Origin of the sequence: Herbiconiux sp. VKM Ac-1786, from assembly GCF_015350805.1 — a bacterium.
Taxonomy (GTDB): domain Bacteria; phylum Actinomycetota; class Actinomycetes; order Actinomycetales; family Microbacteriaceae; genus Herbiconiux.
In genome coordinates this window covers 1,185,200-1,240,206 of sequence record NZ_JADKSG010000002.1, presented here as the reverse complement: position 1 = coordinate 1,240,206, position 55,007 = coordinate 1,185,200, and the positions used below count along the sequence as shown (strand labels likewise).

57 protein-coding genes and 1 tRNA gene (2 of these 58 running past the window's edge) are annotated in these 55,007 nt (G+C 71.2%); 35 read left to right on the top strand and 23 right to left on the bottom strand.

The window, feature by feature from the left end:
• Window positions 1–706: the 3' portion of an SDR family oxidoreductase gene (locus ITJ64_RS16835; protein WP_194681829.1), read on the top strand. Its footprint begins 74 nt before the window's first position; only the last 706 of its 780 coding nucleotides appear in the window; its start codon lies off the left edge, out of view; its stop codon occupies window positions 704–706.
• A gap of 16 nt (window positions 707–722) precedes the next feature.
• Here the strand turns inward: ITJ64_RS16835 and ITJ64_RS16830 are convergent, their stop codons facing one another.
• From ITJ64_RS16830 to ITJ64_RS16820, 3 genes are all read right to left on the bottom strand, one after another.
• Window positions 723–1,499: an anti-sigma factor gene (locus tag ITJ64_RS16830; RefSeq protein ID WP_194681828.1), complete on the bottom strand. Its 777-nt coding sequence runs from the start codon at window positions 1,497–1,499 to the stop codon at window positions 723–725.
• Entirely contained in the window at window positions 1,496–2,002 is a 507-nt protein-coding gene (locus tag ITJ64_RS16825) for a sigma-70 family RNA polymerase sigma factor (protein ID WP_194681827.1), read from the bottom strand. The genes ITJ64_RS16830 and ITJ64_RS16825 overlap by 4 nt, the downstream gene beginning before the upstream one ends.
• Before the next feature lie 62 nt (window positions 2,003–2,064).
• A complete protein-coding gene (locus tag ITJ64_RS16820; protein WP_194681826.1) occupies window positions 2,065–2,715 on the bottom strand; it encodes an MBL fold metallo-hydrolase in 651 nt (216 codons plus the stop codon).
• 58 nt (window positions 2,716–2,773) lie between these two features.
• On the opposite strand from ITJ64_RS16820, the gene ITJ64_RS16815 reads away from it, so the two are divergent.
• The 3 genes from ITJ64_RS16815 to ITJ64_RS16805 all read left to right on the top strand — a co-directional run bounded on the left by ITJ64_RS16815 (window position 2,774) and on the right by ITJ64_RS16805 (window position 4,196).
• The gene (locus ITJ64_RS16815; RefSeq protein ID WP_194681825.1) at window positions 2,774–3,718 is read left to right on the top strand and encodes a diacylglycerol kinase family protein; all 945 of its coding nucleotides are present in this window, start codon (window positions 2,774–2,776) and stop codon (window positions 3,716–3,718) included.
• A 65-nt stretch (window positions 3,719–3,783) separates the two neighbouring features.
• Window positions 3,784–3,856 (top strand) — tRNA-Glu (locus tag ITJ64_RS16810).
• Between the two features lie 112 nt (window positions 3,857–3,968).
• Window positions 3,969–4,196 (top strand): hypothetical protein, encoded by a 228-nt coding sequence (locus ITJ64_RS16805; protein ID WP_194681824.1) that lies wholly within the window; start codon window positions 3,969–3,971, stop codon window positions 4,194–4,196.
• Between the two features lie 25 nt (window positions 4,197–4,221).
• On the opposite strand, the gene ITJ64_RS16800 is transcribed toward ITJ64_RS16805, so the two are convergent.
• From ITJ64_RS16800 to ITJ64_RS16785, 4 genes are all read right to left on the bottom strand, one after another.
• Window positions 4,222–4,716: an FBP domain-containing protein gene (locus ITJ64_RS16800; protein ID WP_194681823.1), complete on the bottom strand. Its 495-nt coding sequence runs from the start codon at window positions 4,714–4,716 to the stop codon at window positions 4,222–4,224.
• A gap of 42 nt (window positions 4,717–4,758) precedes the next feature.
• Window positions 4,759–4,992 (bottom strand): hypothetical protein, encoded by a 234-nt coding sequence (locus ITJ64_RS16795; RefSeq protein ID WP_194681822.1) that lies wholly within the window; start codon window positions 4,990–4,992, stop codon window positions 4,759–4,761.
• Window positions 4,992–6,155, bottom strand: a complete 1,164-nt coding sequence (locus ITJ64_RS16790; RefSeq protein WP_194681821.1) for an inorganic phosphate transporter — start codon at window positions 6,153–6,155, stop codon at window positions 4,992–4,994. Before ITJ64_RS16790 ends, ITJ64_RS16795 begins: the two co-directional genes overlap by 1 nt.
• 84 nt (window positions 6,156–6,239) lie before the next feature.
• Window positions 6,240–8,021: a glycoside hydrolase family 15 protein gene (locus ITJ64_RS16785; protein ID WP_194681820.1), complete on the bottom strand. Its 1,782-nt coding sequence runs from the start codon at window positions 8,019–8,021 to the stop codon at window positions 6,240–6,242.
• 65 nt (window positions 8,022–8,086) lie between these two features.
• Between ITJ64_RS16785 and ITJ64_RS19415 the strand changes: the two genes are divergently transcribed.
• The 11 genes from ITJ64_RS19415 to ITJ64_RS16730 all read left to right on the top strand — a co-directional run bounded on the left by ITJ64_RS19415 (window position 8,087) and on the right by ITJ64_RS16730 (window position 19,097).
• Window positions 8,087–8,815, top strand: a complete 729-nt coding sequence (locus ITJ64_RS19415; protein WP_194681819.1) for a M23 family metallopeptidase — start codon at window positions 8,087–8,089, stop codon at window positions 8,813–8,815.
• A gap of 98 nt (window positions 8,816–8,913) precedes the next feature.
• A complete protein-coding gene (locus ITJ64_RS16775; RefSeq protein WP_194681818.1) occupies window positions 8,914–9,786 on the top strand; it encodes a DUF4097 family beta strand repeat-containing protein in 873 nt (290 codons plus the stop codon).
• Entirely contained in the window at window positions 9,783–10,373 is a 591-nt protein-coding gene (locus ITJ64_RS16770; RefSeq protein ID WP_194681817.1) for a PadR family transcriptional regulator, read from the top strand. The genes ITJ64_RS16775 and ITJ64_RS16770 overlap by 4 nt, the downstream gene beginning before the upstream one ends.
• Before the next feature lie 160 nt (window positions 10,374–10,533).
• A complete protein-coding gene (locus ITJ64_RS16765) occupies window positions 10,534–11,559 on the top strand; it encodes a TerC family protein (protein WP_194681816.1) in 1,026 nt (341 codons plus the stop codon).
• Window positions 11,560–11,695: 136 nt separating this feature from the next.
• Complete coding sequence (gene leuC, locus ITJ64_RS16760) at window positions 11,696–13,150, top strand: 3-isopropylmalate dehydratase large subunit (RefSeq protein WP_194681815.1); 1,455 nt, start codon at window positions 11,696–11,698, stop codon at window positions 13,148–13,150.
• A gap of 2 nt (window positions 13,151–13,152) precedes the next feature.
• Entirely contained in the window at window positions 13,153–13,749 is a 597-nt protein-coding gene (gene leuD, locus ITJ64_RS16755) for a 3-isopropylmalate dehydratase small subunit (RefSeq protein ID WP_194681814.1), read from the top strand.
• A gap of 23 nt (window positions 13,750–13,772) precedes the next feature.
• Complete coding sequence (gene murA / locus ITJ64_RS16750; protein ID WP_179548835.1) at window positions 13,773–15,143, top strand: UDP-N-acetylglucosamine 1-carboxyvinyltransferase; 1,371 nt, start codon at window positions 13,773–13,775, stop codon at window positions 15,141–15,143.
• Between the two features lie 11 nt (window positions 15,144–15,154).
• Window positions 15,155–15,943: a 1-acyl-sn-glycerol-3-phosphate acyltransferase gene (locus ITJ64_RS16745; protein WP_194681813.1), complete on the top strand. Its 789-nt coding sequence runs from the start codon at window positions 15,155–15,157 to the stop codon at window positions 15,941–15,943.
• Window positions 15,940–17,073 carry an NAD(P)H-dependent glycerol-3-phosphate dehydrogenase gene (locus tag ITJ64_RS16740; protein WP_370545239.1) on the top strand — a complete coding sequence of 378 codons (1,134 nt, stop codon included), beginning with the start codon at window positions 15,940–15,942 and terminating at the stop codon, window positions 17,071–17,073. Before ITJ64_RS16745 ends, ITJ64_RS16740 begins: the two co-directional genes overlap by 4 nt.
• On the top strand, window positions 16,985–18,088 hold the full coding sequence (locus tag ITJ64_RS16735; protein WP_194681812.1) for a D-alanine--D-alanine ligase family protein: 1,104 nt from the start codon (window positions 16,985–16,987) through the stop codon (window positions 18,086–18,088). The genes ITJ64_RS16740 and ITJ64_RS16735 overlap by 89 nt, the downstream gene beginning before the upstream one ends.
• A 61-nt stretch (window positions 18,089–18,149) precedes the next feature.
• On the top strand, window positions 18,150–19,097 hold the full coding sequence (locus tag ITJ64_RS16730; RefSeq protein WP_194681811.1) for a hypothetical protein: 948 nt from the start codon (window positions 18,150–18,152) through the stop codon (window positions 19,095–19,097).
• A gap of 24 nt (window positions 19,098–19,121) precedes the next feature.
• Here ITJ64_RS16730 and ITJ64_RS16725 read toward each other — a convergent pair whose 3' ends face one another.
• Complete coding sequence (locus ITJ64_RS16725) at window positions 19,122–19,691, bottom strand: DUF3515 family protein (RefSeq protein WP_194681810.1); 570 nt, start codon at window positions 19,689–19,691, stop codon at window positions 19,122–19,124.
• Between the two features lie 24 nt (window positions 19,692–19,715).
• Here ITJ64_RS16725 and ITJ64_RS16720 point away from each other — a divergent pair, with 24 nt between their 5' ends.
• Window positions 19,716–20,870: a thiamine-phosphate kinase gene (locus ITJ64_RS16720; RefSeq protein ID WP_194681809.1), complete on the top strand. Its 1,155-nt coding sequence runs from the start codon at window positions 19,716–19,718 to the stop codon at window positions 20,868–20,870.
• A 94-nt stretch (window positions 20,871–20,964) separates the two neighbouring features.
• On the opposite strand, the gene rsmD is transcribed toward ITJ64_RS16720, so the two are convergent.
• Window positions 20,965–21,543, bottom strand: coding sequence for a 16S rRNA (guanine(966)-N(2))-methyltransferase RsmD (gene rsmD, locus ITJ64_RS16715; protein WP_194681808.1), 579 nt, complete (start codon window positions 21,541–21,543; stop codon window positions 20,965–20,967).
• Between the two features lie 50 nt (window positions 21,544–21,593).
• On the opposite strand from rsmD, the gene ITJ64_RS19025 reads away from it, so the two are divergent.
• The 5 genes from ITJ64_RS19025 to ITJ64_RS16685 all read left to right on the top strand — a co-directional run bounded on the left by ITJ64_RS19025 (window position 21,594) and on the right by ITJ64_RS16685 (window position 27,838).
• The gene (locus ITJ64_RS19025; RefSeq protein ID WP_228508715.1) at window positions 21,594–24,281 is read left to right on the top strand and encodes an ATP-dependent DNA helicase RecG; all 2,688 of its coding nucleotides are present in this window, start codon (window positions 21,594–21,596) and stop codon (window positions 24,279–24,281) included.
• Window positions 24,282–24,414: 133 nt separating this feature from the next.
• Window positions 24,415–25,158: a hypothetical protein gene (locus ITJ64_RS16700; RefSeq protein ID WP_194681807.1), complete on the top strand. Its 744-nt coding sequence runs from the start codon at window positions 24,415–24,417 to the stop codon at window positions 25,156–25,158.
• A gap of 141 nt (window positions 25,159–25,299) precedes the next feature.
• Window positions 25,300–25,791 carry a pantetheine-phosphate adenylyltransferase gene (coaD, locus tag ITJ64_RS16695; RefSeq protein WP_194681806.1) on the top strand — a complete coding sequence of 164 codons (492 nt, stop codon included), beginning with the start codon at window positions 25,300–25,302 and terminating at the stop codon, window positions 25,789–25,791.
• Entirely contained in the window at window positions 25,791–26,834 is a 1,044-nt protein-coding gene (locus ITJ64_RS16690) for a TIGR03557 family F420-dependent LLM class oxidoreductase (protein WP_194681805.1), read from the top strand. Before coaD ends, ITJ64_RS16690 begins: the two co-directional genes overlap by 1 nt.
• Window positions 26,831–27,838: a coenzyme F420-0:L-glutamate ligase gene (locus ITJ64_RS16685; protein ID WP_370545238.1), complete on the top strand. Its 1,008-nt coding sequence runs from the start codon at window positions 26,831–26,833 to the stop codon at window positions 27,836–27,838. Before ITJ64_RS16690 ends, ITJ64_RS16685 begins: the two co-directional genes overlap by 4 nt.
• A gap of 27 nt (window positions 27,839–27,865) precedes the next feature.
• Here the strand turns inward: ITJ64_RS16685 and ITJ64_RS19020 are convergent, their stop codons facing one another.
• From ITJ64_RS19020 to ITJ64_RS16665, 6 genes are all read right to left on the bottom strand, one after another.
• The gene (locus tag ITJ64_RS19020) at window positions 27,866–28,246 is read right to left on the bottom strand and encodes a hypothetical protein (RefSeq protein ID WP_228508714.1); all 381 of its coding nucleotides are present in this window, start codon (window positions 28,244–28,246) and stop codon (window positions 27,866–27,868) included.
• A complete protein-coding gene (locus ITJ64_RS19015; protein WP_370545237.1) occupies window positions 28,186–28,779 on the bottom strand; it encodes an alpha/beta fold hydrolase in 594 nt (197 codons plus the stop codon). Before ITJ64_RS19015 ends, ITJ64_RS19020 begins: the two co-directional genes overlap by 61 nt.
• 27 nt (window positions 28,780–28,806) lie before the next feature.
• Window positions 28,807–28,998, bottom strand: a complete 192-nt coding sequence (locus ITJ64_RS19010) for an epoxide hydrolase N-terminal domain-containing protein (RefSeq protein WP_370545236.1) — start codon at window positions 28,996–28,998, stop codon at window positions 28,807–28,809.
• A gap of 40 nt (window positions 28,999–29,038) precedes the next feature.
• A complete protein-coding gene (locus ITJ64_RS16675; RefSeq protein WP_194681804.1) occupies window positions 29,039–29,941 on the bottom strand; it encodes a membrane protein insertase YidC in 903 nt (300 codons plus the stop codon).
• Window positions 29,942–30,059: 118 nt separating this feature from the next.
• A complete protein-coding gene (locus ITJ64_RS16670) occupies window positions 30,060–30,410 on the bottom strand; it encodes a DUF6412 domain-containing protein (protein ID WP_194681803.1) in 351 nt (116 codons plus the stop codon).
• Between the two features lie 42 nt (window positions 30,411–30,452).
• On the bottom strand, window positions 30,453–30,917 hold the full coding sequence (locus tag ITJ64_RS16665) for a hypothetical protein (RefSeq protein ID WP_194681802.1): 465 nt from the start codon (window positions 30,915–30,917) through the stop codon (window positions 30,453–30,455).
• Between the two features lie 87 nt (window positions 30,918–31,004).
• Here ITJ64_RS16665 and cofC point away from each other — a divergent pair, with 87 nt between their 5' ends.
• Complete coding sequence (cofC, locus tag ITJ64_RS16660; protein ID WP_194681801.1) at window positions 31,005–31,679, top strand: 2-phospho-L-lactate guanylyltransferase; 675 nt, start codon at window positions 31,005–31,007, stop codon at window positions 31,677–31,679.
• On the opposite strand, the gene ITJ64_RS16655 is transcribed toward cofC, so the two are convergent.
• The gene (locus ITJ64_RS16655; protein ID WP_194681800.1) at window positions 31,639–32,601 is read right to left on the bottom strand and encodes a sugar-binding transcriptional regulator; all 963 of its coding nucleotides are present in this window, start codon (window positions 32,599–32,601) and stop codon (window positions 31,639–31,641) included. The two genes, cofC and ITJ64_RS16655, sit on opposite strands and share 41 nt — an antisense overlap.
• Window positions 32,602–32,705: 104 nt before the next feature.
• Between ITJ64_RS16655 and ITJ64_RS16650 the strand changes: the two genes are divergently transcribed.
• Genes ITJ64_RS16650 through glpK form a run of 3 tightly spaced genes read left to right on the top strand, consistent with a single transcriptional unit; the run spans window position 32,706 to window position 36,834 of the window.
• Entirely contained in the window at window positions 32,706–34,448 is a 1,743-nt protein-coding gene (locus ITJ64_RS16650) for a glycerol-3-phosphate dehydrogenase/oxidase (protein ID WP_194681799.1), read from the top strand.
• Window positions 34,449–34,489: 41 nt separating this feature from the next.
• Window positions 34,490–35,260, top strand: a complete 771-nt coding sequence (locus ITJ64_RS16645; protein WP_179548817.1) for an MIP/aquaporin family protein — start codon at window positions 34,490–34,492, stop codon at window positions 35,258–35,260.
• A 50-nt stretch (window positions 35,261–35,310) separates the two neighbouring features.
• Window positions 35,311–36,834 carry a glycerol kinase GlpK gene (gene glpK / locus ITJ64_RS16640; protein ID WP_194681798.1) on the top strand — a complete coding sequence of 508 codons (1,524 nt, stop codon included), beginning with the start codon at window positions 35,311–35,313 and terminating at the stop codon, window positions 36,832–36,834.
• Between the two features lie 61 nt (window positions 36,835–36,895).
• Here the strand turns inward: glpK and ITJ64_RS16635 are convergent, their stop codons facing one another.
• The gene (locus ITJ64_RS16635) at window positions 36,896–37,543 is read right to left on the bottom strand and encodes a hypothetical protein (RefSeq protein WP_194681797.1); all 648 of its coding nucleotides are present in this window, start codon (window positions 37,541–37,543) and stop codon (window positions 36,896–36,898) included.
• Between the two features lie 38 nt (window positions 37,544–37,581).
• On the bottom strand, window positions 37,582–40,266 hold the full coding sequence (locus ITJ64_RS16630) for a bifunctional FO biosynthesis protein CofGH (protein WP_194681796.1): 2,685 nt from the start codon (window positions 40,264–40,266) through the stop codon (window positions 37,582–37,584).
• Window positions 40,267–40,448: 182 nt separating this feature from the next.
• Between ITJ64_RS16630 and guaD the strand changes: the two genes are divergently transcribed.
• Together guaD and ITJ64_RS16620 are read left to right on the top strand one after the other, a co-directional pair.
• On the top strand, window positions 40,449–41,843 hold the full coding sequence (gene guaD, locus ITJ64_RS16625; protein ID WP_194681795.1) for a guanine deaminase: 1,395 nt from the start codon (window positions 40,449–40,451) through the stop codon (window positions 41,841–41,843).
• Between the two features lie 2 nt (window positions 41,844–41,845).
• Window positions 41,846–42,838, top strand: coding sequence for an antibiotic biosynthesis monooxygenase (locus ITJ64_RS16620; protein ID WP_194681794.1), 993 nt, complete (start codon window positions 41,846–41,848; stop codon window positions 42,836–42,838).
• 24 nt (window positions 42,839–42,862) lie between these two features.
• Here the strand turns inward: ITJ64_RS16620 and cofD are convergent, their stop codons facing one another.
• The 5 genes from cofD to ITJ64_RS16595 all read right to left on the bottom strand — a co-directional run bounded on the left by cofD (window position 42,863) and on the right by ITJ64_RS16595 (window position 47,117).
• Complete coding sequence (cofD, locus tag ITJ64_RS16615; protein ID WP_370545235.1) at window positions 42,863–43,855, bottom strand: 2-phospho-L-lactate transferase; 993 nt, start codon at window positions 43,853–43,855, stop codon at window positions 42,863–42,865.
• 25 nt (window positions 43,856–43,880) lie between these two features.
• A complete protein-coding gene (locus tag ITJ64_RS16610; RefSeq protein WP_194681792.1) occupies window positions 43,881–44,987 on the bottom strand; it encodes a hypothetical protein in 1,107 nt (368 codons plus the stop codon).
• Window positions 44,988–45,031: 44 nt separating this feature from the next.
• Window positions 45,032–45,451, bottom strand: a complete 420-nt coding sequence (locus tag ITJ64_RS16605) for a type II toxin-antitoxin system VapC family toxin (protein WP_194681791.1) — start codon at window positions 45,449–45,451, stop codon at window positions 45,032–45,034.
• Window positions 45,448–45,624, bottom strand: coding sequence for a hypothetical protein (locus ITJ64_RS16600; protein WP_228508712.1), 177 nt, complete (start codon window positions 45,622–45,624; stop codon window positions 45,448–45,450). Before ITJ64_RS16600 ends, ITJ64_RS16605 begins: the two co-directional genes overlap by 4 nt.
• A 143-nt stretch (window positions 45,625–45,767) precedes the next feature.
• On the bottom strand, window positions 45,768–47,117 hold the full coding sequence (locus tag ITJ64_RS16595) for an aminotransferase class I/II-fold pyridoxal phosphate-dependent enzyme (protein ID WP_194681790.1): 1,350 nt from the start codon (window positions 47,115–47,117) through the stop codon (window positions 45,768–45,770).
• Window positions 47,118–47,268: 151 nt separating this feature from the next.
• Between ITJ64_RS16595 and ITJ64_RS16590 the strand changes: the two genes are divergently transcribed.
• The 8 genes from ITJ64_RS16590 to ITJ64_RS16555 form a co-directional block, all read left to right on the top strand.
• A complete protein-coding gene (locus ITJ64_RS16590) occupies window positions 47,269–48,117 on the top strand; it encodes a nitrilase-related carbon-nitrogen hydrolase (protein ID WP_194681789.1) in 849 nt (282 codons plus the stop codon).
• 19 nt (window positions 48,118–48,136) lie between these two features.
• Window positions 48,137–49,570 (top strand): dihydropyrimidinase, encoded by a 1,434-nt coding sequence (gene hydA, locus ITJ64_RS16585; protein WP_194681788.1) that lies wholly within the window; start codon window positions 48,137–48,139, stop codon window positions 49,568–49,570.
• Between the two features lie 10 nt (window positions 49,571–49,580).
• Window positions 49,581–50,597 carry a TIGR03842 family LLM class F420-dependent oxidoreductase gene (locus ITJ64_RS16580; protein WP_173181550.1) on the top strand — a complete coding sequence of 339 codons (1,017 nt, stop codon included), beginning with the start codon at window positions 49,581–49,583 and terminating at the stop codon, window positions 50,595–50,597.
• The gene (locus ITJ64_RS16575) at window positions 50,594–51,520 is read left to right on the top strand and encodes an ABC transporter permease (RefSeq protein WP_194681787.1); all 927 of its coding nucleotides are present in this window, start codon (window positions 50,594–50,596) and stop codon (window positions 51,518–51,520) included. The genes ITJ64_RS16580 and ITJ64_RS16575 overlap by 4 nt, the downstream gene beginning before the upstream one ends.
• Window positions 51,517–52,356 (top strand): ABC transporter ATP-binding protein, encoded by an 840-nt coding sequence (locus tag ITJ64_RS16570; RefSeq protein ID WP_194681786.1) that lies wholly within the window; start codon window positions 51,517–51,519, stop codon window positions 52,354–52,356. The genes ITJ64_RS16575 and ITJ64_RS16570 overlap by 4 nt, the downstream gene beginning before the upstream one ends.
• Window positions 52,353–53,126 (top strand): ABC transporter permease, encoded by a 774-nt coding sequence (locus tag ITJ64_RS16565; protein WP_194681785.1) that lies wholly within the window; start codon window positions 52,353–52,355, stop codon window positions 53,124–53,126. Before ITJ64_RS16570 ends, ITJ64_RS16565 begins: the two co-directional genes overlap by 4 nt.
• A 103-nt stretch (window positions 53,127–53,229) precedes the next feature.
• Complete coding sequence (locus ITJ64_RS16560) at window positions 53,230–54,393, top strand: ABC transporter substrate-binding protein (RefSeq protein ID WP_194681784.1); 1,164 nt, start codon at window positions 53,230–53,232, stop codon at window positions 54,391–54,393.
• Between the two features lie 79 nt (window positions 54,394–54,472).
• A protein-coding gene (locus ITJ64_RS16555; RefSeq protein ID WP_194681783.1) for an aspartate aminotransferase family protein crosses the window boundary here: on the top strand, window positions 54,473–55,007 show its 5' portion. It continues 803 nt past the right edge of the window; only the first 535 of its 1,338 coding nucleotides appear in the window; the start codon lies at window positions 54,473–54,475; its stop codon lies off the right edge, out of view.

The window sequence follows — 55,007 nt, the reverse complement described above, 5'->3', positions numbered from 1 at the left end:
CGGCGACACCGTGATCGGCGTCGATCTGCGTGACGCCGACGTGACCGCCGACCTCAGCACCGCCGAGGGGCGGGCGAGCCTCGTCGAGCAGGTGCGGGAGGCGAGCGGCGGACGAATCGACGGAATCCTGGCGATCGCCGGCCTCGCGGCGCCCATCCCCGCGACCGTCGCCGTGAACTACTTCGGCATGGTGGCGACGCTCGAGGGGCTGCGGCCGCTGCTGGCCGGGTCGGGGTCGCCGCGGGCCGTCGGCATCGCCTCGATGGCGAGCCTGCACCCGCACGACGACGAGCTCGTGGCGCTGCTGACCGCCGGCGACGAGCCGGGCTCCCTCGCCCGGGCCGAGGTGCTCGCGGGCGACCCGTCGACGGGGCACCTGATCTACGCCTCGACGAAGAAGGCGTTCGCGCAGTGGGTGCGCCGGAACGCCCCGAGCGAGGACTGGGCGGGCGCGGACATCCCGCTGAACGCCATCGCGCCCGGGGTCATCGTGACGCCGATGACCGCACCGCTCCTGGAGACCGAGGAGGGGCGCGAGCAGATCCGGGCCGGGGTGCCGATGCCGCTGAACGGCTTCGCCGAGGCGATCGTGCCGGCCCACCTGCTCGCGTGGCTCGTCAGCGAGGAGAACACGCACCTCTGCGGGCAGGTGATCTTCGTCGACGGCGGGTCGGACGCGGTGATCCGCGGCGACTCGACCTGGTGAGGCTGGAGCCGCCCCGCTAGAGCTCGGTGCGCACGATCGGCTGGTCGCTGCCCATGATGCGGATGTCGACCGACGCGATCTGGGCGGCCGGGATGCTCGTCGACGCCGAGAGGTTGCCGGCGGCGGCGCCCTCCTCGGCGGTCCAGCTCGCCACCGTCGTCTCGACGCCCGAGCGGTCGGTGACCACGAGGTCGTAGGGCACCGGCCCGTCGAGCGTCTCCTGGAGCTTCTCGCTGTAGCTGCAGTCCCAGTCGAAGCGGGTGCCCCACTCCTTGGGTGACACGCGCAGCTCGGCGTCGATGTAGCCCGGCTCGACCTGGCCCATGGCGAGGCGGATGCCCGCCGGCGTCGCGTCGATCCCCGGCGAACCGGCCTCGGCCGTCGCGGCGGGAGCCGTGCCGGGAACGGGAGCGAACTGCCCGAGCGCGAAGCCGGTGAGCACCCCGGCGCCCGCCAGGAGCACCCCGGTGCCCACGACGGCCGCGGCCATCCGTCGCCGCATCGTGCGCCGGCGGCGCCCCACGGCCCGGGCCAGGTGCTGCACGGTGCCCGATGGCGGGGCGGCGGGCGGGGAAGCCGGTGCGGCGCTCGAGGCCTCGGGCGCCAGCAGCGCCGACGCCTCGCTCGCGCTGAGGCTGCCGAGCACCCCCGGCAGACCGGCCAGCTCGGCCACGGCGTGCGAGCACTCGTGGCAGTCGGCGAGGTGGCGCTCGTACTCCCGGCGCTCCTCGGGGCAGAGCATGCCCATCACGTAGGCGGCGTCCCAGTCGCGGTACTCGTCGGCGGCGGTCACTCCGTCACCCCCCGTTCCTGCAGTGCGAGCCTCAGGGCCCGCAGCGCGTAGTGCATGCGCGAGCGCACGGTGCCGACGGGCACGCCCTCGGCGGCGGAGATCTCGACGGCGGTCTCGCCGAGGTAGTACGAGCGGACGATCGCGGTGCGGTGCTCCAGCGAGAGCGAGAGCAGGGCATCCGACACCAGCCAGCTGTCGAGCACGGCGTCGGTGCGGTCGGCCTGCGCCCGCTCGGGCAGCTCGTCGGTGGCGAACTCGCGGTTGTGCCGGGCGCTGCGGCGGTCGTCGATCACGAGGTTGCGCGCGACGGTGAACATCCACGCCCGCGCCTCCTCGTCGCCCTGCTCGAGGATCGCGGGCTTCCGCCCGGCGCGCAGCAGGGTCTCCTGCACCACGTCCTCGGCCATCCCGGGGTCGCGGGTGAGGCGCACCACGTAGCGGAACAGCGCGGCGCCGTGCGCGTCGTGCGCCGCCCGCAGCAGTTCCGCGTGCTCGTCGTTCATGAGGCCTCCATCCTGGTGCAACGCAGGCGCAGGCCAGAACGTTCAGATCGGGCGGCTACCGCTCACAGATCCAGCGTGTCGCCCGGCTGCAGCGGGAAGAACTCGCCGCCGCCCTGCTCGGTGGCCCAGCGGATGCGGTCGCCGGCCATGCCCTTGCCCGCCGTCGACAGCACCATCTCGTGCGTCGGGAAGCTGCGCCTGGGCTTCACCTCGAGCACGTAGTCGATCGCCTCGGCGATCTTCAGCCACGGTGCGCCCGCCGGCACGGCCAGCACGTCGACATCGACGCCCTCGGGAACGGCCCAGGAGTCGCCCGGGTAGTAGAGCACGTCGTTCACGAGCACGCCCACGTTGTCGACCACGGGGATCGAGGAGTGGATGACCGCGTGCCGCCCGCCCGAGAAGCGCAGCGAGAAGGGACCGGCCGAGACGGCGTCGCCCGGGTCGACACGGGTGACGGCGGTCGAGGCGTCGGCCTCGCGCACGGCGTTCACGACCCCCTCCGGCCCGTACACCACGGCGGTGGGGGAGGCCTCCAGGATGCGCCGCAGCTGCTCCGGCGTCCAGTGGTCGGGATGCTCGTGGGTGATCACCACGGCGGCGGTGTTCGCCGCATCCGTGATCGCCGTCGTGAACATCCCGGGGTCGATGAACAGCTTCTTGCCCGACTGCTCGAGGAGGAGGGCGGCGTGCTCGAATTTCGTCAGTCTCATGATCCCCGACTCAACACCCGCGCCCGCCGAAGTGCAACGTCGTGGATAATCGGTCGTCATGGCCTCCCCCGCGCAGCGCGTCGTCGTCGCGATCAACCCGAACGCATCGTTCGGGGGCACCCGACACGTCGGCCCGGCCGTCGTCGCCGCCCTGCGCGCCGCCGGCCACGACGTGGTGCCGCTGAGCGCCCCCGACTACGCCGGGCTGGTACGCATCACCCGTCAGGCCCTCGACGCACCCGCGGGCGCCCTCGTCGTGGTCGGCGGCGACGGAATGGTGAACCTCGGCGTCAACCTCGTCGCCGGCACCGAGGTGCCGCTCGGCATCGTGCCCGCCGGAACCGGCAACGACTTCGCCTCGGGCCTCGGTCTGCCCACCAAGGACCCCGACGAGGCCGTCCGCGTGCTCGTCGACGCCCTGACCCGCCCGCCCCGCGTGATCGACGCGGCCCGGGTCACCGGCGTGCAGCCCGACCCCGCCCTCGATGCCGGCCGGCCCGAGGGCGACGAGCCGCACCGCTGGTTCGCGGGCGTGCTCTCGGCGGGCTTCGACGCCGCCGTCAACGAACGGGCCAATCGGATGCGCCGCCCCCGCGGAGCGTCCCGCTACGTGCTGGCGCTGGCCGCCGAGCTCGCGACCCTGCGCACCCGCTCCTACGAGCTCGAGCTCGACGGCGAGGTGCTGCAGGTCGACTCGCCGCTGCTCTCGGTGGCGAACAACACGACGATCGGCGGCGGCATGCGCATCGCTCCGGATGCGCGGCTGGACGACGGGCTGCTCGACGTGTTCATCGTCAAGCCCGTGTCGCGCCTGCGTTTCGTCCGGCTCTTCCCGAAGGTGTTCTCGGGCACGCACTCGACGTTGCCGATCGTGGAGTTCCGCCGGGCGCGGGTGGTGCGGGTGGCCGCCGAGGGCATCGCCGGCTACGCCGACGGGGAGCGCTTCGGGGCCCTGCCGCTCACCGTCGAGCTCGTGCCGGGCGCGTTGAGGGTGCTCGTCTGACGCGCCGACGGGGCTCGATTTGAGCGTGCCGCTTTCGTATGGCATACTCGTGGAGTTGCAAAAACGGCCCCATCGTTTAGCGGCCTAGGACGTCGCCCTCTCACGGCGGTAACGCGGGTTCAAATCCCGCTGGGGTCACAGCATCAGGAAGCCCCCGAAATGCGCGGAAGCGCAGGCCGGGGGCTTTCGCCTTCCCCAGCTCTTCCGGTCGGCTCTTCCGCGGCCCCTGGCGGCGGTGTTGACTGGGGGCATGACCGACAAGAACGAACCCGTCGACCCCGCGTCCGTCGACCTCAGCGACATCGAGTACCCCGACTACTCCGGGTACCCCGACGGCGAGGGCGTGGTGGGCAACGGCCCCACGACCGAGGCCGTCCCCTCCGGCGTCGACCCGACCGTGGCCGACGAGCCCGAGCCGGGAGACGACCCCGAGGCCGCCTCGACCGACGAGGAGACCATCGTCGAGAACGACGGCTAGCGCATCCTGAAGCCCGCCGCGGGCCTCAGCCGACGCGCAGCACGCTCTGCGTGAACGAGTCGAGGCGCGTGGTGAGGCCCTCGGCCCGCGACGCGATCACCGCGTCGGGGTCGGGCTGCATCGCCGACTTCGGCGGCACGATGCGGATCAGGTTCGAGCAGCCGAGGTCGCTGCAGATGTAGGTGCCGACGGTCGAGCCGTCGATGCCCGCCTGGCCGGCGCGCGGTGCCGTGAAGAGCGTGACCTGCACCCCGGGGCGCGGCGTGCGGCAGAGCGTGCACATCGCCGAGATGCCCGGGCGGGTGTGCGAGCCGGCGGCCTTGATCAGCAGGCCGATCGGCTGACCTCCGCGCCAGTAGACGATGTAGCCGCGGTGGATGGCGTGCGCGTCGCGCCAGCCGAGGAACTCGCGGTCCTCCCAGACGATCTCGTGCAGGCCCGGCAGGGTCATGCGCTCGAGCTCCTGCTCGGTGATGTTGGTGAACGACTCGCGGATCTGAGCCTCGGTGAGTGCCTGCATCGCATCGAGCCTAATCGCACTCGCGGCCCCGGCGGCCGCCCCTCAGTGGAACTGGGGGATGATCAGCCAGAGGCCGTACAGCACGGCCGCCACCCCGACGGCGAAGCACACGACGGCGCCGGCCGTGGCGGGCAGCGACCGCTCCTTCACCGAGGCCCCGGTCGCGAGCAGCCGCAGCCCCACGGCGTACGAGCCGACGACGAGGATGCTCGCCGCGAACGCCACGAGGAACACCACCACGAAGGCGCCCCAGTCGACTCCCAGAAAACCGTCCATCAGCGCGTCCCCTCCTCGTTGGCGCCGGTGCGGGCGCCCGTGGCGACCGGCTCCGGCTCGTCGTTCACGGTGTCGTGCGTCACCGGGTGACGCCGCGACAGCAGGTACAGCGTCACCCCGGCGGCCAGCGCCAGCACGATGACGATCCCGAGCCCCAGCACGCTCGACGAGGCGGCCCAGGCGGCCAGCCCGCCCACCAGGGCGGCGGCCGGCAGCGTCACCGTCCAGGCGATCGCGATCCGGCCGACCACGCCCCAGTGCACCGAGGCCAGCTTCTTGCCGAGCCCCGCGCCCACCACGGCGCCCGAGGTGACCTGCGTGGTCGACAGGGCGAAACCGAGGTGCGACGACACGAGGATGGTCGCCGCCGAACTGGTCTCGGCCGCGAAGCCCTGCGGTGCCTGGATGTCGGTGATCCGCTTGCCCACCGTGCGCATGATGCGCCAGCCGCCGAGGTAGGTGCCGAGCGCGATGGCGAGCCCGCAGCCGGCGATCACCCAGAACTGCGGCCCCGACCCCGACTCCTGGTAGCCGGCGGCGATCAGGGTGAGGGTGATCACACCCATCGTCTTCTGGGCGTCGTTCGTGCCGTGCGCGAGCGAGACGAGCGAGGCCGAGACCGTCTGCCCGTGGCGGAAACCGGTGTCCGAGCCCCGCGCCGTCGCCTGCTTCGTGATGCGGTACGCCGCGAACGTCGCCACGAGGGCGACCACGCCGGCCACGAGCGGCGAGAGCAGGGCGGGCACGACCACGTTGGTCAGCACCACGCCGAAGTTCACGGCGCCGAAGCCCGCCCCGATCACCGCGGCGCCGATCAGCCCGCCGAACAGCGCGTGCGTCGAGCTCGACGGCAGGCCCAGGTACCAGGTCGTGAGGTTCCAGAGCACGGCGCCGACGAGCCCCGCGAAGATCATGATCGGGGTGATCTCGAGGCCGTTGTCGCCCTCGTTGATGATGCCGCCCGAGATGGTCTTCGCGACCTCGGTCGACAGGAAGGCGCCCACGAGGTTGAGCACGGCCGAGATCGTCACGGCGACCTTCGGCTTCAGCGCTCCGGTGGCGACCGAGGTCGCCATGGCGTTGGCGGTGTCGTGGAAGCCGTTGGTGAAGTCGAACACCAGGGCCACCACGATGACGAGCAGTACGGGCACGAGTGCATCCATGCCCCCTGGTCTACGCCCGTGGCCCCGGGGCCCGCGGTGGCGCCGCGGTGAACAGTGCCCTAACGCACGGCGGTGTCGCGGGGCCTAGCGCACGGCGGTGGCGCGGGCGATCGCGTCGGCCGAGCGCACCAGGGCGAGGTGCGAGAAGGCCTGCGGGGTGTTGCCGACCTGCCGGTGCCCCTCCACGTCGTACTCCTCCGAGAGTAGTCCGACGTCGTTGCAGAGGCCGACGAGGCGGTCCATCAGCGCGATGGCGTCGTCGAGCCGATCCGAGTGCGCGTACTGCTGCACGAGCCAGAACGAGCACGCGAGGAACGGATGCTCGCCGCCCGGCAGTCCGTCCACCCCCGATTCGGTGCGGTACCTGAGCAGCAGACCGTCACGCAGGAGGTCCTCCTCGATCGCGGCGACGGTGCCGAGCATCCGCGGGTCGTCGGCCGAGACGAAGCCGATCTGCGACAGCAGCAGCAGGGAGGCGTCGACCTCGCTCGTGCCGTAGTGCTGGCGGAAGGTGTTGCGCACCGGGTCGTAGCCCTCGGTCTCGATCTCGTGCCGGATGGTGTCGCGGAGCTCCCTCCACCGCTCCACCGGCCCGTCGAGGCCGTAGGTCTCGACCGCCTCGACGCCGCAGGCGAAGGCGGCCCAGATCATCGCGCGCGAGTGCGTGAAGGCCACCTGCGGCCCCCGGATCTCCCAGATGCCGTTGTCGGGACGCTGCCAGGTCTCCTCGAGGAACCCCAGCAGCGAGCGCTGCAGCGGCCAGGAGTACTGGTCCTCGTCGACGCCGATGCGCCTGGCCTCACGGAGCGCGATCATCAGCTCGCCGAAGATGTCGCCCTGGTACTGGTCGGAGGCGCCGTTGCCGACCCGCACGGGGGCCGAGCCGTTGTACCCGGGCAGGCTCGTGAGCTCGCTCTCGGGCAGCCGGCGCTCGCCGGAGAGGCCGTACATGATCTGGATGTCGGCAGGGTCGCCGGCGATCGCGCGCAGCAGCCAGTGCCGCCAGTGCCCGGCCTCGTCCTCGTAGCCGTAGAGCATCAGCGCCGAGAGGGTGAGCGAGGCGTCGCGGATCCAGGTATAGCGGTAGTCCCAGTTGCGCGAGCCGCCGAACTCCTCGGGCAGGCTCGTGGTGGCCGCCGCGACGATGCCGCCCGTGTCCTCGTGCGTCAGGGCGCGCAGCACGAGCAGCGAGCGCTCGACCTCGGCGCCGTAGAGCGCGGGCGGCTCGCTGCGCGAGGCCCACTCCCGCCACCAGGCCGTGGTGTCCTCGATCTGCTCGTCGACGTCGAGCGGGCCGGGGGCCGGGCGGTGCGAGGGGTACCAGGTGAGCACGATGTCGACGGTCTCGCCGGCCGCGACCGTGAAGATCGACTCGTGGTAGTGGTTCGTGGCGTGCAGGGCGGGGCCGCGCACGATCACCGCGTCCGGCCCGGCGATGCCGATCACCGCGTTGCCGCCGTACTCGGGGGCCTGGCGCATCCACGGCATCGCGTCGGCGTAGTCGAAGCGGATGGCGAGCTCCTGCCGGAGCTCGACCCGGCCCGAGACGCCCCGGATGCGCCGGATCACGTCGGCGCGGCGGTCGCCGTGCGGCATCAGGTCGGTGACCTCGACGATGCCGTCGGGGGTGTTCCAGCGGGTGACGAGGAGGAAGGTGCCGTCGAGGTAGCGGCGCGTGGACGTCGACCGCGCATCCGTCGGACCCAGCAGCCACCGCCCGTGCTCCTCGGTGCCGAGCAGCGCGCCGAAGGTGGAGGGCGAGTCGAAACGGGGGAGACAGAGCCAGTCGATGCTGCCGGTGCGGCCGACCAGGGCCGCCGTGTGGCAGTCGCCGATCATCGCGTAGTCCTCGATGGGTAGAGCCATGTGCCGATTCTGCCCTGTCGCGCCCCCGGTTGTGCTCGCCGCGGCCGCCAAGGACAATAGGCCCGGTGAAGTACCAGGGTCAGCTGCTCGGAGTGCTCGCCATGACCTTCGTGGTCGGCGTGGCGGTCGCCACGAGCGTCCCCGCCGCCTCCCTCACCTCGGCGGGCAGTTTCGACCCCCAGCAGTTCTCGATCGAGGCGGGGGCCGCCCAGAGCTTCTCCTCCGAGAACGAGGGGGCCGGGGCATCCGTCGCCCGGGACGGGTACGTCGTGCACACCTTCACCCCGACGCCCACCCCGACCCCGAAACCCGCCGCGGTCTCGTCGAACCAGGGCGGCTACGGGGGAGCGCAGTGCCAGGCCGGTGCCGACTCGACGGCGGAGTCGGCGGCGTTCTCGTCGGTCTACCCCGACGGCTACCGCATGTCCGACCTGTTCGGCCCGCGCGCCGAGGGCTTCCACAAGGGCGTCGACATGCTGAACGACCCCGGGGTGCCGGTGCACGCGATCGCCGACGGGGTCGTGATCGCCGCCTCGGGCAACGGCGGCACCGGCGGGGTCTACCTGTCGATCGCGCACAAGGTGGCCGGGGTCGCCGTGTGCAGCATGTACATGCACTTCCAGGACTCCTCGCTCACCGTCGGGGTGGGGGACACGGTCGCGGCCGGCCAGGTGATCGGGCTCACCGGTCGCACCGGCAACGCCACCACCGAGCACTGCCACTTCGAGCTGTACGGGGCCGATGGGGTGCGCTACGACCCGATGCCGTTCCTCACCGAGCACGGCGCCGCCTGAGCGCAGGCTGACGAAGTCGCGATATATCTTGACCGGCGCCTGATCGAGATATAGCTTGATCTCCGAACACGCGATACAGCGCGAGGCAGGAGAACATCGTGGTCTTGGAGAAGTGGATCGTCACCGGTCCGAAAGTCATCGACATCGAGCTGGTGCGCTCGCTCAAGGTGGGCCTGATCGGCGGCCAGGTCGACATCATCGGCCACGACGAGCCGGGGGCCCGCATCGAGGTGCACTCCGTCTCGGGCAAAGACCTCAAGGTCTCCATCGACGGCGACCGCCTCGAGATCGACCACCCGCAGCTGCGCTGGGACAACTTCGTCGAGGTCTTCAAGTCGTGGCGCGGCAACGCCAAGGCCGACATCAGCATCATGGTGCCGCGCGACGCGGCGCTGAAGTTCGGGGTCATCTCGGCCTCGGCGCTCATCTCGGGTCTGGTGACGGATGCGCGGGTCAGCACGGTCACGGGCGACGTCGTCATCGACGCGGTGCGCGGCGACCTCGACGTCAACACGGTCTCGGGCGAGATCTCGATCCGCGACCACGTCGGTCTCGTCAGTGCCCACACCGTCTCGGGAGACATCGCGGCGGCGGGGGAGATCCGCCGCTTCTCGGCCGAGGGCGTCTCGGGCGAGGTGTTCGTCGACTCCACCGGCGTGCCCTCGGCGATCGAGAACAACACCGTCTCGGGCGACCTCACCGTGCGCCTGGACGCGTCGACCGCCGCGCGCTACAACGTGAACTCCGTCGCCGGCACGCTCCAGCTGGGGCCGAACACGATCAAGGGGCTGCGCGGTGGCGGCTACAACGGCCAGACCGGTGAGCTCGACGGCAGCTGGACGGAGTTCCGGGCGAACTCGGTCTCGGGCGACATCACGGTGCTGTACCGCGGGGCGGCGGACTCCGCCGAGGGCTCGGCTCGCGCATCCGCCCCTTCTGACAGCGCCTCGGACGCCGGGGCCTCGCTGTGACCCCCGTCTTCGGCCACGGCCACCTGCGGCTCTACCTGCTGAACCTGCTCGAGGAGTCGCCGAAGCACGGCTACGAGCTCATCCAGGCGCTCGCCGACCGCTTCGGCGGCACCTACAGCCCGAGCGCCGGCACGATCTACCCGCGGCTGGCGAAGCTCGAGGACGAGGGGCTCGTCACCAAGACCGCCGACGGCCGCAAGACCGTCTACTCCATCACCGACGCCGGCCGGGCCGAGCTCGAGAGCCGGCGCGGCGAGCTCGCCGACATCGAGTCCGACCTCTCGGACTCGGTGCGCCGGCTCGCCGACGAGGTGCGCACGGGTGTCGATCAGGCGATGAAGAGCCTGAAGGCCGAGCTCGCCTCGGCCAAGCGGGAGGCGCGCACGCCGCCCGCGGGCTCCCGGGCCGAGTCGGCCGAGGCGCTCCGCGACGCCGACGTGGCGCTGACGGAGTTCCGTCAGCAGCTGCGCACCGACCTCCGGAAGGCCTCGGCCAAGGGCATCGACCCGGCGCTGATCGGACGGCTGCGCGAGCGGCTCGCCGAGGTGCGGCTCGAGGTGCGCGAGGAGCTCGGCCGCCGGCAGTAGCATTGCAGGGAAGGGGAGTATCCCACCTCGCTGTCATCGTCATCACGGCCCACTCCGACGTGTGCCCGGGGGAGCGGTGCGGTTGCCACGGCAGCCTGCACGGGAGAGACTTTCGGTCATCGTGCTGCCCTGAAGAGGGCGCCGCTGTCGAAAGGCCCCCGTGCTAGAACTCCCCATCGCCTTCGAGATCACCTCGCTCGTGGTGCTCGTGCTGATCCTCGCCGCCGATCTGCTGATCGCGTTCAAGCGTCCGCACGTGCCCTCGTTCAAGGAGGCGACCCTCTGGGTCGTGTTCTACGTGGCGCTCGCGCTGGTCTTCGCGGCGCTGATGCTGGTGTTCGCGGGCGGGGAGCCGGCGGGCCAGTTCCTGGCCGGCTGGCTGACGGAGTACAGCCTGTCGATCGACAACCTGTTCGTCTTCGTGATCATCATGGCGCGCTTCAACGTGCCCCGGAAGTACCAGCAGGAAGCGCTGATGGTGGGCATCATCATCGCGCTGGTGCTCCGCGGCATCTTCATCCTGATCGGCGCGCAGCTGATCGAGTCGCTGAGCTGGATCTTCTACATCTTCGGCGCCTTCCTGCTGGTCACCGCCTTCCGCCAGGCCTTCGGCAAGGAGGACGAGGGCGACGGCGAGAACGGCCTCGTCACCTTCCTCCGCAAGCGCATGAGCATCGCCCCCGACTTCGACGGCGCCAAGGTGCGCACGGTGATCGACGGCAAGAAGGTCTTCACCCCGATGCTGATCGTGTTCATCGCGCTCGGCTCCACCGACCTGCTGTTCGCGCTCGACTCGATCCCGGCCATCTTCGGCATCACGCAGAGCCCGTTCATCGTCTTCACCGCCAACGTGTTCGCGCTGATGGGCCTGCGCCAGCTGTACTTCCTGCTCGGCGGGCTGCTCGACCGGCTCATCTACCTCAAGTACGGCATCGCGTTCATCCTCGCCTTCATCGGTGTGAAGCTCGTCTTCCATGCGCTGCACGCCAACGAGGTGTTCTTCATCAACGGCGGCGAGCCGATCGAGTGGATCCCCGAGATCGACACCTGGACCTCTCTCGCGGTCATCATCGCCTCGATGGCGGTCGCCACGATCGCCTCCCTGATCGTGATGCGCCGCCGCGGCGTGCCGGTCAAGGAGGAGCTGAAGGCCGCCGCCGACCCCGAGTCCGACCCCACCCGCTGACGGCGGGGGCGGGTGGTACGATCGTCGCGTGCTGTTCGGTCTGCTCCTTCTTAGCTGCCGCGACGAGTCCTAGTTCCAGGCCTCCCTCGTCGCGGAGTCTGTCGATGGCTGACCCCCTACTTCAGAAGGACACGCAATGAGCCCCGAACCCACCGTCCGCCCGCGCACCTTGGCTGAGAAGGTCTGGGACGACCACCTCGTCGCCAAGGGCGAGAACGGCAGCCCCGACCTGCTCTACATCGACCTGCACCTGGTGCACGAGGTGACGAGCCCGCAGGCCTTCGACGGCCTGCGCGCCGAGGGCCGCCCGGTGCGCCGCCCCGATCTGACGATCGCCACCGAAGATCACAACACCCCGACGCTGGCGATCGACAAGCCGATCGCCGACCTGACGAGCCGCACCCAGATCGACACGCTGCGCCGGAACGCGCAGGAGTTCGGCGTGCGCCTGCACTCGCTCGGCGACGTCGAGCAGGGCATCGTGCACGTCGTCGGCCCGCAGCTCGGCCTGACCATGCCCGGCATCACGGTGGTCTGCGGCGACAGCCACACCAGCACCCACGGAGCCTTCGGCGCCATGGCGTTCGGCATCGGCACCAGCGAGGTCGAGCACGTGCTCGCCACCCAGACGCTGCCGCTGAAGCCGTTCAAGACGATGGCCATCACGGTGGAGGGGACGCTCCGTCCAGGGGTGACCGCGAAGGACATCATCCTCGCCGTCATCGCGAAGATCGGAACGGGCGGTGGGCAGGGGTACGTCCTGGAATACCGCGGCTCGGCCATCCGGAGCCTGTCGATGGACGGGCGGATGACGATCTGCAACATGTCGATCGAGGCGGGCGCCCGCGCCGGCATGGTCGCGCCCGACGAGACGACGTTCGCCTATTTGAAGGGCCGCCCGCACGCCCCCGAGGGCGAGGACTGGGACGCCGCGGTCGAGTACTGGCGCACCCTGCAGACCGACGACGACGCCGTGTTCGACGCCGAGGTGTTCCTCGACGCCGACCAGCTCGAGCCGTTCGTCACCTGGGGCACGAACCCCGGCCAGGGCGTCTCGCTGAACGAGCGCGTGCCCGACCCGTCGACGATCATCGACCCGAACGAGCGCGCCAGCGCCGAGCGGGCCCTGGAGTACATGGACCTCGAGGCGGGCACCCCGCTGAAGGAGGTGCGCGTCGACGCCGTGTTCATGGGCTCGTGCACCAACAGCCGCATCGAAGACCTGCGGGCCTTCGCCTCGGTGATCCAGGGTCAGAAGAAGGCCGATGGCGTGCGCGTCATGGTGGTGCCGGGCAGTGCGCGCGTGCGCATCGAGGCCGAGGCCGAGGGCATCGACAAGATCGTCGAGGAGTTCGGCGCCGAGTGGCGCTTCGCGGGCTGCTCCATGTGCCTCGGCATGAACCCCGACCAGCTGGCTCCGGGGGAGCGCTGCGCCAGCACCTCCAACCGCAACTTCGAGGGCCGGCAGGGCAAGGGCGGGCGCACGCACCTGGTGTCGCCGCTGGTGGCCGCGGCCACCGCCATCCGGGGCACGCTCTCGAGCGTCTCCGACCTCTCAGAACCCGCCGCTCGCGAGACCGTGGAGGTCTGACCATGGAGAAGATCGACATCCTGACCGGTGTGGCCGTGCCGCTGAAGCGCGGCAACGTCGACACCGACCAGATCATCCCGGCCGTCTACCTCAAGCGCGTCACCAAGACAGGCTTCGAGGACGCGCTGTTCGCCGGCTGGCGGAACGACCCCGAGTTCGTGCTGAACCAGCCCGCCTACCAGAACCCGCGCGTGCTGGTGGCCGGGCCCGACTTCGGCACCGGCTCCAGCCGTGAGCACGCCGTCTGGGCGCTCCGCGACTACGGTTTCACCGCCGTGCTCTCCTCGCGCTTCGGCGACATCTTCCGCGGCAACTCGGGCAAGCAGGGCCTGCTCACCGGGCAGGTCGACGAGGCCGACATCGAGCGGCTCTGGGCCGCCATCGAGGCGCAGCCCGGGGTCGAGATCACGGTCGACCTGATCGCGCGAACCGCCGCCATCGGCGACCTCACAGTCAGCTTCTCGATCGACGATTACACTCGGTGGAGGCTTCTCGAGGGTCTTGACGACATCGGGCTGACGCTTCGCGACGAAGAGGCGATCACGGAATTCGAGAGCCGTCGGGAGAGTTGGAGACCTCGAACACTCCCGGTCAAGTAGCTTCAAGCAGTCAGGTGATTCACGTGAACTCTCTCGTACAGGATGGTCGCAAGGCGGCCGAGCGGGTCGGACTGCTGTCCGACACGATCGTCATCAACGGCGGTCGGCCGCTCCGCGGCACCATCGACGTCCGAGGGGCGAAGAACCTCGTCACCAAGGCGATGGTGGCGTCGCTGCTGGGTGACACCACCTCCACGCTCCGCGACGTCCCCGACATCAGCGACGTGCACGTGGTGTCGAGCCTGCTCGAGATCCACGGCGTGAAGATCACCGGCTCGGCCGCGACCGGCGTGCTGCAGCTCGACCCGACGAACGTGGCCACCGCCACGAGCGCCGAGATCGACGCCCTCTCGGGCTCGAGCCGCATCCCGATCCTGTTCTGCGGCCCGCTGCTGCACCGCCTGGGTCACGCGTTCATCCCCGACCTCGGCGGCTGCCGCATCGGCGACCGGCCGATCGACTTCCACCTCGACGCCCTGCGCGCGTTCGGCGCCGTCGTCGACAAGCTGCCCTCGGGCATCAACATCACGGCCCCCAACGGCCTGCGCGGCGCGAACATCGAGCTGCCCTACCCGAGCGTCGGCGCCACCGAGCAGGTGCTGCTCACCGGCGTGCGCGCCAAGGGCACCACCGAGTTGAAGAACGCGGCCATCGAGCCCGAGATCATGGATCTCATCGCCGTGCTGCAGAAGATGGGCGCGATCATCTCGGTCGAGCCCAATCGCACCATCTTCATCGAGGGCGTCGACTCGCTCTCGGGCTTCAACCACCGCGCCCTGTTCGACCGCAACGAGGCCGCCTCCTGGGCCTCCGCCGCGCTCGCGACCGGCGGCTCCATCTTCACGACGGGCGCCAAGCAGTCCGAGATGATGACCTTCCTCAACGTCTTCCGCAAGATCGGCGGCGCGTTCGACATCGAGGAGGAGGGCATCCGCTTCTACCACCCCGGTGGCGAGCTGAAGCCCGTCGTGATCGAGACCGACGTGCACCCCGGCTTCATGACCGACTGGCAGCAGCCGCTGATCGTGGCGCTCACCCAGGCCCAGGGCACCTCGATCGTGCACGAGACCGTGTACGAGAACCGCTTCGGCTTCGTGGATGCGCTGGTCAAGATGGGCGCGAACATCGAGGTGCACAAAGACGGCCTGGCCGACCCGAACCGCCGCGTGCCGCGCCGCGCCCTCGAGCAGGCCGCCGTCATCACCGGGCCGACCCAGCTGCACGGTGCCGAGCTCGAGGTGCCCGACCTGCGCGGAGGCTTCAGCCACCTGATCGCGGCGCTCGTCGCCCAGGGCCAGTCGTCGGTCAGCAACGTGGGCCTGATCGCCCGCGGCTACGGCGACTTCGTGGGCAAGCTCGAGAAGCTCGGGGCCGACTTCTACTTCGCCGAGTAGAACTCGACCGCATGGCCGACGCCCCCGCTCGCACCGACGCCCGCGAACGCTCCGAGAAGACCCCGGCCTTCCGGGTGGTCGAGGCGCTGGTGGCACCCACCCTCGCGGCGACCGTCAAGCTCGACCAGCGCGGCACCGAGAACCTCCCGGCCGAGGGGCCGTTCGTGCTGAGCCCGAACCACTACTCGAACTTCGACCCGGTGGTCGTGGCCTGGGCGGTCTGGAAGCTCAAGCGGGCCCCGCGGTTCCTCGCGAAGGCCTCGCTGTTCTCGGTGCCCGTCGTCGGCGGGCTCCTGCGTGCGATCGGTCAGATCCCCGTCGAGCGCTCCGGCCCAGGCCGGGGCAACGCGTCCATCTCGGCGGCCACCGAGCTGCTCGAACACCGGAAGGGCGTCATCGTGTACCCCGAGGGAACCCTCACCCGTGATCCCGGGCTCTGGCCCATGCGGGGCAAGACCGGGGCCGTGCGCCTCGCGCTGGAGCACGGCATCCCGCTGATCCCCGCCGCCCACTGGGGCGTGCAGGCGATCATGCCGCGGTACTCGAAGAAGCTGCGGCTGTTCGGGCGCAAGCCGGTGAAGGTGGCCTACGGGCCGCCCGTCGACCTCGACGACCTGCGCGGGCACGCGCTCGACCAGAAGACGCTCACCGAGGCGACCGACCGGCTGATGACGGCGATCACCGGGCTGCTCGAGGAGCTGCGCGGCGAGACCGCGCCGGCCGAGCGGTGGAACCCGAAGGCGCACAACCAGAGCGAGTTCGGGCGCCTGCGCGACGGCCGCCCGGAGGGTTCCGAGTGAGCCGCGCCTCCCGCGCCGTGGTGCCTCCGCGGCCGCGCGTCACCGTGCTCGGCGCCGGCAGCTGGGGCACGACGTTCTCGAAGGTGCTCGCCGACGGCGGCGCCGACGTCACCGTCTGGGCCCGCCGCCCCGAGCTCGCGAAGGAGATCCGCGAGGCCAAGCGCAACAGCGACTATCTCCCGGGCGTCAACCTCCCGCCGACCATCACGGCCACCTCCGACGTCGGTCGTGCCCTGGCCGACGCGCAGTTCGTCTTCGTGTCGATCCCCAGCCAGTCGCTGCGGGGCAACCTCGTCGAGCTGAAGTCGCTCATCCCCGAGGGCGTCCCGATCACGAGTCTGATGAAGGGCGTCGAGAAGGGCACGGGCCTCCGGATGAGCGAGGTGCTCGAATCCGTGCTGGAGATCGATCCCGACCGAATCGCCGTGGCGTCCGGGCCGAACCTCGCCCTCGAGATCGCGAAGGAGCAGCCGACGGCCGCCGTCGTCTCCTCGGCGAGCCTCGAGACCGCCGAGCGGGTCGCCATGGTCGCGACGAACCGCTACTTCCGCTCCTTCGTCAACACCGACGTGATCGGCACCGAGTTCGGTGGCGTGCTGAAGAACCTCATCGCGGTGGCGATCGGCATCGTCGACGGCGTCGGCTACGGCGAGAACACCAAGGCCTCGATCATCACGCGGGGGCTGGTCGAGATGACCGACTTCGCCGTGGCGTACGGCGGGCATCCGGAGACCCTGTCGGGGCTCGCGGGCCTCGGCGATCTGATCGCCACGAGCGGCTCGTCGCTCTCGCGCAATAACACGGCCGGGCGCCTGCTCGGTCAGGGCTACAGCTTCGCCGACGTGGTGAAGTCGATGCAGCAGACGGCGGAGGGGCTCGCCTCGGTGGCGCCCGTGCTCACCCTGGCCGAGGCCAAGGGTGTGGACATGCCGATCTGCCGCCAGGTGAGCCAGGTGCTCGCCGGTACGCTCGATCCTCGGGACATCGCGCCGCATCTGACGACCGATGACGACAGCGGCCCCCAGGGCGAAAGGACACTCGATGCCAAGCAAGACCACGGTGGCGGTGCTGTTCGGCGGGCGCTCCAGCGAGCACTCGATCAGCTGCGCCACGGCCGGCGGGGTGCTTGAGGCGATCGACCGCTCGCGCTTCGACGTGATCCCGGTGGGCATCACGGCCGAGGGCGCGTTCGTGCTCGAGGACGACGAGCCCGCGAAGTTCCGGCTCGACCCCTCGGCGCTGCCCGTCGTCTCCGACAACGGCACGCGCATCCTGTGGCCCGCGTCGACCGCCTCGCGCGCGCTCTCGGTGCAGCGGGCCGACGGCACGGTCGACCTGCTGGGCGACGTCGACGTGGTGTTCCCCATCCTGCACGGGCCGTTCGGCGAGGACGGCACGGTGCAGGGGCTGCTCGAGCTCGTCGGGCTGCCGTACGTGGGGTCGGGCGTGCTCGCGTCGGCGCTCGGCATGGACAAGCACTTCACCAAGACCGTGCTGCAGGCCGCGGGGATCGCGGTGGCGCCGTGGCAGACGGTGACGGCGCACCAGTGGGCCTCGTCCTCGTCGTCTGTGCTGTCGGCGGCCTCGTCGCTGGGGTTGCCGCTGTTCGTCAAGCCCGCGCGGGCCGGGTCGTCGGTGGGGGTGTCGAAGGTCAGCTCGTCGTCGCCTTCGGAGCTGTCGGCCGCCATCGAGACCGCCCTGCGGGAGGACTCGCGGGTGCTGATCGAGTCGGCCGTCGTCGGCCGCGAGGTCGAGTGCGGCGTGCTCGGCGGGCGGGCCGGCGGTGCGCCGCGGGTGTCGCTCGCGGGCGAGATCGTGATGACCGGGCGGGAGTTCTACGACTTCGACGCGAAGTACCTCGACGCGCCCGGGGTCGACCTCGTCTGCCCGGCCGTGCTGAGCGCTGCCGAGCTGTCCGAGATGCAGGAACTCGCCGCGCGTGCCTTCACGGCCATCGACGGGGCGGGGCTCGCCCGGGTCGACTTCTTCCTGACGCCCGACGGCTTCGTGGTGAACGAGGTCAACACGATGCCGGGCTTCACGCCGATCTCGATGTTCCCCAAGTGCTGGATCGCGTCGGGGCTGAGCTACCCCGAGCTGATCGACGAGCTGATCGCGCTGGCGCTGGAGTATTCCTTTTTTTGAGAAATCCTCGTATAGTCGATGTCGCCCTGACCAGGGCGGCTTTCGACCATCAAGGAGATCCATGAAGATTTCATCACGCAGGCGCGCCTTCGCCTCCCTCATCGCTACGGCTGCAGTCCTCGCCGGACTGTTCGTCGCTCCAGCGGGATCTGCATCCGCGCTCGGGTGCGTGCTCGGCCCCAGCCTCGCATCCGCCGCGAAAGCCGCCGGCGTCAGCTGCCCGGACGTGGAGGGGTCTGGTGGCGCCGGTGCCGCCTGGGGCGCGACCGGTGGTGCCTGCGCGTACGGATGGAGCAAAGGTCGCATCCCGGATGGCATGCTCGACTTCCTGAACGGCGCGTATTACTTCTCGACCTCCAGCACCTTGGAATCCGGCGAGCGAGTATCTCGGACGTACTACAGGAGGGGCGGCCGATCCATCGGGCAGATCGAGATCTGGTCCTACCGTGGAAAGTTCGTCATGGGCATCAACGTCTATGACCGTGCGGGTCTTAAGCAGGAATTCGCCTACTTCGATTGCATGGAATCGAGTGGAGGTGCGATGTACGAGGCGACTCCGAACAAGAACCTCATTCCGATGCCGGGCACAGGGTCGACGAGCATTCCCGCCGAGGTCACCGGCCTCGTCCAGACGCGGGGAGCGATGTCAGCCCTCCCAGACAACAAATACCTCCTGAGGATCGACGTCACCAACACGGGATCGACCAACAATTATGCCGATGTCTTCCTGGGGCTCAAGGGCTACTCGGTCGAGAGCATCCCACTCCTGCCGCGCGGTGTCGATTGCGAGCCGTATGAGGGGCTCTTCTGCGTCGTCGACAGCATTCTGCCGGGTCAGACGGTTTCGACGATCTTCGTGCTGACTGCCAGCGGCGACCCGGTGGACACGTCGGCGATCGATGTCGAGGTGTCGGCGAGGGGGCTTCGCCAGATCAAATCCTCTGTGTCACGTCCGTCCGTCAACCACTCGACGCTCGTCACGAACTTCTACGAAGTCACTCGACCGTAGGCGGTCGGCCCCGGCTTCGTCCCGCTACGGGGCGGGGGTCGCGGTGGGGGTGCTGAGCACGTCGTCGGCGTCGAGGCACTGGGCCTCCTGCGGGATGGACTGCACCGCCGTGCGCAGGTCGTCGAGCGCGCTGGTGCCGCCGACGACGTCGTAGTCGAGCACGACCTCGACGGCGGGGGTGCGGCCGTAGGTGGTGAAGACGTAGGTGGGGGCGTTCGAGTCGTCGACGATCCAGTCGACGCCGTTGACGTTGCCGCAGGGTAAGGTGGTCGGCCCGTAGGGCGGCACGCCGCAGTGCAGCAGAACGGATGCCGGGTCGCCCCACGCTCCGGTCGCCTGCGCGTCGGTGGTGCGCTTCTCCTCGCCCGCGACGGTGTCGGGCAGCCGCACGATCACGTCGGCGCACGCCGGGTCGGTCGCGTCGGGGGCGGCCTCGAGGCTGACCGTGCTGGCGCAACCGGTGAGCAGGGTCGCCGTGGCGGCGGCCGCGGTGACGACCGCGAGGGCTCGGCGCCGGCCCGGGGTGGCGGTGATCGCGAGCGGGGCGGGGCGGCGCCGACGGGGGAGGACGGGGGTTCGGGCGGCGTGGGGCATCGGTGTTCAGGCTACCGTTGGCTCGTGGCCTCCGACTTCGGTTTACCTGCGAACGAGCATCCTGAGACCGGGTTCGGCGTCGCCGCCGGGCCGACCCTCGCCGAGGTGGGGGAGGGCGAGACGCTGAAGCGCATCTTCCCGCGGCTGCCGCACGCCGACGCCGAGCTGCTCGGGCCGGGAGACGACAGCGCCGTGGTGGCCGCCCCCGACGGGCGCTTCACGGTGACGACCGACCTGATGGTGCACGGGCCCGACTTCCGCTCGGCGTGGTCGAGCGCGCACGACCTCGGCGTGAAGGCCGCCATGACCAACCTCGCCGACGTGGCCGCGATGGGGGCCCGGCCGACGGCGCTCGTGGTGGCGCTCGCCGCGCCGCTCGACACCCCCGTCGACGTGCTGCTCGGCATCGCCGACGGGCTGCGCGACGGGTGCGCGGTCGCGGCTCCCGGATGCGGCGTCGTGGGCGGCGACCTGTCGGCCTCGCCGGCGCTGATGATCGCGGTGACGGCGTTCGGCGACCTCGAGGGGCGGGCTCCGGTCACCCGTTCGGGCGCGCGGCCGGGCGACCAGCTCGCGGTCGCGGGCGACCTCGGGCGCGCGGGCGCGGGCCTGTGGCTCCTCTTCCGCGACGCGGTCGCGCCCGACGGTGCGCCCGACGGTGCGCCGGATGACGCGGCGGCCGACGGTGCGGGCGACGGCGCCGGGGGGCGGGGGGTGCCGGATGCGGAGCGGGCCGCGGAGGTGCGGGACGCGCATCCGGTGCTCGTGGCGGCGCAGTTGGCACCGATCGTGCCGATCGCGCTGGGGGTGCCGGCCGCGCTGGGCGGGGCGACCGCGATGCTCGACGTCTCGGACGGGCTGGTGCTCGACGCCCGGCGGCTCGCCGTGGCCAGCGGATGCTCGATCCGGTTCGACCCCGCCGCGATCGACCTCGAGGCGCGGGCGCTCGTCGCGCTCGATCCCGTGGTGGGCGATCGGGCCGCGGCCTTCGTGCTGGCCGGGGGCGAGGACCACGCCCTGCTGGCGACCTTCCCGCCCGGTGCGCTGCCGGAGGGCTTCCGCCGCCTCGGCACCGTGCTCGACCGCAGCCCGGCGCCCGACGTGCTCGTGGGCGACACCCCCTACGACGCCCTCGGCGGCTGGGACCCGTACGACGGCTGGAACGGCGCCGCCGGCTGACCCTCACGTCGGTACGGGAGGAGAATCGCGCCGATGGCCCGTATAGGCGCCTATGGGGCTGATTCTCCTCCCGTACCGACGTCGGTCGGAAGGGTCAGGCGGGGGTGGCCCACCAGAGGGCGGTCTCGCCGTAGGCGCGGGTGCGGTCGAGGGCGAGGCCCGCGGGCCAGGCCGGCTCGGGGGAGCGGGTGCTGCGCTCCACGAGCACCGTGGCGTCGGGCGCGAGGAGCGGCACGAGCGCGGCGAGGGTCTCGGTGAGCTCCGCGTCGGTGAGATCGTAGGGCGGGTCGAGGAACACCACGTCGTAGCCCGCGCCCGCCACGGCGGCGGACGCCCTCAGCCGGGGGAGCACCGCCTGCGTGACGACCTCGACGCGGGGACGGGCATCCGGAGCCGCGGCCGCGATCACCCGGGCCGCGTTCTTCTTCGCGATCGCGGCGGCCGCGGCGTTCTTCTCGACCAGGAGCGCCGTGGCGGCCCCGCGGCTGACGGCCTCGAGCGCGAGGGCGCCCGAGCCGGCGTAGAGGTCGAGCACGGTGAGGCCGTCGAGCCCCCCGCGCGCCTCGAGGGCCGAGAAGATGGCCTCGCGCACCCGGTCGCTCGTGGGGCGGGTGCCCGAGCGGGGCACGGCGAGGGTGAGGGAGCCGGCGAATCCGGCGATGATGCGCGTCACGCCCTGCACCCTATCGCGGCGGTGTCGGGCGTGCCGCCTAGACTTCTGGCATGAGCGGCAGCACCTCCGGCACGCGTGGGCCGAGCGCGCCCGGCGGTCCGGGCGCGCCTGGCGGGGCGGGGGCGGATGCGCGTGGCGGGGCGGGCTCGCCCGAGACGACGGTGGCGCCGGTGGCTGTGCCGCCGGGGGCGGATGCGCTCGACGCGAAGCTATCGGGGGTGCTGGGCGGGCGCACGGCGAGCGCGTTCGAGAAGGCGTTCGGCATCCGCACCGTCGGAGACCTGCTCAGCCACTACCCGCGGCGCTACGCCAAGCGCGGCGAGCTGACCGCCATCGACAAGCTCCCGCTGGACGAGAACGTCACGATCGTCGCCGAGGTGCGCGACGTGCGGGAGCGGCCGATGCGGGCGCGGCGGGGCAGCCTGCTCGAGGTGTCGATCAGCGACGGGCAGGGCTTCATCTCGCTCACCTTCTTCAACCAGTCCTGGCGGGCCCGCGAGCTGCGCCCGGGGGTGCGGGGCATCTTCGCCGGGAAGGTGTCGGACTACCGGGGGGCGCTGCAGCTCGCGCATCCGAACTACGAGTTGTTCGGCGACGCGCGGGGGCTGGGCGCCGACGCGCTCGACGCGCTGGGGGACGGGCTCGCCGACCCGAGCGCGCTCGACGACGCCGAGGCCAAGCGCTGGGCGGAGATGCCGATCCCGATCTACCCGGCCACCGCATCCGTCGCCAGCTGGCAGATCGCCAACTCGGTGGCCATCGTGCTCGACGCCGTGAAGGGCCAGATCGCCGACCCGGTGCCCGACCACGTGCGCGAGGAGCGCCGGCTGCTCACAGCCCAGCGGGCCTACGAGCTGATGCACCGGCCCCAGAAGGACGCCGACTACATGCGGGCGCGCGAGACCCTGCGCTTCCACGAGGCGTTCGTGCTGCAGACGGCGCTCGTCAGCCAGCGCCGGGCCGCGCACGCGCAGAAGACCGCGGCACGCCGGCCGAAGCCCGGGGGGTACCTCGAGCGCTTCGACGCGGCGCTGCCGTTCCGGCTGACCGCCGACCAGCAGCTCGTCGGCTCGGAGATCGCCCGCGACCTGGGCGGCGACATCCCGATGATGCGGCTGCTGCAGGGCGAGGTCGGTTCGGGCAAGACGCTCGTGGCGGTGCGGGCGATGCTCGCCGTCGCCGACTCGGGCGGGCAGTCGGCGATGCTGGCGCCCACCGAGGTGCTCGCCGCTCAGCATCTGCGCTCGATCGTGAAGGTGCTCGGCCCCGACCTCGCGGCCGAGCTCGTGCCCACGCTGCACACCGGGCAGCTCAGCACCGCCGAGCGCAAGAAGGCGCTGCTGCGCATGGTCTCGGGGCAGGCCAAGCTCGTCGTCGGAACGCACGCGCTGCTGAGCGACGTCGTGCAGTTCTACGACCTCGGTCTCGTGGTCGTCGACGAGCAGCACCGCTTCGGGGTCGAGCAGCGCGACACCCTGCGCCAGAAGGGCGCGACTCCGCCGCACGTGCTGGTGATGACCGCGACGCCGATCCCGCGCACGGTCGCGATGACGGTGTTCGGCGACCTCGACGTCTCGACGATCACCGAGCTGCCGGCCGGGCGCAAGGGCATCGAGAGCTTCAGCGTGCCGCTCGCCGAGAAGCCGGGCTGGGCGGGACGCATCTGGGCGCGGGTCGCCGAGGAGCTCGCTCAGGGGCGGCAGGCGTTCGTCGTCTGCCCGGCGATCGACCCGGCCGACCCGGTGGAGCCGGCCGACGCGCCCGAGAACGACGACGACCGCGGCGGCGATCGGGGCGGCGATCGGGGTGGCGAGCTCGACGGGGTGCGGGACGACCTGGCGGAGGCGCGGGCCCGCCGGGCCGCGCGGGCGGCCGCGGCCGCGGCGTCGGGGCCGGCTGGTCGGGCGGGGTCTGGCGCCACGGGCGCAGCTGCATCCGCGACGACCACCACCGCGAAGACGGCTGCCGCCGCCACCAAGACCGCCGCCGCCGCGAAGACGGCTGCTGCCGCCACCAAGACCGCCGCCACTGCGAAAGCTGCCACCGCGAAGGCCGCCGCCACCCCGAAAGCCGCAACCGCCAAGACCTCCACCGCACAGGGCGCCGGCGAGGCGCCGCGCCCACCCAAGTCCACCGTCGTCGAGACGCTCGCCCACCTCCGAGCCCTGCCCGCGCTCGCCGGCTACCGCATCGAGTCGCTGCACGGCCGCATGCCGAGCGAGGAGAAGGACGCCATCATGCGCGCCTTCGCCGCGAAGGAGATCGACGTGCTCGTCGCGACGACCGTCATCGAGGTCGGCGTCGACGTGCCCAACGCCTCCACGATGGTCGTGCTCGACGCCGATCGCTTCGGGGTCAGCCAGCTGCACCAGCTCCGCGGCCGCGTCGGCCGGGGCGGCGTGCCCGGCCTGTGCCTGCTCGTCACCACCGCCGAGGCCGAGTCGCTCGCCCGCGAGCGGGTCGACGCCGTCGCGTCCACGCTCGACGGCTTCGAGCTCGCCGAGATCGACCTCGAGCTGCGACGCGAGGGCGACGTGCTCGGCAGCATCCAGTCGGGTGGGCGGTCGTCCCTCCGGCTGCTGCGCGTGGTGAAGGACGCCGACGTGATCCAGGATGCACGGGCCGTCGCCTTCGAGATCGTCGACGCCGATCCGCAGCTCGCCGCGCATCCGGCGATCCGGGGCGCGCTCGAGCGGCGGCTGCGCGAGAGCGAGCGGGAGTTCCTCGCCAAGAACTGAGGCCCGGGCGACGCCGCGCGACAAGGCGGCGCGCGGCGACGCGGCGGCAAAACGGCGCGACGAGCATCCGCAAGCCCATTGATAAATCGCGGGCGCAGGCGCATTGTGGAAGCCACTGGAGACGAGGTGGCCCATGCACATCACGAAGTCGTTCCGACACACCGGCCGAGGCGCCCAGCTGCGCCCCGACATCATGCCCGTGCTCTCAGCCGGCAAGCATCGATCGCCCCGCTCGGGGGCCTGCTTCATGGAGTTCGCGTCGTTCCTCGCGGGCGAGAAGTGGAGCGATCATCCGGCCTGCACGCATCCGGGGCTCGCGCAGATGGCGCGCGCCGTCAACGACATGAGCTCGAACGAGGGGCGGGGGCGGCTGGCGAGGCTCATCCCCTCGGTGATCGGGCTGACGAGCGACGACCCGCGACTCGAGCTGGTGCTCGCGATCACGGCGGTCACCGCCGCCCTGCCCGACGCGCCGCTGGATCGCCAGCACGCGCTCGCCGTCGGCGGCCTGGTCTGCCAGGACGCGCTGCACCGCCTGAGCCCCGGCCCCGTCGAGGTCGACGGCCCCTTCGCCGAGGCGCTGGCGTCGGCGCCCGAGGCCGAGCGCTGGGCGCGGCGGTTCCTCGAGCGCAACCAGCGCTGGGGGCACGCCGAGATCACCGAGCGGCAGACCCACACGACCATCGCCATGGCGGTCGACGGGGTGCGTTCGGCCTGTGTGCCGCGGCCCGACGACCGGCTGTACGCGATGCTCGCCGAGTCGATCGCGCTGTGCGAGCGGTTCGTGGCGGCGACGGCGTCGCGCGCTTCGGCCCCGTCCGCGTCGGTCGGGTCGTCGGTCGCTGCGCCTGAGACGCACCGGGCCGTGCAGGTCTGACAGATCAGCGGATGCGCGGCGGCGGCCTCGGGATGCCGCCGCCGCGCATCCGTCTGCCCGCCCCCCCCGAAGCCGCCCAGGCCCGCGCCTGACGCCGCGCGCGAAACGAAGCCGAAATGCGTGCTTGATAGCCTGGACGGCATGAGCAGTGTCGCGGTGGTCCCCGGTTCGTTCGACCCCATCACGCTGGGGCATGTCGACGTGATCGAGCGTGCCGCGTCGATCTTCGACCAGGTGCACGTGGTGGTGGTGCACAACCCCGACAAGCAGGCGCTGATCCCCATCGCGCACCGGGTGTCGCTGATCGAGAAGTCGCTCGAGGAGCGCGGACTGGTCGGCGCGAACGTGGTCGTGACCTCGTGGGCGATGGGGCTGCTCGTCGACTACTGCACCGACGTGGGGGCGACGGCGATCGTGAAGGGCATCCGCTCGCAGGTCGACGTGGCCTACGAGACGCCGATGGCGATCGTGAACCGCGACCTGGCGGGGGTCGAGACGATCTTCCTGCTGCCCGATCCGGCGCACGCGCACGTGTCGAGCTCGCTGGTGCGGCAGGTGTCGGCGCTCGGTGGGGACGTGGCGCCGTACGTGCCGGCCGTGGTGGCGCGGTTCCTCGAGCGCACCGCCGACTGATGGTGCCGAGCCCCGGGGCGCCGCCGGCCGGTGTCGTGCCCGTCGGTGTGGTGCCCGTCGGGTACGCCGCCGAGCTCGAGCAGTTCCACCCGCGCGACGCGATCGACTACGCCGCCCACGCCGAGAGCCGCGGCTTCCAGGGCACGATGGCGGCCGACCACTTCCAGCCCTACGTGCCCCGTCAGGGCCAGTCGTCGTTCGTCTGGAACGTGCTCGCGGCGCTCGGCGAACGCACCCGCGGCGACATCGGACCCGGGGTCACCGCGCCCAGCTACCGCTACCACCCGGCGGTCGTCGCACAGGCCTCCGCCACCCTCGAGGCGATGTACCCCGGCCGGCACTGGCTCGGCATCGGCGCCGGCGAGGCCCTCGACGAGCACGTCGTCGGCGGCTACTGGCCCGAGGCGCCGGAGCGCATCAACCGCATGTTCGAGGCGATCGACGTCATCTCCAAGCTCTTCACCGCCTCGGTGGCCGGCCGCGACGTCAAGCACTCCGGCACCTTCTTCAAGCTCGAGTCGACCCGGCTCTGGACCATGCCGCCCACCCCTCCGCCGATCTACGTCGCGACCGCCGGTCCGGTCACCGCGAAGCGCGCCGGCCGCACCGCCGACGGCCTGATCACCGTCGGTGCGCCGCTGGAGAAGATCGCGGGCCTGTTCGCGCGGTTCGACGAGGGTGCCCGCGAGGCCGGCAAGGACCCGTCGCGGATGCCGCGCATCCTGCAGCTGCACCTGTCATGGGCCGAGACCGACGAGGAGGCAATGGCGAACGCGCTGACCGAGTGGCCGAACGGGGGCATGCGGTTCCCGAAGGCCGACATCCGCTCGCCGTTCGAGTTCGAGCAGATCGCGAAGATGGTGCGGCCCGCCGATTTCGAGGGCCGGATGATCGTCTCCGCCGATCCCGATACGCACCTCGCGCACCTGCAGCGCTACGCCGATCTCGGCTTCGACCGCATCTACCTCCACAACGTGGGGCGCAACCAGCGCGAGTGGATCGACGTCTTCGCCCGCGACGTGCTGCCGAAGCTGAGGCGGTGACCGTGGCGACGAGGGAGCTGCGGGTGGTCGCGTTCGACGGCCTGCCCGAGATCGCCGAGGGCGACGACCTGGTGGCGCTGATCGGTGACGCGCTGGAGGGGGCGGGGCTCGTGCCGGCCGACGGCGACATCCTCGTGGTGACGTCGAAGATCGTGTCGAAGGCCGAGGGGCGCATCGTCTCCGCCGACGACCGGGAGGACGCGATCACCGCCGAGACGGTGCGGGTCGTGGCGAGCCGGGCGCATCCGGGCGGGGTGACGCGCATCGTCGAGAACCGGCAGGGCATCGTGCAGGCCGCCGCCGGGGTGGATGCGAGCAACACGCCCACGGGCACCGTGCTGCTGCTGCCCGTCGACCCCGACGCCTCGGCGCGCGGGCTCGCCGCGGGGCTGCGGGCGCGCTTCGGCGTGCAGCTCGGGGTCGTGCTCTCCGACACGCTCGGCCGTGCCTGGCGCGAGGGCCAGATCGACCAGGCCATCGGGGCGGCCGGAGTGCACGTGCTCGACGACCTGCGCGGCTCGCGCGACACCTTCGGGCACGAGCTCGCGGTCACGCAGGCCGCGCTGGCCGACGAGCTGGCGTCGGCCGGCGACCTCGTCAAAGGCAAGGCGAGCGGGATGCCCGTGGCCCTCGTGCGCGGAGCGGGCCACGCCGTGACGGCCTCCCTCGACACGCCCGCGCGGGCACTCTCGCGCACGGGCCCGGCGGACATGTTCCGGCTCGGCACCGACGAGGCCCTCGCGGAGGGCCGCGCTGAAGGCCGCGCTGAAGGCCGCGCGGAGGGCCGCGCGGAGGGGCACGCCGAGGGGCGCGCCGCGGGCCTCGCGGAGGGGCACCTGGCGGGCTTCGCCGCCGGGCGCGCCGAGGGCCTGGCCGAAGGCCACGCTGAAGGTCGGGCCGAGGGTCGCGTCGAGGGCCTGGCGGAGGGCCGCGCGGAGGCGGCGGCCACGATCGCCCGCCTCGAGGCCGCCCTGCTGGCGCTGCGCGGCGACGGAGAGCGGTAGGCGCACGCATCCCGGCCGCCGGGCGCTCTACGCGGCCGGTGACCGAGGTGCGTGCGTGGAGCCGCCCCCGGTCAGCCTTGCGCGAGCTGCAGGGCGCGGCGGACGCCCCAGGCATAGTCGGCGGGGCGCTCCCACGCCGCGAAGTGGCCGCCGCGCGCGAAGTGGCCGCCAGTCGGCCACCGCGAAGAAGCGGTCGGCGAAGCAGCGCGGCGCGTTCACGAGGTCGTGCGGGAAGACCGTGAACACGGTGGGGGCCTGGATGCGCGGCCAGTCCTTCGGGTCGTCCGCCGCGTAGGCCGCGAACGAGGTGCCGATCGCGCCCGAGAACCAGTAGGCGCTCACCCAGGTCAGTGCCTCGTCGAGGGTGAAGGCGTTCTCGAGGCGGCCGTCGGAGTCGGTCCAGCGCACGAGCTTCTCGACGATCCACGCGGCGAGCCCGGCGGGGGGGAGTCGCCGAGGGCGGCGGCGAGCGTCCACGGGCGGGTGGACTGCTCGTGCATGTAGCCGCCCTCGGCCGCCTGCCAGCGGCGTCCGTGCTCCACGTAAGCGCGCTCCTCGTCGTCGAGGTCGTCGAGCAGCCCGGGGCCGGAGTCGAGGAAGTGCCGCTGCGACACGTCCGTGAGGTGGAGCGCCGACACGGCCGACGGGTGCCGGGCGGCCAGCGACTCGGTCACGTCGCAGCCGACGTCGCCGGCCGAGACGACGTAGCGGTCGAAGCCGAACTCGGCCATCGCGGCGGCCACGGCGTCCGCCATCGCGGTCGGCGGCAGTCCGGCCGGATCCGTGGCGGCCGCGAACGGATAGCCGGGCAGCGCCGGCGCGACGACCGTCACGTCGTCGAGCAGCGGCAGGATCCGCTCGAAGCGCAGCACGGAGTCGGGCCAGCCGTGCAGGAGGAGCACGACCGGAGCATCCGGCACCTCGGCCACGATCGCCCGCACGGGAACCGCCGCCCGCTCGGTCTGCCGTCACGGCAGTGCGGTGAGCCGCGACTCCTGGGTGCGCCAGTCGAAGCGGTCGCGCCAGTGCTCGACGAGCCGCCTGAGGAGCGCGGGCTCGACCACCAGCTCGGCCCCGGCGAACGCGGGACCGCCGAGCTGGGGCACGGGGCGGAAGCGCCGCAGCCGTTCCTGCAGGTCGAGCAGGGCGTCGTCGCCCACCCGCGGGAAGACCGTGCTGCGGTGAGCTCTATTTCGCTAGTCAGCGGATGAGGCGGTGCAGGAGCGCGCGTTCGGCGACCGTCCAGGTAGTGGTGACGAGGAGGTAGAGCGCCGCGGCGAGCGGCACGAAGGCGGCGATCACGACGGTCATCAGCGGAAGCCACGAGAGCGCGCGCTGCAGCGAGCCGCCCGGCGCGAGCGCCGCCGGCAGGTCCGGCGCCGCCGGCGGCAGCGCCCCGGCCGACCGCGCGCCCCGCGGCTGCGACATCGACGACTGCGGGGCCGACGACCCCCGCGACCCCGGTGCCGCCGCGGCCTCCGGCGTCGGCGCGAGCGCCAGCGTCACCCGGCGCGACACGAGGGCCACCGCGGCGAGCAGCACCAGCACGACCCCGGTGACCACGAGTGCGGGCAGGGCATCCGGAGACCCGGGCAGCACCGCGAGCCCCGCCGACGCCTGCAGCGGATGCCCCGAGACGACCGCGCCGACCGCCGCCGCGAAGGAGGTGCCGAGCGGCGCCCCGAGCAGCCACTCTGTGAGCAGCACGTTGGGGTGCCCGTTGATCGTCGGCAGGATGAACAGTCCGTAGACCAGCGAGAGCACGGGCGCCTGCAGCAGCAGGGGCAGGCAGCCGGCGAGCGGCGAGGCGTTCTCGGCGGCGTAGAGCGCCATCGTCTCGCGCTGCAGCCGCTGCGGGTCGCGGCGGTGCCGGCGCTGCAACTCGGCGAGGCGCGGGGCGAGGCGGGTGCGCATGCGCTGGGCGCGGGCCTGCGAGACGCCGACGGGGATCAGCACGAGCCGCACGAGCACGGTGAGGGCGACCACCGCGAGGGCGGCCGAGGCTCCGCCGGCGAGCGGCTGGAGGACGGACGAGAGGAACTGCAGCACCGTCGAGGCGGCGTCGAGCGCGGCCGCGACGGGGCCGAAGGCATAGATGTTCACGGGACTCCTTGCGGGATACGGATAGGGGACCGTATGGCCGCGAAGGAGCGCGCTCCCGCCCGGGCAGGGCGGGGTGCCCGATGAGGGGCGGGCCGCCCGTCAGGGGCGGGGTGCTGCGCTACGCGGCCGCGAGGAGGCGGCCGGGTGCGCGCGTGCGGGGGCGTCCGGGTGCGTCGGGGCGGCTCTGCACCACGACGACCGGCAGGTCGACGTCGTCGGCGGGGCGCGGGCGGGCGGATGCGCGCACGAACCGCGCGAGCACGGCCCCCAGTGCCCGCAGCACCGATCCGACCGACCCGGCGGCCACCGACCCCGCGGCGAGGGCCGTCGCCGCGAGGGCGAGGGCCGTCACCGCACCGGGGTCGAGGGCGCCGCTCGAGCTGACGAACCAGACGAGGCCGAGCCCGGAGGCGACGGCGGCGACGCGCAGCAGGGCGCGCACTGCTGCGCGCGTGCGGTCGGCCGTCATGGCTACGACCCTATCGCGAGCCGCCGGCGGGAGACGATCGGCTCACGCCGCCCGCACGTAGTCCGACGAGCCCGAGGCACCGGAACCGGACGAGCCGGAGCCGGACGAGCCGGAGCCGGAACCCGCCCCGCGCCGCAGCACGGCACCGGGCGCGATCGTGGTGTCGTTCTCGATCAGCGTGGCGTCCGAGATGGCCGCCTTCTCGCCGATCCGGGAGTGGCTGCCGATCTTGGACGACCGGCCGATCACGGCCGAGTGTCCGACGTGCACGTTCGCGCCGACGAACACTCCGGCGCCGAGGATCGCGTCGTGCTCGATCCAGCTGCCGGATCCGATCCAGGCCTTCGGCCCGACCTTGGCGCCGGCCTCGACATAGCTCGTGGGGTCGACGTAGGCCGACGGGTCGACCTCCGCTCCGACTGCGACGTAACCCTTTCCGTTGGGGTGGCGGCGATACCGCGACACGACTCCGCGCTCGCCCTCGATCTCAAGAAACGTTCTGCTCACGTTGTATACAACCCTCGACCCACCCGGGGCATTCCCGGAAAGGTACCGATCGTTCTGTCTTTTCGAACTGCGGGATAATCGACAGCAATGACCGAACAGTGGACCGTCGTCGTCCCCGTCAAGGGGACCGCCGAGGGCAAGAGCCGCCTGATGCCCGAGCGCTCCGCCGAGGAGCGCCTGCGGCTGGCCGAAGCGTTCACCCTCGACGCCGTGGCCGCCCTCCGCGCCGCCCGCACGGTGGGCAGGGTGATCGTGGTGACGGATGCCGGGTCGTCGGTCGCCGCCCGCCTCCGCGAGACGGGCCCCGGTGTCGAGGTGCTCGCCGATCCGGGTCGGGGCTTGAACGCGGCCGTGGCCAGCGGCATCGCCGCCGCGGGCGGCGGGCCGACCGCCGCGATGCTCGGCGACCTGCCCACGCTGGTGGCGGACGACGTCGACGAGGCGCTCGACGCCGCGCACGCGCATCCGCTCGCCTTCGTCGCCGACGCCCAGGGCTCGGGCACCACGCTCATCACCGCGACCGGAAGCCCGGCCGGCACCGCCACCGCCCTCGTGCCCCGCTTCGGCGCCGACTCGGCCGAGCGCCACCGCGCCGCCGGTCACGTCGCCCTGACCCTCGGCCCCGACTCGACCCTGCGCCACGACGTCGACACCGAGGCCGAGCTGCAGGAGGCCTGGCGCCGGGGCGTCGGCCCCGCGACGGCCCTGGTGCTGGAGACGCTCAGTCCTCCAGCAGCGAGTGCGCCGTCGTCTCGTCGATGATCAGATCGGTCATCACCCCGGCCGCCAGCGCCCCGCGGAGGGCCGGCAGCTTCGAGCGCCCCGACACCACGCAGACCCGTCGCGACACCTTGCGCAGCCACTCCAGCGACGGCCCCGACGAGCGGGCGTTCATCGGGATGTCCTCGCTCGAGCCGTCGGCGCGGTAGAACACCGTCGCCACGTCGCCGACGACCTGCGAGCGGCCGAGCTGCTGGAAGTCGTCGTCGTCGAGGTAGCCCCCGACGTAGACGTGCGAGGGCACGTCGGCGTAGGCCGAGCCGAGGCCGAACAGCGCGATGTCCATGTGCTTCTGGATCTCGAGCACCCGGCGGATGCTCCGCTCGCGCCAGAGCACCTCCTTCGTGCGCGGGTCGTCGAAGAACGCCGGCACCGGGAACTGCTGCACGTACGCCCCGAAGGCGGTGCCGAAGCGGCTCATGATCTCGCTGGCGTAGCCGATGCCCGTGGTGCGCGCGTTCGAGGCGCCGTTCAGCTGCACGATCTGCGAGTTGTGCGTGACCTTCTCCTGCAGGTGCCGCGAGACGGCCGACAGCGTCGAGCCCCAGGCGATGCCCATGGTCATGTTCGAGTCGAAGAAGGGCCCGAGAATCCGTGCAGCGCTCATCGCCACGCGCTCGAGGCGATCGACCTCGGCGGTGGAGTCGGGAACGGGCACGACGTGCGCCGTGACCCCGTGGCGGGCCCGGATGCGCTCCTGCAGACTCGACAGGCGATCCAGCGGCGACTTCACCTGGATCTCGACGAGCCCCGTGTCGCGCGCGTATCCGAGCAGCCGGGAGACGGATGATCGTGAGGTGTGCAGCTCGGTGGCGATGGCCTCCATCGTCAGATCCTGCAGGTAGTAGAGATGGGCGGCGCGGAGCGCGTCGCGCTCCTTCTCGGCGCCAGCGGTGTCGGCCATGCGTCCTCGCATCCTTTCGTCTGCACATATGTGCAACGAGCTTGATCATATGTGAAAACGGTCGTAGAACTGGACAGTCAACCCAGCACGAAGGCGAGTGAACAGTGACCAGCACCAACGATGTCCGCAGCAGCGTCGAAGCCATCCGCAGCAACCCCAAGACCCAGGTGCTGATCGTCGGTGGAGGCATCAACGGCATCGGCACGTTCCGCGACCTCGCGCTCCAGGGCGTCGACGTCGTGCTCGTCGAGCGCGGCGACTACGCCTCGGGCGCCTCGGCCGCGTCCAGCCACATGATCCACGGTGGCGTGCGCTACCTCGAGAACGGCGAGTTCCGCCTGGTGCGCGAGAGCGTGCAGGAGCGCAACCGCCTCCTGCGCCTGGCTCCCCACTACGTGAAGCCGCTGCCCACGACCATCCCGATCTTCTCGACCTTCTCGGGCATCCTGAGCGCGCCGCTGCGCTTCCTCACCCACAAGCAGGGCAAGGCCAAGGAGCGCGGCGCGCTGCTGATCAAGGTCGGCCTGCTCGGCTACGACTCCTTCTCGCGCGACGGCGGCAACGTGCCGCGCCACAAGTTCGTGGGCCGCAAGAAGTCGCTCGCCAAGCTGCCGAAGCTCCGCGGTGACGTGAAGTACACGGCGACCTACTACGACGCCGCGGTCGAGAACCCCGAGCGGCTCGCGCTCGACCTGGTTCAGGATGCTCTGGCCACCGGTCCCCACGCCCGCACCGCCAACTACCTCGAGGCCATCGGCTCCCACGGCGACGCCGTGGTGCTCCGCGACCTCGTCAGCGGCGAGACCTTCGAGGTCGCGGCCGACGTGGTCGTCAACACCTCCGGCCCCTGGACCGACCTGACCAACGCCGCCCTCGGCGAGTCGACGACGTGGATGGGCGGCACCAAGGGCTCGCACATCGTGCTCGACAACACGGAGCTCTACGAGGCCTGCGCCGGCGGCGAGGTGTTCTTCGAGAACAACGACGGCCGCATCGTGCTGATCTACCCGCTGAACGGCCGCGTGCTCGTCGGCACCACCGACCTCGAGGCCGACATCAACGAGCCCAGCGTCTGCACCGAGGACGAGGTCGACTACTTCTTCCAGCTCGTCAAGCACGTCTTCCCGACCATCGAGGTCGACCGGCCGCAGATCGTCTACCGCTACTCGGGCATCCGCCCGCTGCCCGGCCACGGCGACACCGCCCCCGGCTTCGTGTCTCGCGACTACCGCATCGAGCAGACCGCGTTCGGCTCCTCCACGACGACCAAGCAGCTCAGCCTGGTCGGCGGCAAGTGGACCACCTTCCGCGCTCTGGCCGAGCACCTGACCAACGACACACTGGCGCTGCTCGGCCGCACCCGGAAGGTCAGCACCACCGACCTCGCGATCGGCGGCGGTGCGGGCTTCCCGACCACGCCGGCGGCCACCGCATCCTGGATCAAGGCGCACGGCGCCGACCTCGGCCAGGAGCGCACCCGCACCCTGCTCGCCCGCTACGGCAGCAACGCCGCGAAGGTCATCGACCACATCGCCGCGCTGAACGCCACCGAGGCGACGGATGCGCCGCTTCAGACCCTGCCCGGGTACAGCACCGGCGAGATCGACTTCCTGATGGGCGAGCACACCGTGCACCTCAGCGACCTGGTGCTGCGCCGCAGCATCATCGCGTTCGTGGGCGGGCTCACCCAGGAGGTGTTCGATGAACTGAGCACCCTGGCGCAGCGCTCGAAGGGCTGGTCGGACGAGACCCTCGCCGACGAGCGCCGCCTCGCGGTCGAGAACCTCCGCTTCTTCCACGGCATCGTGCTGGAAGCGGCGAACACGGCGGCAGCAGCCGTCAACTGAGTCGGGTGGCGCAGGCGCCACCTGAGAGAAGAAAGGTCAACGTGGACAATCTCGGTATCGACTTCGTATCGGAGCTGGTGGGCACAGCCCTCCTGGTGCTCCTAGGCTGCGGTGTGGTCGCCAACGTGGCGCTCGTGCGCACCAAGGGCTTCAACGGCGGAACCCTCATGGTCAACATCGGCTGGGGCCTCGCGGTCTTCGCCGGTGTGATCGTGTCGTACGCCTCGGGCGCGCACCTGAACCCGGCGGTCACCCTGGGTCTTCTCGCCAACGGCGCGAAGACCTTCGGCTCGGCGGCCACCCCGGTCGACGTCAACGCCCTCTCGGTGATCGCGTACATCGGCGCCCAGCTGATCGGTGCCATCATCGGCGCCGTGTTCGTCTGGCTGGCGTACAAGCAGCACTTCGACGAGGAGCCCGACGCGGCCAACAAGCTCGGCGTGTTCTCGACCGGCCCGGCCATCCGCTCCTACGGCTGGAACCTCGTCACCGAGATCATCGGCACCTTCGTGCTCGTGTTCGTCGTGATCGGCTTCGGCGGCGGACGCCAGGGCGAGGGCGGCCTCGCGGCCCTCGGTGCCCTGCCTGTCGCGCTGCTCGTGATCGCGATCGGCGCCTCGCTCGGTGGCCCGACCGGCTACGCCATCAACCCGGCCCGTGACCTCGGCCCGCGCCTCGCGCACGCCTTCCTGCCGATCAAGGGCAAGGGCTCGTCCGACTGGTCGTACTCCTGGGTGCCCGTGGTGGGCCCGATCATCGGTGGCGTGCTGGCCGGTCTCCTGGCCATCCCGCTGCTGCCGATCCTCACCTGAGCGCCCCGCGCATCCGCTTCGCAATTCAGTAACGACAAAGGAGTTAAGACATGTCTGAAGAGAAGTACGTCCTGGCCATCGACCAGGGCACGACCAGCTCGCGCGCCATCATCTTCGACCACAAGGGCACCATCGTGTCCACCGGTCAGAAGGAGCACGAGCAGATCTTCCCGAAGGCCGGCTGGGTCGAGCACGACCCGATGGAGATCTGGGCGAACGTCCGCGAGGTCATTGGCCAGGCGCTCTCCAAGGCCGACCTGACCCGCCACGACATCGCCGCCGTGGGCATCACCAACCAGCGCGAGACCGCGGTGGTGTGGGACAAGAACACCGGCAAGCCCGTCTACAACGCCATCGTCTGGCAGGACACCCGCACCCAGTCGATCGTCGACCGCCTCGCGGGCGACGAGGGCACCGAGCGCTTCAAGTCGATCGTGGGCCTGCCGCTCGCGACCTACTTCTCGGGCACGAAGATCGTCTGGATCCTCGAGAACGTCGACGGCGCCCGCGAGAAGGCCGAGGCCGGCGACCTGATGTTCGGTACGACCGACACCTGGGTGCTCTGGAACCTCACCGGCGGCACCGAGGGCGGCGTGCACGTCACCGACGTGACCAACGCCTCGCGCACCCTGTTCATGGACCTCGAGACGCTCGAGTGGCGCGACGACATCCTCGAGGCGTTCGGCGTGCCGAAGTCGATGCTCCCCGAGATCAAGTCGTCCTCCGAGGTCTACGGCACCGTCGAGTCGTCGAACCTGCTGCGCGAGGTGCCGATCGCCGGCATCCTGGGCGACCAGCAGGCCGCGACCTTCGGCCAGGCGGCGTTCGACGCCGGCGAGTCGAAGAACACCTACGGCACGGGCAACTTCCTGATCTTCAACACCGACACCGAGATCGTGCATTCAAAGAACGGGCTGCTCACCACCCTCGGCTACAAGCTGGGCGACCAACCGGCGCACTACGCGCTCGAGGGCTCGATCGCGGTCACCGGTTCGCTGATCCAGTGGCTGCGCGACAACCTGGGCATCATCTCCTCGGCTCCCGAGGTCGAGACCCTGGCGAACACGGTCGAGGACAACGGCGGTGCCTACTTCGTGCCCGCCTTCTCGGGCCTGTTCGCGCCGTACTGGCGGTCGGATGCGCGTGGTGCCCTCGTGGGCCTCACCCGCTACGTCAACAAGGGCCACATCGCCCGCGCGGCACTGGAGGCCACGGCCTTCCAGACGCGCGAGGTGCTCGACGCGGTGAACGCCGACTCGGGCGTGGACCTGACGGAGCTGAAGGTCGACGGCGGCATGATCGCGAACAACACGCTGATGCAGTTCCAGGCCGACATCCTCGGCGTGCCGGTCATCCGCCCGGTCGTCGCGGAGACCACCGCGCTCGGTGCCGCGTACGCCGCGGGCCTCGCGGTGGGCTTCTGGGCGAACCTCGACGAGCTCCGCGCCAACTGGCAGGAGGACTCCCGCTGGGAGCCCAAGATGGACGACGCCGAGCGCGAGCGCCAGCTGCGCAACTGGAAGAAGGCCGTCACGAAGACCCTCGACTGGGTCGACGCCGACACCGAGGCGTAACCCGCCCCGCCCCCACCCGACGGCCCGACCCTCCCCACGAGGGCCGGGCCGTCCCCGTTCGTCAGGGCGCGCGATGCCAGAGCCAGCGGGCGGTGGCCTCGCCCGCCGCGTAGCTCCACGTCATCGCGTCGCCGTCGATCGTGTAGGCCATCTCGGCAGCCGGCTGGAACGGCCGCCCGCCGCCCGCACCGAACATCGCGCCGTCGACCGTCTGCCCCGCCACCGAGAAGGTGAGCCCGGAGCCACCGGGCAGCTGGGTCCAGTGCAGCACCCCGGCCGCGCGGTCGAAGACGAGCGAGGCCTGCTCGTCGCCGCTGCCCTGCACCTCGACGGGCGGCATGTCCTCGGCCACCTCCACCCGGAACGCGCCGTCCATCGCGAGGGTCGCCTCCGTCTCGTCGTCGATCGAGACGCGCATCGTGCCGCCGACCACCAGGGCAGTCATGGCGGACGACGGCCCCGCCAGAGGCGTGATCGTGAACTCGTCGAGGTACCAGACGCCGTCGGCGTCCACATCGCCCGGCGCCGTCGAGGTCGCCGTGGGGAACGGCGTCTCGGGTGCACCCATCGTCGGGGTGGGGCTGGTCGGGCCGGCCACGGGCGCACCCCCGACCGACGAGCATCCGGCGAGGAGCACCGTGGCGGCCACGGCGGCGACGGCGACGAGCGCGCGGTGGACGGGGGCAGGGTGGCGGGACGACGAACGCATCGTCGCACCCTATCCCATTAGATGAGGATCTGTCGGTATCAGGCCAGGAGGTTGGTGCGGAGGGTGCGGCCCGTGGCCGCGAAGCCCTGGGAGGCGAACTCGCGGGCGACCGCGACGCGCTCGGCCGTGGGGCGGCCGTAGGTGGTGGTGCGCTGCACCGGCACGCGACCGATCTCGCCGATCATCCGCTCGAGCTCGTCGACCGTCTTCTCGGAGCCGTTGTCGGCACCCGCCATGCGGCTGATCGTCTCCTCCATCAGGGTGCCGCCGAGGTCGTCGGCGCCGCCCTGCAGCATCTGCTGCGTGCCCGCGTTGCCGAGCTTCACCCACGAGGTCTGCACGTGGTCGATGCGCCCGTGCAGCATCAGCCGCGACACCGCGTGGATGGCCCGGTTCTCCTGCCGCGTCGGCCCCGGCCGGGCGACGCCCGCGAGGTAGACGGGGGCGTTCATGTGGATGAACGGCAGCAGCACGAACTCGGTGAACCCGCCGGTCTCGTCCTGCACGCGCGCCAGCGTGCGGAGGTGCCCGACCCAGTGCGAGGGGTTGTCGACGTGGCCGTACATCATGGTCGACGAGGAGCGCAGGCCGATGTCGTGCGCCGTCGAGACGATCTCGATCCAGGCGGCGGCCGGCAGCTTGCCCTTGGTCAGCACCCAGCGCACGTCGTCGTCGAGGATCTCGGCGGCCGTGCCCGGGATCGAGTCGAGCCCCGCCGCCTTCGCCTCGAGCAGGAAGTCGCGGTACGACAGCCCCGTGCGCGAGGCCCCGTTCACGATCTCCATCGGGCTGAACGCGTGCAGGTGGATGTCGGGCTGCCGCGCCTTCACCGTGCGCGCGAGGTCGAAGTAGGCGGTGCCTGGCAGGTCGGGGTGGATGCCGCCCTGCATGCAGATCTCGGTGGCCCCGATCATCCACGCCTCGTCGACCCGGTCGCCGACCTGCTCCATCGAGAGCGTGTAGGCGTCGGCGTCGGTGCGGCGCTGGGCGAACGCGCAGAAGCGGCAGCCGGTGTAGCAGACGTTCGTGAAGTTGATGTTGCGGTTCACGACGTAGCCGACCTCGTCGCCCACGGTCGCGCGGCGCACGTCGTCGGCGAGGGCCGCGAGGGCCTCCAGGTCGGGCCCGTCGGCGCCGAGCAGGGTCAGGTAGTCGGCGTCGCTCAGCCCCGCCGGGTCCTCGGCGGCGCGGGCCAGGGCGCTGCGCACCGCAGGGTCTCCGGATGCGCGGGGCGCCGTGCCCTCGTTCGCCCCGACGTGCTCGCGCAGCTCCTCCCAGTCGCCGTAGACGTCCTCGAAGTCGCTGCGCCGGTCGCCCGTGCGCCCGATCGTGTCGATCTCGGTGTGCAGCTCGGTGCGGCCGGAGCCCGACGAGGTCCAGTCCCGCTCCTGCCAGGGCAGGCCGACCGGGACGCGGCCCTCGACGGCCAGCCCGTCGGGCCCTGCGAGGGCGCGGACGTGGGGGAGGACGCGGGGGTCGATCCACGGCTCCTCGGCGCGCACGAAGTGGGGGTGCGCGGTGAGTCGCTCGCGCAGCTCGAAGCCGGCCTCCGCGGTGAGGCGGGCCAGGTCGTCGATGTGCGGCCACGGGCGCTCGGGGTTCACGTGGTCGGGGGTGAGCGGCGACACCCCGCCCCAGTCGTCGATGCCGGCGCGGACGAGGAGGGAGAGCTCTCGCGCATCCGTCAGATTCGGCGGAGCCTGCACGCGCGCCTTGGAGCCGAGCACGAGCCGCGCCACGGCGACCGCGGCGACGTACTCCTGGGTCTCCAGGTCGTCGGCGGCCATCATGGCCGTGGCCGGCTTCGCGCGGAAGTTCTGGATGATCACCTCCTGCACGTGACCGTGCCGGCGCGCGGCCGAGCGGATGGAGAACATCCCGTCGACGCGCTCGGCGTAGTTCTCGCCGATGCCGAGCAGGAGGCCGGTGGTGAAGGGCACGTTGGAGCGCCCGGCGTCCTCCAGGACGCGCAGGCGCACCACCGGATCCTTGTCGGGGGAGCCGTAGTGCGGGCCGCCCTTCTCGCTCCAGAGCCGGTCGGCGGTGGTCTCGAGCATCATGCCCATCGAGGGGGCGACCGGCTTCAGGCGCTGGATCTCCTCCCAGGTCATCACACCGGGGTTCAGGTGCGGGAGGAGGCCGGTCTCCTCGAGCACGAGGATCGCGACGGCGCGGAGGTAGGCGATCGTGGAGTCGTAGCCGCGGGCCTCGAGCCACTCGCGGGCCACGGGCCAGCGCTCCTCGGGGCGGTCGCCGAGGGTGAACAGGGCCTCTTTGCAGCCCAGCGCGGCGCCCTCGCGGGCGATCGCGAGCACCTCGTCGGGGGAGAGGAAGGGCGCCTTGCCCTGCTTCTCGAGCCCGCCGGGCGTCTCGACGAAGGTGCAGTAGTGGCAGCGATCGCGGCAGAGGTGGGTGAGCGGGATGAACACCTTGCGCGAGTATGTGATGACGCCGGGGCGCCCTGCTATCTCGAGGCCGGCGTCGCGCACCCGGGACGCCGCGGTGAGCAGGCGCTCGAGGTCGTCGCCGCGCGCGTGCAGCAGCGTCTCGGCCTCGGTGGCGTCGAGGGCGACGCCGGTCTCGGCGCGCTTGAGGGCGCGGCGGATGGCCGAGGCGTTCGGCACGAACGTCTGCTCGACGGGAGCCGGTGCCGGGGCGGGGGCCGTGCTGCGGCCCGTGGCGCGCACGCCCGTGGACGTGGGAAACGGAAGATCTTCGGGCATGGGCGAACCTCTGGAGTCTCGGAAGAAGATGAGAAGAAGGGGCCCAAAGCCAGACCCATAACCTGATTGCAGCACAGCCTACCCCGTGCCCACCCCCGTGTCGGGCCTCCCCCTGATGGGGACGGGCAGCCCGCGCGCCGCGTGTGCCACGATGGCGTCACCACTACGAATCGGGGAACATCTTGGCCAAGACAGCTGTGCGCGGAACCTTCCTGGACTTCGTCGACGACCCGTACAAGCACGTCGGCAACGAGGAGGCCGCAGCCCGGTTCCAGGCCGACGGCCTGCTGGTGATCGAGGACGGCGTGATCGTCGACTTCGGCGCCTACGACGACATCGCCTCGAAGCACGAGGGCGTCGAGATCACCGAGATCCGCGACCGCATCATCCTCCCCGGCTTCATCGACGGACACATCCACCTGCCGCAGACCCGCGTGCTCGGCGCCTACGGCGAGCAGCTGCTGCCGTGGCTGCAGAAGTGGGTCTTCCCCGAGGAGCACCGCTACGCCGAGCGCTCCTACGCCGAGGAGGGCACGAAGCACTTCTTCGACAACCTGCTCGCCTCGGGCACCACGACCGCGCAGACCTTCACCACCGGCAGCCTGACCTGCAACGAGGTGTTCTTCGAGGAGGCCGCCCGCCGCAACATGCGCATGATCGGCGGCCTGACCGGCATCGACACCCACGTGCCCGACTACTTCGCCACCACCCCCGAGCAGTTCTACGCCGACAGCTCGGCGCTGATCGAGAAGTGGCACGGCACGGGCCGCGCGCTGTACGCCATCACCCCCCGCTTCGCCTTCGGCGCCTCGACCGAGCTGATGGAGGCCTGCCGCCGCCTCAAGGAGGAGCACCCCGACCTGTGGGTGAACACCCACATCTCCGAGAACCCCGCCGAGATCCGCGGTGTGCTGGCCCTGCACGACGACTGCACCGACTACCTCGGCGTGTACGAGAAGTACGGACTGGTCGGCCCGAAGTTCACCGGCGGCCACGGCGTCTGGCTCTCCAACGACGAGTTCCGCCGCTTCTCCGACTCGGGCGCCGCCGTGGCGTTCTGCCCGTCGTCGAACCTCTACCTCGGCTCCGGCCTCTTCCGCCTCGGCCGCGCCCTCGACCCCGAGCGCCGCGTGCGCATCGCCTACGGCACCGACATGGGCGGTGGAAACCGCTTCAGCATGCTGAACAGCCTCGAGGACGGCTACAAGGTCGGCATGCTCAACAACACCATCCTCGACGGCTCCATCGTGCCGAGCGAGCAGGACCTCGCCGAGTCCGAGCGCAACAAGCTCTCCCCGCTGCGCGCCTTCTACTCGCTCACCAAGGGTGGCGCCGAGGCGCTGTACATCGATGACTTCGTCGGCTCCTTCGACATCGGCAAGGAGGCCGACTTCGTCGCCCTCGACTGGACCGCCGGGCCGCCCGCCACGGCCTGGCACCAGAGCCTGTCGTACGACGGCGGGGCCATGACGCTCGAGACCGCATCCGACCTGCTCTTCGGCGTGATGATGGTCGGCGACGAGCGTGCCGTCGACCAGACCTGGGTCGCGGGCGAGCTCGCCTACCAGAAGGCCTGACCATGACCGAGACGGCGCTGCCCGGTGGTGCCACGACAGCAGCCGACGGAACCGTCACGCTCGTCGTGCACCGCCGGCTCGCCGAGAAGGACTGCGCCGACTACGAGGCATGGCAGAAGAAGGTCGCCGAGCGTGTGTCGCGCTGGCCGGGCTTCATCGAGCGCGAGCTGATCCGGCCGAACCCGCCGCTGCAGGTCGACTGGGTGACCGTGCAGCACTTCCGCGACGCCGGCTCGGCGCGCGGCTGGCTGCAGAGCGCCGAGCGCAAGAACCTAATCGACGAGATCGGCGACCGCTTCATCGGCAACGACGACGTGCACCTGTTCACCGAGGAGGCGAAGCACCCCTCCGAGGCCGCCTCGGTGCTCATCTCGAGCAAGGTGGCCCCGCAGGACGAGGCGCGCTTCCTCGAGTGGCAGCGCGAGATCTCGGCCGTGGAGTCGCGCTTCGAGGGCTTCCTCGGCCACAAGGTCGAGCGCCCGGTCGCCGGCGTGCAGGACGACTGGGTCGTGGTGCTCAGCTTCGACACCGAGCCGCACCTGAACGCCTGGCTCGACTCGCCCGAGCGCGCCGCACTGCTGGCCGAGGGCGCCGACTACAACGAGCAGCTGAAGCTCACGCGCTCGAGCTACGGCTTCGGCTTCTGGTCGGGGCGCACGGCTCAGGATGCCCGGCCCGACCCGGTCTTCAAGAGCAACCTGCTGGTGCTGCTCATGCTCTACCCCATCGTCTTCCTGTGGGGCTACTTCATCGCCGATCCGCTGTTCGACAGCCACGGCGTGCCGTTCTGGCTGTCGCTGTTCATCGGCAACCTGGTCTCGACGCAGCTGCTCGGCTGGTTCTTCGTGCCGTGGGCGTTCAAGCTTTTCGGCTGGTGGGTCAAGCGGGGCATCCCGGTGAAGACGCACGTGCTCGGCTACGGCATCGTCGTGCTGGTCTACGCCCTCTCGATGGCGCTGTACGCCTGGCTGATCGCCCTCCGTCCGCCCACCTAGCTGAGGGTGGCCCCGTGCCGCCGGCTAGCGGCGGACGGCGGCGGCCAGGGCGTCGGCGGCGAGCTGGGCGCTCGTGTCGGGGTCGCGCATCCACAGGGGCACGACCGAGGTGCGGATGCCCGCCGACTCGATGACCGGGGCGCTCGCCGCGTCGCTCTCGTCGATCAGCCAGGCGTCGAGCACGCCGCCCCGCGAGCGGGAGCCGTAGTGCTTCGCCACCGCGGCGGCGGTCGTCTCGACGCCGATCGCGGTGAGGCAGGCGTCGGCCATTCCCCGCACGGCGGCGCCCGAGATGATGGGGGAGACCCCGACGATCGGCGCACGCGCCTCGCGCAGGGCCGAGCGGAGGCCGGGGACTCCGAGGATGGTGCCGATCGACACGACGGGGTTCGACGGGGCCACCAGGATCACGTCGGCCTGCTCGATCGCCCGCCGCACGGACGGGGTCGGCTTCGCCGCATCCACCCCCACCTGAATGAAGCGCTGCGCCGGCACGCCCGCCCGGTGCTTCACCCACCACTCCTCGAAGTGCACGATGCGGCGCCTGCCGTCGAGGATGATCTCGACGTGGGTCTCGACCGGGTCGTCGCTCATCGGCAGGAGCGTCACGCCCGGGTTCCAGCGCTCGGCGAGCCGGGCGGTGGCCTCGGTGAGGGTCAGGCCGTCGCGGAGGTGGCTGGTGCGGGCGATGTGGGTGCCGAGGTCGAGGTCGCCGAGGGTGAACCAGGGCCAGCCGACGCCGTAGGCGGTGAGCTCGGCGCTCACGCGCTCGCTCTCGTCCTTCCGGCCCCAGCCGCGCTCGTCGTCGTTGCCGCCGCCGAGCGTGTACATGATCGAGTCGAGGTCGGGGCAGACGCGCAGACCCGTCAGCCACATGTCGTCGCCGGTGTTGACGACCGCGGTGATCTCGGCGCTGGAGCCGCCGTCGCCGTTCGGGTACGCCTTCCTCAGCTGGGTGCGCAGCCCCCTCAGGAACCGTGCACCTCCGACACCACCTGCGAGAACCGTCACCTTCACGCCCCCATTCAATCCCATGAGCGCGCTACCCGACGACCGCCCCCACGTTCCCCAGCACCTCGTCGACCAGCGCGGGCAGCACCTCGACGGGCCCGCTGACCTGCACCCAGGCGTCGTCGATCGCGAGGTCGACCGTCGACTGCGGCGAGCCCTCCTGCGTCGCGATGTAGGCCTCGCCCGGGTACTCGGGGGCGGGCTGCCAGTCGTAGCGCTCGCTCGCCGCCATCGCCGCGGGCAGGTACGAGGCGCCGCCGGGCAGAACGGAGGCCCCCGCCCCCGCATCGGTCTCGGACCCCCAGAGGCACCACTCCGACCCGACCTGCTTCGACACCCGGAACGGGAACCGCGCGTACTCGCCGTCGTCGGTCTTGAAGGCGGACGCCTTGGTGGTGCCGAGGATCTCGTTCAGCCGCGCGTCGGAGATCAGGTTCTCGCAGCCGACCGCGCCGGGGAGGTCGGCGCCGCTCGGGTGCCAGAGCGGCTCGGGGGCGCCCAGCGCGGTCACGGCGGCCGCGAGCTGCGGGACGGCGGCGGCGAAGCCGTCGACGACGTCGGCCGGGAGCGCGGTGCCCTGGTCGCCGCTGTAGGCGGTCGCGGTGATGCCGTAGCCGTTCTCGAGGTCGATGAACTGGCAGAGGTCGGCGCGGGAGGAGAGCGGGCACTCCTCGCGGGCGTCCGGTCCGATCGCGGGCGCGGCGGGCAGCGGGCCGAAGTCGACGCCGTCGGCGGTGGCGGAGTAGTCCTCGGCCGACACGTCGGGCGTCACCGAGAACGTCAGCGTGACGTTCGCCGCGTCCGAGTAGGCGCACTGCAGCACGCCGGCGCGGGCCGCGGCGTAGTCGGCGGGGCTGTCGCCGGTGGGCTGGGTCTCGACCGGAGTGAAGCCGGCCGGGACGGGCTGGAGCTCGTCGCAGGTGGCCGGCACCCGCACCGTCGGCGCGCTCGCCGCCGTCGGCGTCCCTGTCGGCGTCGGGCTCGCGCTCGCCGCCCCGGTGGAGCCCGTCCCCGGCGCGGGGGTGGTCGTGGTGGCGGCCGGCGTCGTACCCGCGCACCCGGCCAGCAGCAGCGCCAGCGCCGCGGTCGCCGCCGCGACCCCCGCGCCGCGCATCCGTCTCATGCTCTTCGTCGTCATACCCCCTAGTGTCCGCTCGCGCCCCACCGGTTCCAATTCGGTGCTCAGGGGTGCCAGGGATTCACGACGGGGAGGCCGGTGTGCTCGAAGTCGCGTTCGTTCCGGGTGGCGAGGAGGGCCCCGTGCACACGGGCGCTCGCCGCGATCTGGGCGTCGAACGGGGTGATGGGGCGGCCGAGGCGGCGGCGTGACGCGATCACGTCGGCGAACTCGACGGCGCACTCCGCGTCGAACGGGATGATGCGCCGGTCGAATTCGTGAGTCACGAGGTGCGCGACCCGGCGGCCGAGCTCGCTCCGTCGCGTGCTGGCTGGGAGGAGCGCGACCCCCTGCAGCAGCTCCGCGAGGGTCACGGCCGAGAGGCACAGCTCGTCGGCCGGTTGCCGGTCGATCCAGTCGACGACCTCGCTGGCGGCCTGCGCGCGAAGAAGTTCCGACACCACGTTCGTGTCGAGCAGGATCATCGGTCGAAGTCGACGCGGTCTGCCGGCGCAGACCGATCCGGCAGCAGATCGGCGAGGTCGTCTGCGTACCCCACATCGGCGAACAGCGACCGGATGCGGCTGCCCACCCCGGCCGTGTCGGCCGGCTCGTTCGCCACGGCGGCGGTGAGGATCTGGCGCGCCTCGGCCTCCATCGACCTCCCGTTACGGGCCGCCCGCACGCGCAGTCGCTCCCGAGTGCGGTCTTCGAGATCTCGCACCGTGATCGTCGCCATCATGCCGCCTTTCGCTGCTGTCAATGCTAGCAGTGCGATGAGGATGTGTCGAGTATGGCCCGCTACTCGGCGCGGGCGGCGGCGGCCAGGAGGGCGGCCACGGCGTCGAAGTCGTCGGCGACACGGCCCGCGGTGACGCGGAGGAACTGCGGCGGCCGCGCATCCGGAACCGGGGCCGCAGCGACGAACGACGAGCCCGCCGCCACGCGGATGCCGCTGGCCGCCAGCGTGAGGATCGCGGCCTTCTCGTCGGCCACCGGCAGCCAGGTGTTGATGCCGTCGGAGGGCGCGTGCGGCACCCCCTGCTCGACCAGCGCCTCGGAGAGCAGTCGCTGCCGGGCCTGGTAGATGCGCCGCGCGTCGTGCACGGTGTCGACCGAGGCCGGTGCGGTGAGCAGCTCGTAGAGGATCGTCTGCAGCATCCGCGAGGTCCACCCGGGCCCGAGCAGGCGCCGCGCCACGATCCGGTCGATCAGCGCCTCGGGCCCGCCGAGCGCCGCGATGCGGAGGTCGGGGCCGTGCGACTTGGCGAAGCTCCGCACGTGCAGGGTGCGGTGCGGCAGCCAGCTGCCGAGACTGTACGCCGGGCTCGACGAGATCTCGCCCGAGTGGTCGTCCTCGATCACCACGGGGTCGCAGACGTGATCGTGGGCGCGCAGCACCCGCGCGAGCTCCCTGGCGCGGCCCGCACTCATCGAGATGCCCGTCGGGTTGTGCGCCCGGGGCTGCAGGATGACCGCGACCGGCCCCAGGGCGAGGGCCTCCGCGAGCCGTGCCGGCAGCATCCCCTCGCCGTCGACGTCGACCGGCAGCCGCTCCGCACCGAGCGTCTCGAGCAGGTCGAGGAACGGCGGGAACGTCGGGTTCTCGACCACGACCCGGTCGCCGAACCGCACCAGCGTCTCGAGGGCCCGCGAGATGGCGTCGAGCGCGCCGTCGACGATCGTGAGCGACGCGACGGGGTAGGGCCAGGATGCGCGCAGGTGCTTCTCGAGCCCCGGGAGCACCGGGGAGCTCAGGTAGCTCGCCGTGTCGGCACGGGTGGGCACCTTGGTGAGCGCGAGCGAGAGGTCGGGCAGCAGCGACGGATCGGGGGTGCCGGTCGACAGGTCGAGCCGGGCCGTCACGTGCGAGCCGGCGAGCTCGCCGAAGTGCGGCGGCATCCACGGCGTGGCCGCCTGCAGCACGTAGCTCCCGGCCCGGCCGCGGGAGGTGATCAGGCCGACCCCGGAGAGCGCCTGCCAGGCGGTGCTGACCGTGGCGGGGCTCACGCCGAGGGTGGACGCGACGTCGCGCACGGTAGGCAGCCGGTCGCCGGCGCCGAGCGAGCCCGAGCGGATCAGCCGGGAGATGGCGGCGGCGATCCCGTCCGGTGTGCGGTGCTCCACCGCGTCGACGATCCGATCGAGCATGATGCCCCGGTTCTTGGTGCGTCGGCCCGGACGGGGGTGCCCGGGAGTCTTGACATATTTACTCTCGCGTCACACTCTGAAACACACGAGAAATGTTCACGCCGAATAATAACAAAACCGGCTGCACAGCACGCTTCGAAAGGAAACACCGATGACGACGATCCGCGCGGCGATATCCCAGACCACCTGGACGGGCGACAAGGAGTCGATGCTCGACAAGCACGAGCAGTTCATGCGCGACGCGGCCGCCCAGGGCGCGCAGGTGATCTGCTTCCAGGAGCTGTTCTACGGCCCGTACTTCGGCATCACCCAGGACAAGAAGTACTACCGCTACGCCGAGCCGGCCGACGGCCCCATCGTGCAGCGCTTCGCCGCGCTGGCGAAGGAGCTGAACATGGTCACCATCCTCCCGATCTACGAGGAGGAGCAGACCGGCGTCTACTACAACACCGCCGTGGTCGTCGACGCCGACGGAACCATCGTGGGCAAGTACCGCAAGCACCACATCCCGCACCTCGAGAGCTTCTACGAGAAGTTCTACTTCCGCCCCGGCAACCTCGGCTACCCGGTGTTCGACACCGCGGTCGGCAAGGTCGGCGTGCACATCTGCTACGACCGCCATTTCCCCGAGGGCTGGCGCGAGCTCGGCCTGAACGGCGCCCAGATCGTCTTCAACCCCAACGCCTCCAAGCCCGGCCTGTCGAACCGCCTCTGGGAGCTCGAGGGCCCCGCGGCCGCCGGCGCCAACCAGTACTTCGTGCTCGTGCCCAACCGGGTCGGCAAGGAGGACAACGAGTACGGCGACCTGGCCGTCGACTTCTACGGCACGAGCTACGTGGTCGACCCGCGCGGCAACTACGTCGGCGAGCTCGGCTCGAGCGAGCACGAGGAGCTGCTCATCCGCGACCTCGACCTCGACGCCATCCGCGACACCCGAGACGACTGGCAGTTCTACCGCGACCGCCGTCCCGACGCCTACAACGAGATCGTCGCACCGTAGGCACCGGGGAGGGGCAGCCATGAAGACTCTCATCAAGGGCGGCACCGTCGTCAACGCCACGGGCACCGCCACGGCCGACGTGCTGATCGACGGCGAGACCATCGCCGCCGTGCTGGCACCGGGCAGCACGCTGCTCGGCTTCGACCTCGAGGGTCACGTCGACCAGGTGGTGGACGCGACCGGCAAGTACGTCATCCCCGGCGGCATCGACGCGCACACGCACATGCAGATGCCGTTCGGCGGCACCGAGGCGAGCGACACGTTCGAGACCGGCACCCGCGCGGCCGCCCACGGTGGCACCACGTCGATCATCGACTTCGTCGTGCAGTACGCCGGCGAGAACATCCTCGACCAGTACAACCTGTGGCAGGAGAAGGCGGCCGGGCAGTGCGCGGTCGACTACGGCTTCCACCAGATCCTGTCCGACGTGCAGGACTCGAGCCTGACGGCGATGGACGAGCTGATCAACGAGGGCGTCACCTCGTTCAAGCTGTTCATGGCGTACAAGGGCGTGTTCCTGAGTGACGACGGCCAGATCGTCAAGGCGATGCAGCGGGCCTCCGACAACGGATCGCTGATCATGATGCACGCCGAGAACGGCTCGGTCATCGACCTGCTGGTGAAGCAGCACCTCGAGCGCGGCGAGACCACCCCCTACTACCACGGCGTCTCCCGCCCGTGGCAGGCCGAGGAGGAGGCGACGCACCGCGCGATCATGCTCGCGAACCTCACGGGGGCACCGCTCTACATCGTCCACGTCAGCGCCAAGCAGGCCGTCGAGCAGATCGCCGCCGCCCGCGACAAGGGCCAGAACGTGTTCGCGGAGACCTGCCCGCAGTACCTCTACCTCTCGCTCGAGGACCAGCTCGGAGCATCCAGCCCCGAATGGGGCGACTTCGAGGGCGCGAAGTGGGTCTGCTCGACACCGCTGCGCTCGAAGCACGAGGGCCACCAGCACCACATGTGGCAGGGCCTTCGCACCAACGACCTGCAGGTCATCTCGACCGACCACTGCCCTTTCTGCATGAAGGGCCAGAAGGACATGGGACTGGCCGACTTCTCGAAGATCCCGAACGGCATCGGCTCGGTCGAGCACCGGATGGACCTGATCTACCAGGGCGTCGTGATGGGCGAGATCACGCTGCCCCGCTGGGTGGAGCTGACCAGCACGACTCCGGCGCGGATGTTCGGGATCTACGGCAAGAAGGGCGTCATCCAGCCCGGGGCCGACGGCGACGTGGTGATCTACGACCCGAACGGGCACACCTCGATCGGCCTCGAGAAGACGCACCACATGAACATGGACTACTCGGCCTGGGAGGGCTACGAGATCGACGGCCACGTCGACACCGTGTTCTCCCGCGGCCGCAGGATCGTCGACGACAACGAGTACCTCGGTAAAAAGGGCGACGGCGCTTACTTCAAGCGCGGCCTCAGCCAGTACCTGATCTGAAGGACAGCACATGGATTTCGGCGCGGTCGTTCAGACCAACCCCCCGGCAGCCCGCACCGTCGGTCTCGCCAAGCTCAGCGAGCAGTACGGCTTCGACTACTTCTGGACCTTCGACTCGCACCTGCTCTGGCAGGAGCCGTACGTCATCTACAGCCAGATCCTGGCCGAGACGAACAAGATCAAGGTCGGGCCGATGGTCACCAACCCGGCCACCCGCGACTGGACGGTCACGGCCTCGATCTACGCGACCCTCAACGAGATGTACGGCAACCGCACCATCTGCGGCATCGGCCGCGGCGACTCGGCGGTGCGCGTCACCAACGGCGCGCCCACCACGCTGAAGACGCTGCGCGAGTCGATCCACGTCATCCGCGAGCTCGCGAACTCCCGCGCGGTCGAGTACAACGGCGCCACGCTGCAGTTCCCCTGGAGCAAGGGCTCGTCGCTCGACATGTGGGTGGCGGCCTACGGCCCGCTCGCCCTCAAGCTCACGGGCGAGGTCGGCGACGGCTTCATCCTGCAGTGCGGCGACATCGACATCGCCAAATGGATGATCGCCACCGTCCGCAAGGCCGCCGAGAACGTCGGGCGCGACCCCGACGAGATCGCGTTCTGCGTGGCCGCCCCGATGTACATCGGCGACGACTGGGAGCACATGCGCGACCAGTGCCGCTGGTTCGGCGGCATGGTGGGCAACCACGTGGCCGACATCGTCGCGAAGTACGGCGAGAGCGGTGCGGTTCCGGATGCGCTGACCGAGTACATCAAGGGCCGCGAGGGCTACGACTACAACGAGCACGGCCGCGCCGGCAACACGCACACGAGCTTCGTGCCCGACGACATCGTCGACCGCTTCTGCGTGCTCGGCACCGCCGAGCAGCACATCGAGAAGCTCAAGCAGTACGCCGAGATCGGCGTGACGCAGTTCGCGGGCTACCTGCAGCACGACAACAAGGAGGAGACCCTCCGCGTGTACGGCGAGACCGTGATGCCGGCCCTCCGCGACCACATCACGGCCAAGGCATGAGCGGACGCTCCCCGTCGAGCACCCGCGACCGCCGTCCGGCCGCGCGGCGCTCGGGCACGACCGCGACCCGCGTCGCGTTCGGCGCGGGCGGCGTGCTGCTCGTGGTGGTCGTCTGGGAGCTCTACAAGGCGATCGGCCCCGCCACCGGCGTCGTGATCGGCGACCTCACCGTGCTGCCGCGCACGACCGACCTGGCGATGCCGCACGTCTGGGACATGGTGGGACGCCTGTTCGAGCAGACCGGCAACGGGCGGAACGCCCAGCCCGTCTGGCTCGCCGTCACCCAGGCGGCGCTGTTCACCCTCGGGGTGGCGGCGGTCGGCTGGGTCGTCGGCGTCGTCGTGGGCCTGCTGCTGGCCGTGCTGATGCAGCGCTTCCGCACGGCCGAGTCGGCGGTGCTGCCGTGGATCGTGCTCAGCCAGACGGTGCCGCTGATCGCCATCGCGCCGCTCGTGCGCCGCTGGGGCGCCCAGCTCGAGTTCGGCGACTTCACCTGGGAGAGCTGGATGTCGGTGGCGATCATCGCCTCGTACCTCGCGTTCTTCCCGGTGTCGATCGGGGCGCTGCGGGGGCTCAACTCACCCGATGCGATCCATGTCGAGCTGTTCCGCAGCTACGGCGCCGGCTGGTGGCGCACGCTGCTGACGCTCCGTCTGCCGGCCAGCGTGCCGTATCTGCTGCCGGCGCTCCGACTCGCCGCCGCCAACGCCGTGATCGGCACCGTCGTCGCCGAGGTCTCCATCGGCCTCCGCGGCGGCATCGGCCGGATGATCATCGAGTTCGCCCAGCAGGCGTCCGGTGACCCGGCCAAGACCTGGGCGCCGATCTTCGGCGCCATCGCCGTCGGCCTCGTGGCCGCCGGTGTCATCGCCCTGCTCGGAGTCCTGCTCCGGCGCTTCCGCAGAGGGGAGGTGCCCGCGTGAGCGAGGCATCCGCAACCGCCGCCGTCCAGGTGACCGCCGCCGTCCAGGTGACCGGCGTCGACAAGGTGTTCACCGCCAAGCGCAAGCCGTCGGTGACCGCGCTCGACAGCATCGACCTCACGGTCGCACCGGGGGAGTTCGTCTCGCTGATCGGCCCCTCGGGCTGCGGCAAGTCGACCCTGCTGCGGCTGATCGCCGACCTGGACACGCCCTCGGCGGGCACGCTCACGGTGTTCGGCAAGACCGCCCGCCAGGCGCGCATCGACCAGGAGTACGGCATCGCGTTCCAGCAGTCGGGCCTCCTGCCCTGGCGCACGGTGGCGGCGAACATCGAGCTGCCGCTCGAGCTGCACGGGGTCAACGCGGCGGGGCGCAGGAAGCGCTCGGCCGAGCTGCTCGCGCTCGTCGGCCTCGGCGACTTCGCCGAGAGCTACCCCGACCAGCTCTCGGGCGGCATGCAGCAGCGCGTGGCCATCGCCCGGGCGCTCGCCGAGAGCCCCCGCCTGCTGCTGATGGACGAGCCGTTCGGCGCCCTCGACGAGATGACCCGCGAGCGCATGCAGACCGAGCTCGTGCGCATCACGGGTGAGACCGGGGCCGCCGTCGTCTTCGTCACCCACTCCATCCCCGAGGCCGTGTTCCTGTCGAACCGGGTCGTCGTGATGTCGCCGCGGCCCGGCCGCATCCGCGACATCCTCGGCATCACCCTGCCGGGCACCGCCGACCGCGACGAGCACCTGCGCGAGGACGAGGCGTTCTTCGAGAACGTCAGCCGCGTGCGCGAGCTGCTGCACGGCGAGGCACCCGTCGGCATCAAGGGCGTGGAGAACCGATGAGGACCTCCGCCGGCACCCTGCGCACCGTGCTCGCACCGGTGCTCCTCGGTGTCGTCGCGCTCGCGCTCTGGCAGCTGCTCGTCGTCGCCTTCGACATCAAGCCGTTCATCGTTCCCGGCCCGCTCGCCATCGGCACGGAGTTCGGCGACAACATCGCCTCGGTGGTGGCCGGGGCGCTGGTGACCGGAGGCAACGCCCTCGTCGGGCTCGTCATCGGCGGGGTCGTGGGCATCCTGTTCGCCGTGCTCGCCGCCCTGGCGCGGGTCGTCGACGAACTCACCGCCGGCATCGTCGCGGCGCTCGCGGTGGTGCCGATCGTGGCCCTCGCGCCCGTGCTCTACACGATGTTCGGGGCCGGTGCCGAGACGGCGCGGCAGCTCGTGGCGGCGCTCGCGGTCTTCATCCCGGTGTACATCAACACGCTGCGGGGCCTCCGGCAGGTGCGCCCGGTGCATCGCGACCTGATGCACGTGTACGCGGCATCCGCGTGGCAGACGACCCGCACGGTGACCGTGCCCGGGGCGCTGCCGTTCATCTTCACCGGGCTTCGGATCGCCTCGAGCCTCGCCGTGATCTCGGCCCTGATCGCCGAGTACTTCGGCGGCCCCGTCGGGGGGCTCGGCAAGTCGATCACCTCGGCCGCGTCGTCGTCGAACTACAACCTCGCCTGGGCCTACGTGCTCGGCGCCATCATCGTCGGTCTCGTCTTCTACTGCGTCACCCTCGCGATCGAGACCTTCGCGACGCGGCACTACAAGCCGCGCACCTGAGCCGCACCCGACCCACCCCGCACCGCCCCCCCCGAGCTGCACCACCGCACCACCCCTGCACCACCCCCGCACCACCCACCAGCACCACAAGAGGAGGAACGACATGAAACACAGCACACGTCTCACCCGCTCCCGTGTCATCGGCGGCATCGGCGCCCTGGCCGCCACCGCCATCGTGCTCACCGGATGCTCGAGCGGCGGTTCGTCGGACTCCACCGACTCGGCCGCCGACGGCGACCTCACCCCCGTCTCGCTGCAGCTGCAGTGGTTCTCGCAGGCCCAGTTCGCCGGCTACTACGCGGCCCTCGACCAGGGCTACTACGAGGACGAGGGGCTCGACGTCACCATCCTCGAGGGCGCCACCGACATCGTGCCGATCGACGTGCTCACGGGCGGCGACGCCGACTTCGCCATCTCCTGGGTGCCGAAGGTGCTCGGCTCGATCGAGCAGGGCGCGGCCGTCACCGACATCGCGCAGATCTTCGAGCGCTCGGGCACCACCCAGATCTCGATGAAGGACAAGAACATCACCTCGGCCGCCGACCTGTCGGGCAAGACCGTCGGCAGCTGGGGCTACGGCAACGAGTGGGAGCTGTTCGCCGGCATGAACAAGGCCGACGTGAAGCTCGACGACATCTCGCTCGTCGCGCAGGCGTTCGACATGAACGGCTTCCTCGCCGGAGACATCGACGCGGCCCAGGCCATGACGTACAACGAGTACGCCCAGGTGCTGGAGACGAAGAACCCGGCCACGGGGAAGCTCTTCACCCCCGACGAGCTCAACGTCATCGACTGGAACGACGAGGGCACCGCGATGCTCCAGGACGCCGTCTGGGCCGACTCCGACCGCCTGGCCGACGACGCCGACTACGCCGACACCGCGGTGAAGTTCATCAAGGCCTCCATCAAGGGCTGGGCCTACGCCCGCGACAACGCCGAGGACGCCGCGAAGATCGTGACCGCCTCGGGCTCGCAGCTCGGTGAGAGCCACCAGCTCTGGATGACCAACGAGGTCAACAAGCTGATCTGGCCGAGCACCTCGGGCGTCGGCACGATCAACCAGGACCAGTGGGACCAGACGGTGAAGATCGCCATGGACACCCCCAACGAGACCGGCGCGACCGTCATCTCGGAGGAGCCGCCCGCGACCGCGTTCTCGAACGAGTACGTCGAGAAGGCGCTCGCCGAGCTCAAGGACGAGGGCGTCGACGTGATGGGCGAGGGCTACACGCCCATCGACGTCACCCTCAAGGAGGGCGGCGAGTAGCCACTCGCCACCGGGGGAGGGTGGCGGCAGCGCCACCCTCCCTCACCACCCGCACCGCACTGACAGAAAGAATCGCACCATGGATCTCGACCCAGCCGACCAGCAGCTCGCCCTCGAGCTCGACCGCGCCCACGTGTTCCACTCCTGGTCGGCCCAGGCCTCGCTGAAGCCGATGGTCATCGCCGGCGGCCTCGGCTCCACGGTCTGGGACTTCGAGGGGAACGAGTACCTCGACTTCTCCTCCCAGCTGGTGAACACGAACATCGGCCACCAGCACCCCGCCGTCGTCGCCGCCATCAAGGAGCAGGCCGACGTGCTCACCACGGTCGCCCCGGCCGCCGCCAACCTCACGCGGGGCAAGGCCGCCCAGCGCATCCTCGAGAAGGCCGGCAGCCGCTACAGCAAGGTCTTCTTCACCAACGGGGGAGCGGATGCGAACGAGAACGCCATCCGCATGGCCCGCCTCTACACGGGCCGCGACAAGGTGCTCTCGACCTACCGCAGCTACCACGGCAACACCGGAGCCGCGGTGGTCGCCACCGGCGACTGGCGGCGCGTGCCCAACGAGTACTCGCGCGGCCACGCGCACTTCTTCGGCCCCTTCGCCTACCGCT

Excerpts from the sequence above, each read along its gene's own strand:
- ITJ64_RS16790 (WP_194681821.1), bottom strand. The coding sequence starts at position 6,155 with ATGGATGCACTCGTGCCCGTACTGCTCGTCATCGTGGTGGCCCTGGTG.
- ITJ64_RS16670 (WP_194681803.1), bottom strand. The coding sequence starts at position 30,410 with ATGACGGCCGACCGCACGCGCGCAGCAGTGCGCGCCCTGCTGCGCGTC.
- ITJ64_RS16795 (WP_194681822.1), bottom strand. The coding sequence starts at position 4,992 with ATGGACGGTTTTCTGGGAGTCGACTGGGGCGCCTTCGTGGTGGTGTTC.
- ITJ64_RS16590 (WP_194681789.1), top strand. The coding sequence starts at position 47,269 with ATGACGACGATCCGCGCGGCGATATCCCAGACCACCTGGACGGGCGAC.
- coaD (WP_194681806.1), top strand. The coding sequence starts at position 25,300 with ATGAGCAGTGTCGCGGTGGTCCCCGGTTCGTTCGACCCCATCACGCTG.
- ITJ64_RS16800 (WP_194681823.1), bottom strand. The coding sequence starts at position 4,716 with ATGCAGGCACTCACCGAGGCTCAGATCCGCGAGTCGTTCACCAACATC.
- ITJ64_RS16595 (WP_194681790.1), bottom strand. The coding sequence starts at position 47,117 with ATGCTCGATCGGATCGTCGACGCGGTGGAGCACCGCACACCGGACGGG.
- ITJ64_RS16730 (WP_194681811.1), top strand. The coding sequence starts at position 18,150 with ATGAAGATTTCATCACGCAGGCGCGCCTTCGCCTCCCTCATCGCTACG.
- ITJ64_RS16700 (WP_194681807.1), top strand. The coding sequence starts at position 24,415 with ATGCACATCACGAAGTCGTTCCGACACACCGGCCGAGGCGCCCAGCTG.
- ITJ64_RS16605 (WP_194681791.1), bottom strand. The coding sequence starts at position 45,451 with ATGATCCTGCTCGACACGAACGTGGTGTCGGAACTTCTTCGCGCGCAG.
- ITJ64_RS16610 (WP_194681792.1), bottom strand. The coding sequence starts at position 44,987 with ATGACGACGAAGAGCATGAGACGGATGCGCGGCGCGGGGGTCGCGGCG.
- ITJ64_RS16745 (WP_194681813.1), top strand. The coding sequence starts at position 15,155 with ATGGCCGACGCCCCCGCTCGCACCGACGCCCGCGAACGCTCCGAGAAG.
- ITJ64_RS16690 (WP_194681805.1), top strand. The coding sequence starts at position 25,791 with ATGGTGCCGAGCCCCGGGGCGCCGCCGGCCGGTGTCGTGCCCGTCGGT.
- ITJ64_RS16560 (WP_194681784.1), top strand. The coding sequence starts at position 53,230 with ATGAAACACAGCACACGTCTCACCCGCTCCCGTGTCATCGGCGGCATC.
- ITJ64_RS16600 (WP_228508712.1), bottom strand. The coding sequence starts at position 45,624 with ATGGAGGCCGAGGCGCGCCAGATCCTCACCGCCGCCGTGGCGAACGAG.
- ITJ64_RS19025 (WP_228508715.1), top strand. The coding sequence starts at position 21,594 with ATGAGCGGCAGCACCTCCGGCACGCGTGGGCCGAGCGCGCCCGGCGGT.
- leuC (WP_194681815.1), top strand. The coding sequence starts at position 11,696 with ATGAGCCCCGAACCCACCGTCCGCCCGCGCACCTTGGCTGAGAAGGTC.
- ITJ64_RS16805 (WP_194681824.1), top strand. The coding sequence starts at position 3,969 with ATGACCGACAAGAACGAACCCGTCGACCCCGCGTCCGTCGACCTCAGC.
- ITJ64_RS16655 (WP_194681800.1), bottom strand. The coding sequence starts at position 32,601 with ATGGCCGACACCGCTGGCGCCGAGAAGGAGCGCGACGCGCTCCGCGCC.
- ITJ64_RS16565 (WP_194681785.1), top strand. The coding sequence starts at position 52,353 with ATGAGGACCTCCGCCGGCACCCTGCGCACCGTGCTCGCACCGGTGCTC.
- glpK (WP_194681798.1), top strand. The coding sequence starts at position 35,311 with ATGTCTGAAGAGAAGTACGTCCTGGCCATCGACCAGGGCACGACCAGC.
- ITJ64_RS16825 (WP_194681827.1), bottom strand. The coding sequence starts at position 2,002 with ATGAACGACGAGCACGCGGAACTGCTGCGGGCGGCGCACGACGCGCAC.
- ITJ64_RS16635 (WP_194681797.1), bottom strand. The coding sequence starts at position 37,543 with ATGCGTTCGTCGTCCCGCCACCCTGCCCCCGTCCACCGCGCGCTCGTC.
- ITJ64_RS16575 (WP_194681787.1), top strand. The coding sequence starts at position 50,594 with ATGAGCGGACGCTCCCCGTCGAGCACCCGCGACCGCCGTCCGGCCGCG.
- cofC (WP_194681801.1), top strand. The coding sequence starts at position 31,005 with ATGACCGAACAGTGGACCGTCGTCGTCCCCGTCAAGGGGACCGCCGAG.
- ITJ64_RS16785 (WP_194681820.1), bottom strand. The coding sequence starts at position 8,021 with ATGGCTCTACCCATCGAGGACTACGCGATGATCGGCGACTGCCACACG.
- ITJ64_RS16815 (WP_194681825.1), top strand. The coding sequence starts at position 2,774 with ATGGCCTCCCCCGCGCAGCGCGTCGTCGTCGCGATCAACCCGAACGCA.
- ITJ64_RS16630 (WP_194681796.1), bottom strand. The coding sequence starts at position 40,266 with ATGCCCGAAGATCTTCCGTTTCCCACGTCCACGGGCGTGCGCGCCACG.
- ITJ64_RS16820 (WP_194681826.1), bottom strand. The coding sequence starts at position 2,715 with ATGAGACTGACGAAATTCGAGCACGCCGCCCTCCTCCTCGAGCAGTCG.
- ITJ64_RS16620 (WP_194681794.1), top strand. The coding sequence starts at position 41,846 with ATGACCGAGACGGCGCTGCCCGGTGGTGCCACGACAGCAGCCGACGGA.
- ITJ64_RS16725 (WP_194681810.1), bottom strand. The coding sequence starts at position 19,691 with ATGCCCCACGCCGCCCGAACCCCCGTCCTCCCCCGTCGGCGCCGCCCC.
- ITJ64_RS16580 (WP_173181550.1), top strand. The coding sequence starts at position 49,581 with ATGGATTTCGGCGCGGTCGTTCAGACCAACCCCCCGGCAGCCCGCACC.
- leuD (WP_194681814.1), top strand. The coding sequence starts at position 13,153 with ATGGAGAAGATCGACATCCTGACCGGTGTGGCCGTGCCGCTGAAGCGC.
- ITJ64_RS16735 (WP_194681812.1), top strand. The coding sequence starts at position 16,985 with ATGCCAAGCAAGACCACGGTGGCGGTGCTGTTCGGCGGGCGCTCCAGC.
- hydA (WP_194681788.1), top strand. The coding sequence starts at position 48,137 with ATGAAGACTCTCATCAAGGGCGGCACCGTCGTCAACGCCACGGGCACC.